Origin of the sequence: Exiguobacterium sp. UBA3491 (assembly GCF_002377745.1) — a bacterium.
Taxonomy (GTDB): domain Bacteria; phylum Bacillota; class Bacilli; order Exiguobacteriales; family Exiguobacteriaceae; genus Exiguobacterium_A.
On the sequence record NZ_DFQK01000032.1, the window covers coordinates 7,882 to 53,222 of the forward strand.

Sequence of the window (45,341 nt, forward strand, 5' to 3'; positions counted from 1 at the left end):
TCATTCTTTTTTGAGTCAGCCTCGTCGTTTTAGTGAATCGTCATATGAGCGAGGACCCCATAATGATCACTTGGTATGACGTGATGGGGCAGTCGTTCATGTCCGATCAATTGAACGCGTTGTAAGGTCACTGGTGCCGGTGAGCGTTGACACAGCAACCAATCGTACCGGGCAGGTGTCGTGATTCCGTCATTCTTTTTAGCATACGAATTCGTCATAGGATCAAGAGTCACAGGAGCAAGTTGACCGGTCCGCATGGCAAAACTGTCAGCGAGATCGACCCACTCCTTAAGCGTTGCTTGATGCAGAGAAGAATTTGGACAATCATTAAAGTCACCACCAAGGAACTCGACCGTCGCGTCATCTGTTTGTGAGGCAATCCATTCGTTGACGAATCGAAGTTGATCGAGTCGAATGTCTGAAGCACGCCAGTTGAAATGAATGTTCGTCACGGCAAATCGAACACCTTCAATCGAAAACGGAATCCGAATCGCACAGTGATGGTTGATGTTTGCTGTCGCTGCGGCACTCGAATCCGTTCGCTCAAACGGCAGTTTCGTTAAAATGGCAAGTCCTTCATCCGGTGAATCCATATAAGGATCCATCATCCAATACGGATAACCGGTCGCCTCTGCGAGATGTTCGGCGATTGAGACGAACGGTTCATCCGGATGAAACGTCGACATCACTTCCTGCAGAAGAACATCCGGTTGATGCTGATTGATTTCCGCACACAATGCCGCAAACCGTTCCTGACGCTTGTATGGATGATGCCAAATGTTATACGTCGCGATCGATAATGAGAAACTCATAATGCTAAGCCCATCAGGACAGTATCATAATAACAGCCGTCCGACAGCAACCGATCGTGGCGTAGTCGTCCTTCTTCTAGGAAACTGTGGCGCTGGTAGAGTCGGATCGCCCCGTGATTCGTCTCGACGACTTCGAGTTGGATTTTCAGAAGCGACTGCGTCTTCGCCCAAGCGATCATCCGGATCGTCAATTGGGTGCCGATTCCTTGTCCCCAATCCGAACGCAGGACACCTAAGCCGAACGATGCTTTATGAGCAAAGCGCTTTAATGCAAATCCACGACACCTGGCGTAAGCAATGAGTTGTTCCTCCCGTTCAACGACGAGGATTTGATCCGGAATCAATGAATTGTGTAACTGATCAACGAAATCGGTCGCCGTCATCACGTCCTCACCAGGCATCCGGTCGAAGTACTCCGTTTCCGCGTCGAGTGCTTGACGTAGTACAGCAAGTGCTTCAGCATCACTAAGACGAGCCGGACGAATGTGGTAACGTTGTGTATTAAATGAGTGGTGCGTCGTCTGCATATATTAACCTCCCATCTAGATAGAATATGCCATCATTGTGGCATTGTTGTCGGATTGTAATCGGTCACATGTATATGCTAGGGAAACGGTGTATCACGAAGAGGGTCAACTGACGGACCATCCGGAGCAGGCGCAAACTCAATAGTCCTTCGTCAAACGATGTTAGCGGCGAACGTGGACGATCCAAGCGGTCATATAGGTAAGGGTTCCAACCGATAGGACGAGCGCGATCGCATAAAACGGAAACGAAGGATACCGATCAAGTAGTGGCTGTTCAAATAAAAAGGCAATCATCAGGATAGGAAGACTGATCAAAAAAGCAACGTACGCCGCGCGGGTCGCCTTACCAGTGATAAGGGCTTCTCGTTCGTCCGAGTCAGAGAATTCTGCTGTTGACGTCGACCATTTTGAAAATGACCGGGAGCGATCCGTTCGTGAGAGATAGCCAATGCATGAGACGACAATAGCGATGATGAGCAGTGGTAGCATGATGCTGAGATCGAGCTCAAACGACAGACCGGTACCGGATACAGGATCATCTTGAAATAATTGAAGTTTGTCATGAATCGCACTGATGAGAGACGCAGCTAAAAAATAGAGACAACAATTTAAAACAGATTGGGTTATGACGCGGTTCATCAAGACTCCTCCTCTAATTGAAATAATTCCTCCACTGGTCGATCGAAGACGCGAGCAATTTGCATTGCGAGTAATAAGGATGGCGTATAGCTGCCTTTTTCAAGCGAGATGACGGTCTGGCGTGTCACGCCGATCCGTTCAGCGAACTGTTCTTGCGTCCACTTCTGTTGTTGGCGGTAAATCCGGACTTGATTCGTCAGCTTCATCCAGCGACCTCCTTTCCAGTTATCTGTATTGTAAAGTCCGTTTTACATTTTGTAAAGTAGACTTTACTTTTTAGATGAGAAAAAGCCAATGAATCAAGACGATCCATTGGCGTAGTCGTAAGCGATACATTCAAATTGGTTTATATTGCAATGGGAATGAAGCGAGCCATTCGCAAACATTACATGACGTGCGGCGTTACAATGATGGCTATGAGACATACGAACGTCGTAATGACGTGATGTCGTCGTAAGGACAAGGGAAGCAAAACAAGCCCTGCAATCGTGACACCAGTAACGATCCATCCTAAAAGAAATTCCGTGTCATGGGAAGCGATCGGAATACTCAATAGATACGCTGTCGCGTGCGGAAAGTAGCCCAATGCATCAAAAAGGATCCCGCTAAAAACACCAATCAATAGCAAACCGATCGCTAGCTGAAACCGTTTTTTGGATTTAATCATATAGATGCTCCTAATCTGTTTGTTTGACGCATGACTTCGTGATCGGTGCGTCTACCTTCTAGTCATTCGTCAAAATGAATCGAATTCCTGTCTGTTATCTTTCTCGGAACTTTATCAAAAATCCTTGCTTCTATGCAACAATCGGAATATTCAGATAATAATCGGGTATCATCATGAAAACACCATCGCCGATTCAGTGGAAAGGAGAAGAGAAGATGATGCCTGAACTGATACCGGATGACCGGGAGCTCGAACGAAGGATTCGAATCGTCCATCTGTTGCGAAAACTAGGTAAAACAGACGAAGCGATTGCAAGGTCCCTCTATGTACCGATCGAATGGGTCCAGTCGATTTATGAAGAAGACGACTGGCAGCAAATGCAATCATCCTAAGGCAAGGGCGTCTCGTCCTTGTTTTTTCATCTGTTCTGTTAGACTTATCTAATAAACATGAAATCAGGATGTCAGAAATCAAAGACACATAACAACATGGTGCGTGATTTGAAAATTGGACAGGAGGAGACAAAAGATTCAACTATTGCACTATGATGTATTTACGACGACACCAGGAACCGGTAATCCAGCCGGAGTCGTCTTAAACGCCGATTCGCCGTCACGTCGATTTTCAACGGATGATTCCAGATCATCAATAATTTGCATCCGTTTTGGCTGACTATCTTCAAGCATCGATTCACCACATCTGTTTCGATATATATGATGCGCAGGCGACTTTACACGGACGTCGCTTCTCAGCAACGGGATCAGGTAGCGTCGAAGATCCGGTAACAGGAACGGCGAGTGGTGTGATGGGTGTCTATTACCGAAAATTCATGAAGCCATCCGTCTCAGAAACGATGATCACCGTCGAGCAAGGACATGAGATAGGACGATCAGGTCAGGTGAGAATCCATGTCTCCGGTCAAGGACTTAATCACAACGACTGGAAGGTCGAGATGGACGGGAAAGCCGTCTTTGTTGGTGTTAAGAAAGTGGGAGAGGAAGAGGCAGATGTTGAAACACTTCATTTGGGATTTTGACGGCACCTTGTTCGATACCTATCCGGTGTTGATCGATGTTTTCGTGGACATGCTCGAGAGCGAGGGGCAATCGGTCGATCGAGAACGTGTCGCTGAGCTGATGGCGATCTCGGCAAAGACGATGTATGAGGCGTTTGCGGTGTCCGAAGCGTTCATTACGAACTACAAACAACAAAAGGCGACGATCGAGCGCGAACGGTCCGGTCCGTTTCCAGGAATTCATGAATTGCTTGAGACATTATCGGCAAGTGGTGCGACGCATCATATCGTCACCCATCGCGGAACATCCATTCATGCGTTGCTTGCAAAACACGAATTGACGCATCATTTTCAAGACATCCTGACTGCAGAACATGGCTTCGTCCGTAAGCCGGATCCGGAAGCTGTCACGTACTTGATTCATCGGCATCAAATGGCTCTAGACGAGACGATCATGATCGGGGACCGGGAACTCGACGTCTTAGCGGGACATCGTGCGGGTATTGCTACATGTCTGATCAACGAACGACCAAATGAGACGGTTGCGACCTATACGGTACCGACGCCTGAACAATTACACGAACGATTGCTGACATAACGACAGCCCCGCTTCCAGTGATGGGAATGGGGCTGTTTTTTTAAGAAGACAAACGATCCGATTCAGTTACTTCAGTACGTGGTGCATGCCAGAAGTATGTCAGTAAAATACCGACCGCAAGCATCATCGTCGCGAAATAAAACGGATAGTTAAGGTTGACGTCAAACAATAATCCGCCGACGATCGGTCCGAGAATATTCCCGATACTCGTAAACATTGAGTTCATTCCACCGACAAAACCTTGTTCATCCCCGGCAATCTTCGAAAGATAGGTCGTGACGGCAGGTCTCATCAAATCAAAGCCAACGAAGACGACCATCGTCACGAGAATGATCGAGACATAGTTCGTCACGAACGTCATCAAGACGACGAGCAACGTCGAACCGATCAAACTGTAACGGATCAAGCGAATCTCACCGAACCAACGTGTCAAACGATCGAACAGCCCGACTTGGACGATGACACCGACAATCGCACCAAGGGAGATCGCAAGCGCGATATCTTTTGCCGTGAAACCGAACTTCCGGTCAACGAACAGCGCGAACAAGGACTCGAACGAGGCGAGGCCGAACGACGAGATCAATAGGACTAGGAAAGCGATGAAATAGAGCGGACTAAATACTTTCCGAAAACCCGTCTGTTGTTTGATGGTCGTCGCCTCATAATGACGGTTAGGTTCCTTGAGCGTAAAGATAGATAACACCATTGCCGTCAGACCGAACGCGGCAGAAAAGAAGAACGGCGCCCGCGTGCCGAGGTCAGCAAGGACCCCGCCGATCCCTGGTCCAATGATGAAACCGGTCGAGATGGCGGCAGACATATAGCCAAGCGCTTTCGGACGGGTTTCGTTCGTCGTGATGTCAGCGATGAAAGCGGTGACAGCCGGCATGATGAAGGCCGCACTGACACCACCGAGAATCCGTGAAGCGAACAGGACTTCGACCTGTTGACCGAGACCGAACAAGAGCTCAGACATGCTAAAGATGAATAAACCGATGATGATCATTGGCTTGCGTCCGTACTTATCGACGGCACGTCCTGCAAGCGGGGACAGAATCAATTGCGCGAAGGCGAAGGCAGATACCATGTAACCGACCGTCGCCCCGGAGATGCTTAACTCATTCATGATCGTCGGTGTGACAGGAATGACGAGTCCGATTCCGAGAAAAGCGATGAATAAGTTGAGCAGGAGTGTACTTAAAATCAATGTATTGTTTTGCATAGGCCACCTCACTTGTTTGGAATCGTTTTCGACATGCCACGCCAGACGATTGGCCAGACGGCTTGCTGTCTAGCATGAAAGGCGTCGACGCCGTTATAGACAAGTTCTGTCAGCGTACCTTCAGCGACCGTCAAATAAGCAAGCGCTGCACTTTTGTAGTCCGTCGAATAGAGAATCTGTTCCGTTCGGTCACGTTCGCGTAACAGACGCGTCAATAAATCATGCAGTGAATCGAAGAATGGGTTGAAGCGATCGGTCATCTCTTGTTCGAGTTTTTCTGGTGGAAAATAGGCTGCCCGAAGGATGAATCGCATCAGGACATCATCCTGCTGCTCTAATATGAACCAATCGAAGAAGCCGTGCAAGGATTGCTCGAGCGGTTGCTGTCGTGTTTTTGTGAAATACGTAGCGAAACGACGCTTTTGTTCCTGCAAGGCATATGTCGTCGCTTGCAGAAAGAGGTCGTCTTTGCCTTTATAATGCGCGTAGATGGACGGTTTTTTGATACCGACTTCTGTTGCGATCTCTTGTAGCGATGCTCCTTCATAGCCGTGCGCTGCAAAATGATGGATGCTCGTCTGTAACAATTGTTGTGCTTTCAGATAAATCACCTTCCTAACGGTCGTTAGGTAATACTGTAACAGGAAATTTCATGGGCAGTCAATGAGAGTGTCTTACCACACAAAAAAACTGACTCTGCCATGGCGGAATCAGTTTTATAAGGAATCATTATTTATTCATGACACGACCGCGTGTTGCGACGCGTGAACCGACAATCCCAGCGAACGACGTGAAGATCAGTGTCAGAAGGAGACCGACGAACGCTCAGATCGAAACTTTCGATGCCGTTTGTGTCGCTTGTTCCGTTTGCTGACGAACATCTTGAACCGTTTTCTTCAAGTCAGCTGATCTCTCGTCAAATGTTTGTTTCGCATTATTGATTTGATGCGTTGTTTCTTTTGTTGCCGTGTTTAAACCATCGACAATGTTTTGCGTCGCTTTATCTGCCTCGGCGCCTGTAAGATCCGTGTTCTTCGCAACTGCGTCAGCGATTTTCTTTTCATCGAGTTCCTTCGTATCGATATCTGAGACGTTTTTCGTAACGGAGTCGAACCCTTTCGTCGCAGCGTCTTTTGCAGTCGACGCGACAGACCCGATGCCGCTACCGGCATCTCCACCGACTGTTCCGAGTAATGAACCGACCGATTGTAACGTATTGACGGTCGTAAACGACAAGAGAGCGAACAAGAGGATGACGCTCGTCGACCAAGTCAAAAATCCGTGAATGAGACCGGCTCGAGCTGACGTCACACCAGGAACGAATCCGGCAACGAATAACGAAATGAGCAATGACAGAATCGCCCAGATGATCAAGCCTGTTCCGACGCCATCGAACGGGTTATACGACGTGACGTCCGTAACGCCGAGACCGATCGCCGATCCAATCAGACTGAAAAGAATCAATAAAGATAAGAATGATACCACACCGGCAAAAATTGAACTCCATGAAATGTTACGACCCGCATCGTCCGCTTCCGCTCGGAAGTGGGATGAAAAGCCTTTATTTGTTTTTTTCCATAATCAGCACTACCTCTCCCAAAATTAATCTTTCAAGTTTGAGATGTTCATGAATAGCAAAGCTTCACCTCAAGTTTCTTACGCGCATAGCTCTTATATTTCCGGGAAGTCACAATGAAAAACCTAGTATTACAGTTACATGATTAATGATCGTATGAACCTCAAAATGTCCGAAATATTCCAACATGCAATTACCATGACATGTAGAAAGAGACTAACGTATCCCTTTAAAGGTCAATCAACGGTGACGATATAAGAGGTGAAGTGAATTTAAAACAAGGAGATGAATATATGAATTGGGTTAAGAAATCACCTTCCTTTGACGCGCTCATTGAAGTCGAACGCACTCATGTCATATTGAATGTTCCAGCATCTTTACATGAACAATTACGTCTAATCGGTCTAAACGCCATCGATTTACAAATTGCACGAGTCATCCGCGAGGATGTTTCCCGTTGGATGCCGAGCATGGTCGATGCGTTCTACGAGGAGTTAGTCCGGGTTCCGTCTCTCCGTCAGTTGATTGAAAAACATTCGACACTCGAACGATTGAAAGGCACCCTCGCTCGGCACATCTTACAAATGTTCGATGGTCAGGTGACAATGGACTACATCGAAGCCCGGCGCCGGATTGCTGAACGGCATGTTCGGATCGGTTTGCACAATAAATGGTACATCGCTGCCTTCCAGAAAGTCTGGAACGTTCTCAGTGAGAAGATTGACGACAGTGCTTGGCCGGAAGCAGAGCGTGTCCGAATCATGCGGGCAGCGGGAAAACTATTCAACCTCGAACAACAGATCGTCATGACGATGTATGAGGATCAAATCGATGAAGAACGCCAAGCGATCGCGACAGCAAAACAACACGTCGGGGATGGCGTTCAAAAATCGACCGAGGAACTCGCTGCGATGAGTGAGGAGTCGTCAGCAAACTTCCAAGAGATTGAACGGCACGCCAAACACGTCTCAACGACGACAAACGCGATTTTGATCCAGTTGACGGAAGCGGTCAGTGAAGCAGAAGCGGGTGTCGTCCTGGTTGAAGAAGAAACACGGCGCTTTGAGCATGTCGTTGCAGATTTATCACGGACGACCGAACAAGTCGCTGAACTGTCTCGTCTGTCGCAGGAAATCGAACGGATCGCTGGGATGGTGACGACGATTTCTGATCAGACGAATCTACTCAGTTTGAACGCCTCAATCGAAGCGGCACGTGCCGGGGAGATGGGACGCGGGTTCACCGTCGTTGCGCAAGAAATTCGGAAGCTTGCCGAAGAGAGTAAACAGTCGGCAACAGAGACGTCGCGGATCGCTCAAGAGATTACGCAAAAGATGCTCGTCGTCTCAGAGCGGATGGGAATGACGGAGACAGCGGTCGTCCGGACGACGACAGAGATGCAACAAGTCGTCCGTGCCTTCTCACGGATTTCGGAACAGACCGACAATGTCTCGCGGCAAATTCATGAACTATCGACTGATACGAAGGATGTCGCCGGCACGATCGAAGGCATGCGTAAGATTGCAGAAGCGATTGCTGAGACAGCGGATGATTTACAAGAAGTCGCCGCGACCCTCTGATTTAGTCCTCCTTTCCATGTGAAAGGAGGACTTTTTTGACGTTTTATGGAAAAATAGAGTTGGAGGTGTGGAAGGTTCATGGTGCAGAGTCTATTATTGATTGTTTTATGCTTTTTCGCTTTCATCGGACATTACCTGACGACAGGGGAACTCGCTCCACGTGAGGTGTACGGATTACTTGGTTTAACCGTCGTCGCTTTCTTGAACGGTAGAGTCGAATGGTGGCAAATCCGGTGTGATTTGCGTTATCGTAGACGAGAGGCAGAGGTGTCCGTTCGCTTAGCGGACCGGGCGACGCAAAAGACGAATACGGTTTTCTCGCGCATGAACAATGGCTGACGTTCTCACGACGTTATGCCACGTGGTGGCAGGCGATCCTTGTGCGCTTCAAGAAGTTTGAATCGTTTTTCCTCGATGTAACGTTCGACGGAGAAGGAACCCTTCTTCAAATTAAAGAAACGAGAACGGAATGGCTTCGCAATACGACACATTTCGTGATTCGTAAAGATGGACGTGACGTCGGTACAATCCGTACCGATCCGGCACTTCGTCAGCAATTGCGGCTACAAGAAGTCTTACTCGTCTCGTATGCCGGTCAGGAGTATCAGATTCGTTCCTCGACAGTCACGAGAAAGATCGGTGTTCATCAGAACGGGGACTGCATTGCGACGAGTTCACGACACGGGGCGCAACTTCACTTTGATTGTGAGACGAATATACGTCTATTAGCTGTCGCAAGCATGATCGTCTTTCGACTTGTTTATTCATAATTATTTTATTTCAAATACCTTTATTATAACAAAAGTAAAATGAAACAGTTTCAAGGGAGTACGGCGTTACATACTAAAATACTCTTATTACGAAAAATCCAACTATCTGATACGGAAGCGATGTTTAGAACGGATTGTGGAACAATGGAAATGGTAGCGATGCATTAGCTGCAGTCCTTGCCTTTGGTTTTCAAGAAACGCTCCTTTATAAGGTTTCAGTCGCCCATAATATCGATAAAGCTCCAGGAGGAATCATGCAGAAGGTCGGTATGATTCAAGAAGGACTATATGGGTGATGATTCGCAATGCGACTGGAAAATATAAGGATTGTGCAATCGATGGGCTGCTTCGTGAAACATATAATCTAAAAAAGAACGAATAACGAAAGAGGTGTGATACGTTGCAAGAAATGACACTGTATCGGAATTTTAACGAACTGGCAGATGATGTATTGGAATTAGCGAAAGAGATTCTACCTGACCAATTGTTGTATTTAACGACGATCGAAGAAAACCAACAGATGATTTTACGACTCTCAAATGATCATCAACGAATCGAGATTCGAGCAGGACAAGTGTTCGAGATGGAAAAGACACTTTGTCGTCACATCAATTTCGAAAAGAACGAACCCATCTGGTATGAGTCCATCAGCGATGACGAGCGCTTAGAAGATATGCAGGACGCATTAAAAGCGTTACAGATCGAGTCCTATCTCGGGATTCCGATCAGCTTAACGAATGGTCAACCCTTTGGTACGTTGTGCGCTGTCCATTATGAAGCAAGTCAATTCGAAGAGAAGAGCATTCAACTTCTCCAACGGATCGCGAAACTATTTTCGTATTACCTTGAGCTCGAACAGTTTGCTTGGAAGGACACGCTAACACAATTGTATAACCGACGTTATTTGATGAGACAGTGGGAAACGGAACAGCAACATTCCGGTGCGCTGTTTTATCTTGATCTTGACGGATTCAAGCAAGTGAACGACGTGTATGGGCATGAGACCGGCGACAAAGTCTTGATCGACGTCGCGAAACGACTACAGGATAGTACACGTTCTTATGAAGACGCGTTTTCTGTCCGGATCGGGGGAGACGAGTTCTTGATTCGTTTCACCCATCAGAAGACGAAAAAGGAGTACGAACGAATTGCGCAGCAGCTCCTTCAGAAACTTGGACCATGGCAGACGCCATACGCTGTCTCGACCAGCATCGGGATCGTGCTATTTGATGATGAAACCATTAAGCTAAAAACGATCATTCAACAGGCAGACCGTGCGTTATATGCCGCAAAAAAAGACGGTAAGAATACGTTTCGTTTTGCGGATGCTGTCTCACATCGCGTCCAATAATCAACGAAAAAACGCGATGTTTCCTCACAAGGAGGAGCATCGCGTTTTCAATTAACCGGTCTTTCGAATCGATTCGAACAAGCGTCCCTTATAGACATCAGCGATCGTATTGAGGAACGTCTCGCTCAGTTTTTTCGGGAAGAACGGTTTTGCATAGACATACTGGTAGGCTTTCTTCAAATCATCCCATTGTGTACACGGTTCGGTTTGACGGAACCTTGCGACATCGATGATCCGTGCTCCATTTGCCGTTAACAAAATATTGCGTAGATGAATATCTGATGGATTAAGACCTACGGCACGTGCCTCTGCTAGCGCTGCATCGACAGTCGTCAAGACGGATTCTGGAATATAGGTCCCGCTGACGAGGCATTCGAATAACGTTTGTCCTTCGATGTATTCGAGCACAAGGTAATCGGGTCCATATTCGAACATCCTCGCATACGTCGAAAACGTCGTCAGTTGTTCATAAATGCCACCTTCTAACTCAGCGAGAGGACGAAATGACGGATAGAACTTCTTGATGACGCGGTCGGTGCCACGAACCCGGAATACATAGGCGCTACGACCGGTGCCGATCCAGTCGAGCTCTTTTGGGAGATGTTCGATCGTACAGACCGGTCCCGTTTCTTTCAACTGAATCAACTCGGCTATCTCAGCGTCTGTCTTCACTGTTGCCACTTCCTTTCGCTCTGCTTGATCGTATGGTCATTATACGCTTATCTGACGGGAAAAGTTTCAAAAATCATTCGTGTGTGAAAGTTTTGAACATTTTGTGATATGCTAAAAATGCTACACTGTTACATACTTCAAGGGGGTCTATAATCATGTCAACGACACAACAATGGCGCGACCATTTTGATGGTCTTCGCGCATACGAAGAAGCCGTCGCATTACTATACTGGGATATGCGGACATATATGCCGGATCAAGGTGCAGCGAATCGTTCCGCTTCGATCGGATTCCTCTCAACAGAGAGCTTCCGTCGCCGGACAGGGAAAACGTACCAACAATTACTGGCAGCGATGGAGCAAGAGACGCTGACGGGCATCGAAGCGATCTCGTTCGCGAAAGCAAAAGAAGCATTCGATCGCGACTCGAAGATTCCAGAAGCCGAGTATCAAACGTTCATCACGTTGATTTCGGAAGCCGAGAGTGTCTGGGAAAAGGCGAAGGACGCGAATGATTGGTCGATGTTTGAACCATATCTCGAGAAAATCGTCGCGATGGAACGCCAGTTCGTCGAGTATTGGGGTTATGATGTGCACCCGTATGACGCGCTCCTGCATGACTATGAGCCAGGGATGACGGTCGCAACACTCGATCCATTATTTGCGGAACTCCGTCAAGCAATCATTGGTTTGCTCAGTCAACTCGAAGGAAAAGACTTCCCGACGCTTGATTGGTCAGCGGACCGCGAGACACAGATCGCCTTGAATCAAGAATGGCTCCGTGATATCGGTTATGACTTCACGTCCGGTCGATTGGATGAGACGGTTCACCCGTTCCAAACGACGATTAACCGGAAGGATGCGCGGATCACGACGAAATATGATGAGAACGACTACCGGAACTCCGTCTTCGGCACGATGCATGAAGCCGGGCACGCGACGTATGAGCAAGGTATCGAACCGGAACTCGATTCACTTGGTCTCGGTGAAGGTGCTTCGATGGGGATCCACGAATCACAATCACTGTTCTTCGAGAATTTCATCGGACGTAATCAAGGCTTCTTATCAGCACGTTATCATGGTCTACAACAAGCAATCCCGTCGCTTGCTGACGTCCCATTTGAACGCTTCTACGCAGCGGTCAACGAAGTCAAACCGTCACTCATTCGGATCGAAGCCGATGAATTGACATATGCCCTTCATATCATCATTCGGTACGAGCTTGAAAAACGCCTGATGACGAAAGAACTCGAAGTGAAGGATCTCCCGCAAGAATGGAACCGTCTCTATAAAGAGTATCTCGGCGTCGATGTCCCGAGTGACGATAAAGGCGTCTTACAAGACGTCCACTGGTCAGGTGGATCGTTCGGTTACTTCCCAAGTTACGCGCTCGGTCTCGTCTACGCGGCACAATTGAACGAAGCGCTTCGTCGTGACGTCGAAAACGTCGATGGTCTGATTGCAGCTGGTACACTCGCACCGATCAAAAGCTGGCTGAAGGAAAACATTCACCGTCACGGGAAATCGAAGACACCGGCTGAACTGATCGAAGCAGCAACGGGTCAATCGATCTCGGTCGCACCCCTCGTCAACTACTTGACGAAGAAATACACGCGTGTCGTCGAGGCACTCTGATGTTATGGTTTGCACACCGCGGTGTCAGTGACCGTTTTCCTGAGAACACGCTCGAAGCAATCGCCGCTGCGATCGAAGACGACGTCGATGGTGTCGAGTTCGATGTCCATTTCTCAAAGGATGGTGTTGGTGTCATCATTCATGACGAGACTGTCAACCGGACGACGAACGGGACAGGGCGTGTGATCGACATGACGGTCGCTGAACTGCAAGCACTCGATGCCGGAGCACGTTTCAAAGGAGAAGCGATCAAGACGAAGATTCCGACGCTTGACGAAGTACTCGCAATCCTCGCACCAGCGACACTGCGGCTCAACATCGAGCTGAAGACGGATACGATTCGCTATGATGGCATTGAGGCGTATGTCCTCGAGCGTTGCGCGGCGCACGGCATTGCGACGGATCGGTTGTTGTTCAGTTCGTTCAACCATTATTCGGTTGCTCTGATTCGCAAGCTTGACCCGAGCGTCGAGACGGCGATTCTGTATCCCTATCCGATCTATCATCCGGAAGAACAAGCCCTCCGGATCGGTGCGACGGGGATTCATCCCGATTACCGACGCGTGACGGAGGCGGATGTCGCGTTCGCTCACGCAAAAGACGTCACGGTTCGGGTCTATACCCCGAAGACGATCGCCGATGTCCATCAGATGCAAACGATCGGTGTTGACGCCGTCATCGTCAATGATCCAAAAGGAATGCGCGACACACTCGAAGGATGAGGAGGGGAAGGGATGCGCAAGGAATACGTATTCGTCATCAGTTTGTCGCTCGTCGCCTTATTCGTCGGTCTCCAGCTTGGCTTTGCCCGCTTGCCGGAACCAAAACCGAAGCAAGTGACGACGACACCGATGCGTCCTGCGGATTATGAGGCAGGACTTGCATCAGCGAAACGTGAATTGAAGCAGATTCAGCGCTTCACCTTGAAAAGCACCCTTCCTGCTAATGGAACGACGGTGACTTGGATCTATGAGACCCCATCCGATGAACGGATTGCGGTCGATTGGTACTATGTTGAGAGTTACCCGGAAGCCCAAGTCCAGATGACACGTAATGAGACGTCCCGGATCATCTCGTATGAACGCTACTTGATCGTCATCCGACCAATATACGGGACGGTCGTTGATAGTGAACTAGAACAGTTCGCGCTCCGCTTTACAGGTTATTTCACGACACAACAATAGGGGGAAAACGATGTCAGGTAAAATCATTCTCTTGATTGGTGGATCGGGCAGCGGAAAGTCTTCCCTAATCAAACGTCTGCGGACGGAATACGCACACGTCCGGTTCATCCCGTCAGTGACGACACGACCGAAACGTCCGACGGAAATTGATGGAGCAAGCTATCACTTCGTCGACGTCAAGACGTTCCAGCAACTGATCCAAGAGGACGGGTTCATCGAATACGCCCATGTTCACCGCGCGTGGTACGGAACACCACGGCAAGCGTATGTCGATGTCCTCGAGCAGGATCAAATCGTCATCAAGGACATCGATCCAAAAGGAGCAGCAAACTTTAAACGTCTGTTTGGTGACCAAGTCATCACGATCTTCGTCTCGGTCCCACCCGATTTGATGAAGGAGCGATTGTTGATGCGCGGTGATACACCGGAGTTCGAAGCGCGACTCGTCGATTACGAGGAAGCGTGGAAAGACCGCGATCACTACGATTATATGATCGAAAACATCGATTTCGAAACGGCGTATGCCGATCTGCTTGAGATCATTGCCAGCTATATCCCACAGGCATGACGAAGAGGACGCAAGTAAGCGTCCTCTTTTTGTCTTCAGAAAGGAGTCTTCATGCTACCAGATCATCCATTACTGACCGATATCGATAGCGTTAGACGGCTTGCCGGACGCTCGCACCAAGCTGTCTGGTTCGTCAAGACAACAACAGCACACTACATCGTCAAGGTCGTGACGGACCCATTAAGTCGTCAGTTTGAACGAGAGGCGGCTTTAATGGTACCAGAACAAAAGGGGATTTCTCACGTCTTACCGCTAGCGACCGGACGGACTGCGACGACCGCGTACGGCATTTATCCATACCTACCCGGACGAACCGTCCGAAGCGTGCTTCTCGAGTCACCAGAATTAGCTCCTCGACTCGGTCAGGAGGCAGGGCGAGCGTTGAGAAGCATTCATGACGTGATAGCACCGAGCGGGACGGCGGCATGGAAAGAACGTTGTCAGGCGAAACATGACCGCTATCGCGCAGCGGTTAATGGGTTGCTTGAGCCAGAGTGGATCGAGCGACTCGATCGGTTCATCCTTTTGAGGCTTTCCCTTTTAGCAGAGCGTCCGAATCAACTGCAACATGACGATGTCCATCTCGATAATCTTCTTGTTGAGAATGGACATCTCTGTGCCTTCCTCGATTACGGGAACCATGATTACGGCGATCCGTGGCATGACTTCGTCAAATGTGGGTTGTTTCAAGTCGAGACGAGTCCCGTCTTTGCCCGTCACATGATCGATGGATACTTTGAGAACGAAGCACCTTCTAACTTTTGGCAAATCTACAGCCTCTATATGGCGATGGTCGTCTTCTCGTCTCTCGTCTGGGCAAAACGGTTCGATGTAGACGGATTGGAGGCAATGCAACGACGTGTTCAGCGGATCATCCGAGACCACGATGGGTTTCAGTGTGAAATACCGCTTTGGTATGAGAGGCAAAGCCATGACTAAAAAATGGATTCGTCTCTCACTTGAAGAGAAACGAATCCATTATTTTTTGAGTGGACCTTTAAATGAAAAGGGAGATTACCATTCGAATCCTTCTTCACTATACTTGCCGTTCGAATTGAAGAACCGTTCTTCTGTTTTACCGTTTACCGTATTCGTATAAATCACGTAGACGTCGAGATGATCGTTTTGATCCGCCATCTTCTCAGCGGCTTTCTTAGCATCCGCTTCAGTCGTATATGTTTCTGACTTACTTGCCTTGCCGTGTTTTTCTTGCCCTTGTTCTTCATAACCTTCTACTGTCCATACTTTTTTTGATGACATCATTAACTTCCTTTCCTGCCAAAAGCGAGTCCGCTTGGCTGTTACATTATGCTGTGCGAACCAATCCATCGTCAACTGTTGCTTTATTCCGTAACGATCTCGTCCAAATGATCGGCATAATAACGAAGTGCCCGGTTAAATGTCTGAATCGAGGCGTCCGACGACGTCGCAGCAAGACTCTTGAGTAACCGACCGACAGCCTGATTGACTTGACCGAGGTTGTACTCCGTCATCGCGAGGAATGCTTGTAAGGCGTGGGCGTCTGGAAATTCAAGCAACGCGCTTCGGAAAACGCTTGATGCTTCTTTGAACTGACCGATGACGCGGTATGTACTGCCGAGCCCGATATGAGCTTGCAAGCGGTCCTCACCAGCAAGACCGAGCGCAAGTGCTTGTTCATAGTAGGGGACAGCAGCCTGTTCCTCACCAAGACTATCATGACACCAAGCCATCTGATAGAGGACCGTCGGATCGTTAGGGGCTATCTCGACATACTGACGGACGAGTTCCTTTGCTGCTTCATACTGTCCCGTCTTTCGTAAGTGTTGCACTGATTCGAAATCAAACATCGTGTTTCCTCCTAATCGATTACTAAAAAACGGATCCGATCGCTTTTGACCGGATCCGTTCCATCGAACAGCTTAGACTGTTTTTTCAAGCTTCGTTAAGAGCGAACGGAACAACTCCAGTTCCTGATCCGAGAAGTCCTCAAAGACGTCTGCAAGGTAATCCATCTTCATCGACTCGAGTTTTTCGTAAAGCTCGATGCCTTTCGGTGTTGCCCGCAGTTCGACGACGCGACGATCGAGCTCGCTCCGCTCACGTGAGATCAACTCTTTTTTCGTCAATTCGTCTGCCAGAGCCGTAATCATGCTTGCTGAAAATTGGAACTCTTGCGAGAGCGCTGAAGCAATTTGAGGACTGTTCGCACAAAGTGATTTTAAGATGAAGAACTCGTTACGTGTCAAGTAAGTCGTAAACATGCTACGCACGTCCTTTTTGATCGCGCGGTAGTTCATCCGTAATCCTTTTTCCGTATCAACGATCAACTGATCGCGTTGTGCTACTTCTAGTGTAGTTGCCATGTATCCTTCACTCTTTCTATACCGTAGTTTCTTTCACTCGTGATTTAGTATAGTGAAAAATTTTAGTTTAATCAATATTTTTCTCTTGAATCATCTGACTCGACGACACGGGCGACTTGGGCGACGATTTCTTCGACGTTGCGTAACTCCGGATAAAAACGGCGGAAGAAGTAGTCAATGCGGTGCGTATCTTCACCAGCGATCGTCAATGCCATACAGATATAGGCAATCCCGATTCCTTGACGAGGCAGGAATGGATTCGGCATGACCTTTGCACAACGTAAGGCGAGCGGACTATGTGTCGAGACTGCTTCAATCAGTTCACCGTACGTCCGGATATCGACGTAATGGAACATTCGGATCAGTTCGTTGATCAACTGTTGATCGGAATCGAGCATCATTTGTGACGTGACGAGACGTTTGTCGAGTTCGCTGATGACGGGGGAGTGGTCGATGAAGTAATTCAAGTTATCTGCTGTGATCCGGACTTGATGCGGATCAGACAAGATTTGTTGGACCGTCTCGTCTTCGAATTGTTTCAATTGCTTCTTGATGTTGACGAACTCCTGATCGGCGATCTCGAGTAATCCTGCCACCCGACTGAAGCTACGCCGGACTTCTGCCGGGACGCTGTTCGGATTTTTATATCCAAGATCATGCTCGATCTCGGCCCACGCATGTTGAAGGATCGAGCGGATCTGAATCTCTGCCGTATAGTCCTTGAAACGTCCATACTCGCTTAAGGCAAGCCGCTGTTCACTGAGTGACGCGACGAAGTGGACCGAGAGGTAACCGAATTCAGTCGTATCGAGCAAGGTCGACTTATCGACCGATTGATCACGATCGATCGCGAACTCATTCTCGATGATGCGTGCCGCTTCCCGGACATCGTCATGGAAATAGGTGACGATCCGGATCCCGGTCAAGTCATGGACGTCCTTGAGCGAACGGTATTTATTCGGTTGCCGTAAGACCTTTTGATACAGGCTCTCGGAGTCTTTCGTCCGGGCGACGATTGAGTGGTATTTGATGCCTGCCGCGTCTAACAGCTCGGACAGAAGCATCTTCAACTTGTCGGCATAGGCATCATATTCTTCCTTATCATTGACGTATTCGAGCATCATCGTATTCAAATCTTGTGATTGCACCGTTTTGCACCTTCCTCATCCTGTAGTCATCTAGCCATATTGTAGCACTCTGCTTCACTAAACGCACAAGAAGACCCTGTTTGAAGCAGTACGATTCGTGGGAAAAAGACAAGTAGTATGTGTTCAGGAGGAGATTGAAAATGGAAATAGTGGATGCCAGTGCTTTACCTGCCGATCATATGGATGTCTTGCATGTCACACCGTCGTCGATCTATTTTCGACGTCGCCTCGATGACGCCCGTTACCACATCAGTCGGTATGATCTTGAAGATCAAGAACAAGTCGACCTGACGCAGCAGGCTTTGACGGATCACGGACCAACTCGTCCGTTTGTTCGTCATGGAAAGGTCTATTGTCTGAATGAACATACGCAAGAGCAAGGCGGGGAGACGGAAGTGCTCGTCCTCGATCTCTTGTCCGGGAAACGCGAGCAGATTGCGTCGTTTTACGTGGAAGGGGATTTGACGCTCTACTGGGTGCTCAATGACAACTATCTCGTATTCTTGCAGACGACGGATACGACGTCCGCGTTTTTGTATGACGTCAAGGACGAATCACGGCAGACGATTCGCGATCCACGGCTCTACGGGATGACGGAGAATTACCGGGAACTCTATTTCTTTCTCGTCACGCTCGAAGACAAGGAGTACATCGTCTGTAACGCTCGGCTCGATGAGTTCTCGTTCTATGACGCCCTTGAAAGTGGTGTCATCTCACCAGAAGATCCGATTGATCACTCCGAAAGTCTGTTGATCGCACCACTGTCGACCTTGATTGAGGAGATTGAACAAGGTGTCGAACATTTATCATTTGCGACACTACTGAAATTAGATGGGGAAGGGGACACCGTCCAATATCTCGGGGAACAAGAAGGGCATCTTATCTTCAGTGCCTATACCGATCGTCTGAACGAAGAAATCTTTTACCGGATCGATACGGAAGCGAGTGTCGAAGAGGTCGCCCGGATCCAGTGGAGTGACTATGAACCGCTCGATTTCACTTACGATGACGTTGAGTCGACGATCTTCATCGTTAATGACCGATCCGAGCACCATCATGAAGTAATCAACTTACGCAACGGTGCCCGATTCCTCGATAAAGAACCGTTCGAACGTGTCTTACGGGAACGCTTCTATCTACACGAAGCGATTGGAGACAACGCGGAACCAATGGTCACCGTCTATGACGCAGAACACAATGAACGTTATCGGTTCGAGGATGCCTATTATGTCACCGTATCCGGAGAACTCGTCATCTTATCGGTCCATCAACTTTAAAAAAGGGCGGTTGTTCTTTTCATGAGAGCAACCGTTTATCATCTAAAATGAAATTATTTCAATTACCGAATTTATAGCAAAAAATAAAAACCAGCTGAGAGTAAACCTCAGACTGGCTAGAAATGCTACACTTATTCTGCGTCAGTCGTACGTGTGTAGACGTCAACTTGGATGTTTCCAGCAGTTGCACGCGAGTAAGGGCAGACCGTATGCGCGACTTTTGCAAGTTCAGCCGCAGCTTCTTCTGAGATCCCGCGGACGAGAACATCGAGTTCGACTGAAAGCATGAATCCGTCAGCTGCTTCGTTTAACGTTACGTGTGCTGTGACTTCACTGCCATCGTGTTTGATCCCTTGTTTGCGAGCGACCATGTTCAAGGCAGAGTCGAAGCAAGCAGAATATCCTGCAGCAAAGAGTTGTTCTGGGTTCGTTGCTTGTTTTTTCGATCCTGGTACTGGCATTGCGAGGGCGACGTCAAGGATTCCGTCCTCCGATACGACGCGTCCGTCGCGACCTCCGACAGCTGTTGCAGATGATGTGAACATTGGTTTCATGTGTGTAACTCCCTTTCGTTGTTAGATTCAAATAAGTAGCTTACAATTAGATTGTATACAATTTAAATCGAAATGCAACTCGTTTGCTCACGATAGGAGGAATTTTTAATGAACCCGTTAGCTTTAGATGAACAACTCTGTTTTCCGTTTTATGCGATTTCGCGTGAGATCACGCGTCGTTATCGTCCGTTACTTGAACCCCTCGGTCTGACGTATCCACAATATCTCGTCATGCTCGTCGTCTGGGAGGAGGAGGGACAGTCACTTAAAGCCATCGGTGAACGTCTCCACCTCGACTCGGGGACATTGACGCCATTACTGAAGAAACTCGAAGCAGCAGATTTGTTGCGACGCGTCCGTAAGCCGGAAGACGAACGACACATCCAGATTTTTTTGACAGATGCCGGCCGAGCGTTACGGAAACAAGCAGAGACCGTTCCACTTGATCTCGTCCGGACACTCGACGTCGATGAAGAAGATCTTCAAGTCGTCAAAGCGGCACTCAATCGTCTCGTCATGAAAATGAGCGACCCGGATTAACCGGATCGCTCATTGTCTTATTTACGGCGGAAGCCTTCTTCTTCCAGATAGTTCGCTGCTTCCTTATACGAGTTGAATGCACCGTCTAAAAGATCACCGGCGTAGACGAGCCACGTGTCGATGTCTTCATTGAGCAACGTCAATTCGAACTGGTTATCGTTGACCCATGTTTCTTCGAGTGTTTCGACCGATTGGACTGTTGAGAGTGCTTTGATTGCATCTTCTAATAAGAGAATTAAAGCAGGTTCTGAGAATTCACGGATGTTGACGAAACCTTTTTCGTCCGTTTCATAACCTGGTAGACCAGCGGCATAAACGAAGCCGTTACCGTTCGGATGCAAATGATAGACGAGATTCTTCTTCTCATACTGACTGTCCGGAAATTGGAAATTGACGCGTTTCAGCGAGACATCTTTTCGGACGAGTTGTGGGAAGGTCTCGATAATTCGTAGTTTTTCTTCAAAAGTTAACATGGTTCCTCCTTGGTGTTACAGTTCTTCACTTCTATATATGCGATGAAATCAAACAAAATGTCAACCGCTGTCTGAAACCAAGCGACGTTTTTAACCGTAAATGGAAACGAAAGGAAGTGTTTTTTGATGTCTACTGTACAATGGCATACGCTGCCAGAACGATCGATTCGAGCAGAACGGCTCGGATTGTTGCCGTTACATGGCTTAATCGCCGTCATCTTGATCGGAACGACGATTACTCAATTCATGTGGCTCGACCTGACACCTTGGTGGATGGGCATCGTCGGTCTGCTTTGGCTGATCTATTTCATTCCCCGTATCGTCTACATACCCGTTCTTCGCTTGAAGTATATGCGTTATCGCATCGATGAGGAATTTCTCGTCGTCCGCAACGGCATCTTCTTCCGCCGCGAAGTCACCGTGCCGCTCGTCAAGGTGCAATTGATCGATAGCCAAACGGGACCGATTCTGCGTCGCTATGATTTGATCACACTTGATATTCGAACGGCATCCGGCTTCGTCACGTTGTCAAGACTCGATCGTGCTCAAGGAGACGCGCTACGCACACAAGTCGAACGATTCGCGAAACTCGAGGAGCGGGAGGAGGAATCGTTATGACCCGGCGCGTCCACCCGCTGTTCATCGTGATGTCGAGTATCTCGATCATCCGCTCGCTCCTGATTCCGTTCGCCGCCTTGATTTTAAATGCGATCCGAAAAGGCGAGATCAACACCTATACGTGGATCGGGATCAGTGTTGGGATTGTGTTCGTCCTCTTATACGGGATCGCCTCCTGGTATTTCTATACGTTCACGATTGATGCCGAGACGATTCGGGTCCGCAAAGGAATTTTCCAAAAAAGTGAACGGACGACGCAACGTAAACGGATCGAGTCGATCGGCATTCAGCAAAACGTCATCGAACGACTGTTGCGTCTTGCGACGTTGACCGTCGAGACATCGTCTGAGAGCGGAACACCGGAAGTCGAACTGAAGGGGATCCGTCTTGATTTTGCGAAAGAACTGAAGTCGTCGATCAAAAACGAGGGACAGCTCGTCGTCGAAGAACAACAGGCGGAAGTCGCCTATACGATCCCTGTCCGCGATTTGGCATTAGCCGGTGCCTTGTCAGGACGCGTCGGACTAGCGCTCGTCGGGATCGGGACCGCCTATCAATTCATCGATCAGTTCATTGAACGTTATGTCGATCGACTGTTCTCAGAACTCGCTCATTTATCGTTGTTCGTTTTGACGGGACTTGGCGTACTCGTCTTACTCGTCATCTACATCGGCTCGATCATCGTCTATATCTTGAAATACGGTTCGTACCGTGCCGTCTTGCAACACAACCGATTGTTGATCGGGTACGGGATGTTGAACCGGACCGAGGTCACGTTTCATGCTGATAAGATTCAAGCCCTCGTCATTCAGGAAAGCTGGATTCAGCGTTTGATCGGACGAGCGAGCCTGTCCTTGCACATCATCTCGGCGACCGGAGAGAAGGAGCGACTGTTGCTCCATCCGTTCATCCGGACGAACGAGATTGATCCGTTTCTGGCGACATATCTGCCGCGCTTTCGTCAGTTCAGCCCGCAGCATGAAGTCGCACCGATTGGCTTTCGCTACCGGGTTCGTTGGCCGTTACTCGGTTATGCGCTGTTGTTTACTGCATTAAGCAGTGTCTTTATCATCGTCCTTGATTCCTCATGGCGCTTCCTGATCTTGCTTCTGTTCATCTGGTTACCGTTCTATTACTTCGCTGTGCGCAGCGGTTACCGAAAGACCCGTTTCGGAACCGGCCACGATCTCTTGATGTTACGCAAACAATGGGTCCAAAAAGAGACCGTCTATACGCCACGACTGAAAATCGAGGAATTGACCTGGTCCGTTTCTCGCTGGCTCGAAGCAAAGGAGATTGCCCGGATTGAGATTCAACTACGGGGCAATACTGCTTTTAACGCGCTCTATTTTGAAAGAACGGATATCGATACCTTACAGCGCTGGTATAAACAATCGTTCCTTTCGACCCCGTTAGCAGGGGAAGTGAAAACTGACGACGAATAAGGAAAGACTCACTGTCGGAAAGGAAGCGAAGCACATGCGCAAATGGGGAATCGGCATCGTGTTGCTCGTCACGTGTCTGCTACTGTTCATCGTCTATGATGGATACCGGATGCAAGAAACATTGATCGGTCAGTCGGACGCTTCTCCGATTCTGAAGACGACGAGAACGGACGGACAGGTGACGAAAGACGAGACATGGTTCAAACAAACGAGCGAGACACAGCAATGGTCGAAGGACGGGCTCGTCCGCTTCGGTCGTTATCTACCGGTTGACGGTAGCAAACAGACAGCCCTCCTCGTCCCGGATGAGATGATGTTTTCACAGACCGGTACTTACGCATTAGCTCGTTATTATCATGAGGCTGACTTTAACGTCTTACTCATCGAACGGCGTGGGCAGGATCGCAGTGGCGGCGTTCGGAACTACGGCTGGCTCGATCGACTGGATGTCTTGGAATGGACAAAGCGCTTAGTGGCTGAAAACGGAGACGATAGAATTGTCTATCACGGACTCGGTGTCGGCGCTGCGACCGTTTTACTTGCTGCTGGTGAGACCATACCGATGCAAGTCCGAGCGATCGTTGCCGAAGGAGCTTACGCCCGACTCGACGACTGGTTCAGTTTCCTTGCGGACGATCAGATCCATTACCCAGCACTGCCGTCGTTGACGGTCGCAAGCATGTGGAACAAAGGGGAACAGGACTTCTTCTTCGGCGACGTCTCGGTGACGCGCCAAGCGACTAAAATCCGGGTTCCAACGCTGTTCATCCATGGACTGAAGGACGACCTCGTCCCGGTTCGGATGATGTACGAGCTGTATCAAGCAAAAACCGGATTAAAACAATTGTATCCGGTTCGTGATGCCGGACATGACGAGACATATACGATTGATCCGGACAACTATGAAAAACGATTGCGTTTGTTCCTGCAACCTTACTTGCGGGATATGTAAAGAAGGGAAGACTGATGCATGCAGACGAGACAATCATCCTACTACTGGGTCGGCTCCGACGAACCGTTCGTCGATACGCAACAAATCGACCGGTTTGGTCGGATGATGCTCGGACGATTCGGTGGCTGCTCGAGAAGCGGTCAATATAAAAATGAAGACGGAGCTGCTATCTTATTCGGCAACGATTGGGAGATGGCCGTCGTCTTAGACGCTCATAAGACAGCAGATAGTGCGGCACTTGTCTTACAGCACCTAGCGCAATATGAGTCGCGTATTCGAGATGATCTAGATGCCCCACTCACTGAAGCGTTTGGTCGAATGGAGACGACCGTGCTGGATCTCTTTCAAGATCCTGACTTCATAGCGGCATGCGCAACGTTACAAGGGGAGACCGCCTGTCTGATTGCCGTTCGCAAAGGGCGCTTCATCTGGTGGTTCTCCGTTGGTGACGTCGTCTTGTATCTGTTTCACCCGGATTTGATGAAGATGGGACAAGCTGCTTTGAATGAGCGGCAGTTCTATGAATGGATTGGACGCGCGAACGCCTTTGCGTTACCGGTCCCGAGTTACACACGAGGCGTCCGCGAGTTGCGGCAAGGGGACAACCGATTGTTCGTGACGACGGATGGTTTGCTCGAGTGCCCGGGAACACCGTATGTCGAAGCAATGCAAATCGATAAAGCCTTACAGTCAGGGGGCGTCGAAGAACTCCTTGCGACGATTGAAGCGTTGGGCGTACGTGACAGCACGACGGTCGTCACGTGGACCGTCACGATTGACGAACGCGTCACCCAACCAAGTGATACATGAAATAACCCGCGTTCCTCTTGGAGCGCGGGGTGTTGTCATTCTATTTCAGTTGGTTGTTCCTGCTGCTGATCAAGTTCGACCGGTTCTTGGTCGACCGGTGTTTTGGCTTCAATCAATGGGAAGGCGATGCCCGCACTGGTCAACAAGGTGATCAAAGCGGCGCTCGTCAATGTTTGGCGCATGATCCGACACGTCCTTTCTGTCTGATTCCGACAATATATTTTAATAATTCTGAACATTTTTCATCGTTTCGTCAAGCAATCTTTTACTTCCACTACGTATTTTTCCCAAAAACCCAGTATACTTAAACATGAAAAAGGGGGAAATCGATTGAAATTAACGAAAGCCAACACACGTCTATTAGAAACCGTTTTACCACGATTGAATCTGAACGTTGCAGAACCGGACCGGACGGAAATCGAAGATCGCCTGCGGGCAGACATCTATGAAGCTCAGCGAAAACAACGACCATTCGAAGAGGTCCACGGTCTATCCGTCGAGGCACGTCTTGACCAGATGATCGCCGAGTTACCGCAGCGGCACCGGATGGAGACGCAGAAACGCTGGACACGCAACTACGTCTCCTCGATCTTGATGTTCATTTTCATCGAAGGGATTGACGGATTGTTCCAGTTTGCCTTGATTGATTACTTATTCTTCTCAATCATCGCCTTGTTCTTGATCGATGCGATGTCTCAAGTCATCACGGCACCGAAGCTTAAACAAGTCAAGTCGCGGGTCTGGATTCAATTCGTCATCAGTTTCATTCTATTTTCAACCTATAAGGCACTGCTCGTGACGATCTTCCCGGCACCGGACGTCTTGATTCAGGTCAGTGGATTGCCGTCTTATATCATAGGCATTGCAGGGCTGATCGGTCTTTATATCTACTGGTCGAAGAATCCGTTACGAAAACGCGGCGCGTAATTTGCGAGAGGGGATGGTTGCGTGGAATTCACACATTGGAAACGACGGCTGCAAGATCATTTCGAACGAATGGGCTTTTCCTTACTGACGGAACGCCTAGCGATGCAAGACATGGTCAAACTCGAAGCGACACATGGTGCCTTCCTGTTCTTCCCGGTGACGATTCATCTCTATGAACGGTCCGGCTGGAAGATGGTCGCGTTTGAGGCAGAGACGGGGGAGGATCCGCAACTCGTCGAGCAGCAGATTGCCTCGTTGTTCCAACTCTTGATGGTGACGTTCCAAGAAGAAGAGCGGGAATTTCTGCTCGGTTTCCATGCTAATACCGGTCGTTACCTGACGGACCGTAATGCACCCGTCGGACGGCTCGTCCGTCTGATCGAAGAGTGCTGGTATGACGGTGACGTCCTGCGAGTCGACACATTCGATCCGTTTCCGGGACTGTTCGTCGCACCACCTTTTGCCCATCAAAGTTATGCCTTCATGCCGGAAGAACGGACGTGGCGCTTATCCGTCGGGCGTACTGGACGTCCGGCGAACGATTATCGTTTCGACGGAACGATTTTGTCCCCACACCGCTTGCCGGAATCGGAATTATTTACTGTGACACCAAAGTCGGTACCGTTAGAGGATGAAGAGGCGATCCGAAACTTACTGGAAACGGAACGACAGACGATCGCTAAGTTCCATGATCGTGCCATGGCGACGATTCGGGCGTACGACCCATCATTTGGTTTTGCTTGGCGCGGGACGCAGACATTTTTCCACGGTGTTCCGGTCAATCCATTCGCACAGCGCTTATGGCTCGAGAACGGCGTGACGCGTTACCGGATTCTACAACAAGGATCGACGCGATTGCTTGCTTCCGGTGAGACGTGTGACGCTGTCATCGAAATGCTCGATGCTGCCGTCAGCAGTGAAGAACCGGATGGTCAATCCGTCAGTCCGATTGGTCAACTGATCCTCGGGATTTGGCAACAGATCGAGTCGGACGAAGCAACATATATCACGAACGTTGATTGCCGCGGCATCTCGCGTACACAAGCCGATAACCGGATCCGCCACGCGCTAGCAAGGCAAGAGACGATCGAGTGGGTGCACCGGGCACCGAACGAAGATGATATTTGTCGCTTTGCCGGTCTGACGTTGACCTTCCCACATCGTCCACCGGGTGTCATCACGATTGAACGAACGGAAGCAGAATAACACGAACAGGCACGTCCGCGAGTAAGCAGACGTGTCTGTTCGTTTTTTTAGTGCGCGTGCTGTGACAATCGATTAAAGACGACGGACAGACTGTAAAAGATCATTGCTGTCAGAGCAGCGATCGTAAAAGAAAGCGGCAGGTCAAATGCGTCCTTCGTCGTCAAAAGAATCAGGAGACTCGCGATCACGATACCGTACACTCCGTAACCGAGGACTGTCGGCACATACGCTAATGTCGTCGATGACCGGTTGATGATCATGCCGATAAGGAAGTCGAGTAAGAAGCCGGACAGCAAGATGATCGGCAAGGTCGCTAAGACGTAAAACAAAAATGTTGAACCGAATGATTCATACATCGTATCCGATTGCCTTTTTGCGAGCGGCGTAAAGGATATGTACGTCAGAACGGTACTAACGAGGACGGTTGTCACAATAACGGCAAGTAATCGATTCAACATCAAGGTTCCTCCTTTATTTTCCTTTTTGAGTATATCAATCTATATCAAAAAACACACCCTACTGGAGGATGTGTCAAATGATCTATATTCCGAGTGACGCGATCAGCCGTCGCACGTCCTGATCCGCTTGTTTAGGTGTTAAAATCAACAGTTGATCGTCTACGAGGACACGTGTCTGACCACGCGGCGTCAGGATTTCATCTTCACGAATGATCGCAACGACGAGCACATCCTGGGGCATCTCGATATCCTGTAACGTTCTTCCGGCAATCACACTGTTTGTCGAGACCCTGACCTCGATGATCTCCGCTTGCGGATGGGTGACGGTCATGAATTTCAGGAACCGTTCGACGGTCGTGTCGGGCTGTGTCTCTAGCCCCATTCGCCGGACGATCCACGGCAAGGCCGTTCCTTGCAAAAGAGCAGACGTCATGACGGTGAAGAAGACGATATTGAAAAGAAGCGGCGCATCAGAAAGACCACTCGAAAGCGGATAGGTCGCGAGAATGATCGGAACGGCTCCACGTAGACCAGCTGCCGTGATGACACTCTGTTCTTTGACCGTGTACTGAAACGGAAGTAGCGATAAGACGACGGCAAGTGGACGAGCGAGCAGGATCAACGTCAGGACGATGACGGCCGAGACGAACAAGGTCCGAGGATCGAGTAATTGTTTTGGAAAGACGAGCAGTCCGAGCATGATGAACATGCCGATCTCTGCTAGATGCGACAAGCTACCACTAAATCGTTTGAGCGTCTCGCGGTAGATCATATCATGATTGTTGATCCAGATTCCGGTCAGATAGACGGCGAGAAACCCACTGGCGTGCAAAATCGTCGCGAGACCATACGAGAAGAGCGCCCCACTGAACAGAAGCGTCGGATAAAGGGCGGACGATGGCAACTCGATCCGGTTCAGCAGTTGCGTGACGAGATACCCGATTGCAAGACCAACTAGTGTCCCAAGTCCCATCTCGTAGATGAAGGAAAGAATACCCGCACCAATCGAGAACGATTCCGGTGCCAATGCAAACGATGTGAATAAGATCGTGAGAAAGACAGCCATAGGGTCGTTCGTTCCAGACTCCGCTTCAAGCGTATGTTTGACATTAGCATCGACCGGTCGTCCACTTAACAGAGAAAAGACAGCCGCCGCATCGGTTGAGCCGACGAGTGCGCCGATCAATAACGCGACCGGCCAAGAAAAATCAAGCAGATAATGTGCGACGAAAGCGATGATTCCTGTCGTTGCGAGGACTCCGATGGTCGCGAGCGACAGGGCAGCAGGGAGAATCTTTCGGAAATGCGTCCATTTTGTATGCAAGCCACCGTCAAATAGAATCAAGACGAGCGCCATTGTCCCATAGAGACGGGCTTGTTCAAAATCACCGAAGTTGATGATTCCTGAAACGTCGGACCCGGCGACGATACCGACAACGACGAATAGGATCAACGTCGGTACATTTAACCGGACAGCAAACTTCGTCGTGATGATTGCAATCAGTAATAGTGTGCCTGCGACGAACAAAATCGTACCTTCTTCCATCCTACCACCTCTTTCTTGATGACATGCTCTCTTCTTAGTATACGTTATTTTTTGAAAATTTCGAAAAATAATACCGAAATAAGGTGTATAAACGAATAGAAAAAGGAAAACTAGAAGCAGGACTAGTGCGTTCAAAATGGAACATCAAGGAGGAAGAGGGATGAACATCTGTATCGTCACGGGTGCCAATTCTGGTATGGGAATGGTCACGATTCAAGAATTACTGGAGCGGGGAGATCGTGTCATCGCGACCGTCCGGTCTCAGAAAAAAGCGACGGCACTCGTTCAACTGTTGCGGGAAAACGGTGTATCGCATACACAACTGGAAATCGAGATTGTGCAACTGGATCAACTTGACTCCGTCCGTCGTTTTGCGGATCGCCTGTTCGACATGGTGGGTCGAATCGACCGTTTGATCCTAAATGCTGGAGTCATGGTACCGCCGTATCATGTCACGAAGGACGGCTTTGAATCGCAATTCCAAGTCAATTACTTGAGTCACTTCTACTTGATCGAGCGATTGTTACCTTTACTCGAAAAAGGACAAGATCCGCGCGTCATCTCGATTTCCTCTCTCGCCGGTGAAGGCGGCTTGATCCGGACCGACGTCGAACTTGAGGCGATCGCGCACGTCAAAAAAGAACACTACAGCCCGATGCGTTCTTATCGCGAATCGAAGCTCCTGCAAATGATTCATATGCGTGAGCTAGCTGAAAAGCACGGCGACCGGATCACGTTCGTCAGCGTCCACCCCGGGATCGTCAATACGGATTTGTTCTATCGCGGCAAGTACGGCAAAGTGATGAAGACGTTACTCAAACCAGTCGCGCAAGTCGGATACTGGACCGGAAAACTTTATACACCGGAATACGGTGCGAAGACGGCGCTCTATCTTGCAACAACCGACGATCCACTTGACAACGGCGGCTATTATGCTGATTCCGCTCCTCGACTCAGCAATCCGATCGTTGAAGATGACGAGTACCGGGCACAAGCACGGAATTTGTCGCGCCGCTGGGTCGAATTATCCTGAACGCCAAAAAAACGACCGGCTCGTGGGAAGCAGGTCGTTTACCGTTGTGACGACTGGGGGTCAGATCACTCCTAAAGAATACGTTACATCGAAATAAAATTGTGGAATATGAAAAAAATCACAAAATAATGGGCAAACATGAAATCTTGAAGCAAAAAGGTTTTCTTCTCGCTTTGCATTCGTTAGGATAGAGAAGAATTTTTTTGTAACAGGAGGAATAACATGATACGACAAGCTACATCAAAAGACGTTCGAAACATCGCAACCCTACTTGAGCAAAAAGCGCTCTCCCTTAAAGCTGGTGGCAGTAGCCAGTGGTCAGCTTATCTTGAGCAAGACATCGAGCAACTCGTCGTGCGAGATTTAGAAGCCGGTCGCCTGTATGTCTTTGAGGATCAGAACGAGCTGCTTGGTTCCGTTGCCCTGCTTCCTTCGCTCGAATGGGATCAATCCTTGTGGGATGATGTAGAAGGTCTGTATATCCATCGAATCGTCGTCAGCGACCGCGCAAAAGGACGTGGAGTCGGTCGGAAACTGCTGGAACATGCGATTGCTGTGACAGAGGACGAAGGGGAAATCCTACGACTCGACTGTGTCGCTTCAAACGAGTTTCTCAATGCGTATTACACGTCATTCGGCTTCGTCTATCAAGGAACACGGGACGGGTTCGCGATTTACGAGTATGAACGCATCGAAGCGACGGCCTGAAGCGGTTCAATCAAGACAACGGTCGTTTCGTTTGGTATGGTAATAGAAAAAGAACGGTTCAAGGAGTGATCGGATGCGATTGAATATCGGCTTCATCGGCTTTGGCAAAAGTACGACCCGTTACCATTTACCGTACGTGATGATCGAGGACAACTATCACGTCACCTGGATTTACAATCGGAAGGAAAAACCGGAGCTGTTCGCGTCCTATCAAAATCGACTGCCAGATGCACGTTTTACGACGGATGTGTCTGAGATGCTCGCTGACCCGGCACTTGATGTCGTCGTCATCAATACACCACCGGCTACCCATTTCGAATACGCGTTGCTCGCCTTGCAACATCAAAAGCATGTTCTCGTCGAAAAGCCGTTTACCGTGACGGAAGAGGAGACGAAGCGTTTATTTGCGGAAGCACATGCGCAAGGCGTCAAAATTCTCGCTTATCAAAACCGCCGTTACGACAGCGACTTCCAAGTCGTCGCCCAAATCATCCGTTCCGGAAAACTCGGACGACTTGTCGAAGTCGTCTCGCAGTTTGATTTGTTTCGTCCCGAAGCAGCGTCAGCTGATGCGCGCCATGAGAACGGCGCACTCTACGGACTCGGTGTTCATACGCTTGACCAAATCATCGCCTTATTCGGAAAACCGGACAAGGTCGCCTTTGATGTGCGTAGTGTTCGACTGCCGCACAATCCCGATGATGCGTTTGCGATTGATCTCTATTATCCGGAGCTAAAAGTCAGCGTTCGGACGAGTCACGTCGCGCTTGCTCCGGCACCGAGGTGGATGTTACACGGAACGAACGGTACGTTCATCAAACAACACGTCGATCGGCAAGAGCTCGATCTGAAAGCGAACTACTTCCCGGGAGAAGAGGGCTTTGGAGAGGATTCGGAAGACGATTACGGTCGTTTGATTTATCATGATGAACATGGTCACTTACAAGACGTCCGGATTCCGAGTCCCGTCGGTGATTACGGTAAAATGTATCGTGCCTTTTACCGCAGTATCGTCGAAGATGCACCGCTTCCAGTGAAAGAAGAAGATACCTTGTTTGTTGCCCACCTGCTTGAACAGGCTTTTGCGCAACCGTCTCCTTATATCTTGACGATCCAAAATTAAATTTTAATTTGATTGCAGGTTGATGACAACTCGACTGTGCCTATAGGCATGGTCGGTTTTTTTTGCTATAACGAATGAGTACATCCCTTATTTTTCAGATTTTTCTAAAGAAATGTTGATTATTTTTTCAAAAAGTTGGGAAAAGGGGAATGTCTCATCAAATCTAAACATAGGGGGTCTATCATGAAACGATTCTTATCCGCATTGCTCGTAGCGGCTGTTATCGTTGGGGTACTCAGCCCTTCGTTGATCGCTGAGGCCGCGACGAAGTTGACCGTGACGACGGAGGTCTTGCGTGTCCGCGAAAAACCGTCGACATCGAGTAAGATTCTCGGTAACGTCTACAAAGGGAACGTCTACACTTCAAAGGGAACATCCGGCAGCTGGTATAAAATCAGCTACAAATCCCGTACCGGCTACATACACAAGAACTACGTCAAATCGTCCACGTCGAAATACACGTCGACAGGAACGAAGTATACGACGGTCGATACGCTCAACGTCCGGACGGGCGCTGGTACGAAGTATAAGGTCGTGGATCAATTAAACAAAGGCGTTGCGGTTGCGACATATGGCACGTCAGGGAGCTGGACACGGATTCTCTATAAGGGGAGTTACCGTTATATCTCGACGCAATACGTATCAAAGTCAAAGCCATCAACGTCGACGAAGCAGTTAAACGTCCCGTACTACAACCAATATTCACTCGGGTATCCATCCGGTTGTGAGTTCGTCTCGTTGAAGATGGCACTCGAGTACAAGAAAAAAGCCGTCTCTGCTGCGTCTCTCTACAATCAAATGCCGAAAAGCATGAAGAACGCGACGTATAAAAACGGGAAGTATTACTGGGCAGATCCACAAAAGATGTTCACAGGTAATCCCGCTGGAACGCTCGACTACTACAAGAACTGGGGAATCTATCCGAAAGGAATTCTACCTCTCGCGAAAAAATACCGCAGCGGGTCCGTTGATATCTCAAAACAAGGTGTTTCAAAGATTGAGAGTGAGATCCGTAGCGGAAACCCGGTCATCGTCTGGGCAACGGTCGATTTCAAGAATCCATATGGCTACTTCTCATGGATTAAACCGGACGGCAAAACATTCACAGGTTACCGGAACTATCACGTCATGCTCGTGACGGGTGTCTCAAGCGGTTCGTTCTACGTTTCGGATCCATACCGCGGCAAGTACAGTGTCAGTCGCTCGCAGTTCACGTCCGTCTTCAATCAGACAGGACAATATGCGTTATCTGTTCGTTAAACGCTCAACCGGTCGCTTCCACGCGACCGGATTTTTATTTTCAGGCGTATTGATACGAAAACTACTGTAAAATGAAGGAGTTCACCTGCTAGGTGTGTAAAAGAATGACAATGTATCCATGAAAGGAAGTGAAGAGATGGAAGATCCACGGATCACGCGTCTCGAGCAGGAGGTCGCGGCGTTACGCCAACGCGTGGCTGCCCTTGAAGGACAGCACACTTCGCCTGTCGCCCCTGAACCGAGCGAACCAGAAGTAAATACGGTCGCCCGCCCAGCCCCGCGTCCTGCCTTTACGAAACGAAAGCCGGTTGTTCCTAAACCAACATTCAAGGAAAAGCGCTCCCGCGAAGACTGGGAACAGGTCATCGCAACTGTCTGGTTACCCCGAATTGGAGCGATATTCGCCGCACTTGGAGCTTTGTTCCTCTTCTCCTACGCCTCGGTTGCCGGTCTGATCAGTCCGCCTGTCCGCATCGGAAGTGGGGTATTGATCGGTTTACTCGTCATCGCCCTTGGAGAATACCAGTATGAGAAGAAGCGACGTGAACTTGGGGTCGGACTCGTCGCGACCGGTACGATCGTCGCTTTGGCGGCATTGTTCGCCGGAATGGCCTTATATCAATTCTATCCACCGTCATTAGCTTTCTTACTTGAGCTCGTCGTCGTTTTCATCGCGTACGGTCTGATGCTTTGGATGCGATCGCAAGCCTTGCTCGTCCTCGTATCCATCACCGGCTTCTTATTACCGTATCTACAATTATCGGACGACCCGAACTTACCGCTCTTCTTATTGTACGAAGTCGTCTTGTTCGCAGCGATCTTCTTTGCGGTTGACCGACTGAAGGCCAAAAAAGCGTTCGTCTTCGCTTGGGTGATCTTTACGATCGCACTCGCGTTCGGTCTACTCTCGTTAGAGCTCTACTGGCTTGATGAACAGGTACCACGACTTGATGAATGGTCTCTCTTACTTGCGACATTCTTCGGCTACGGTGCGACTTCCTTCGTCGGAAAACGGATTCAGTTTGAGAAGAACGTCCCAAGTTGGCTCGCTGGGGGTGTCGTCTTACTGACGTTACTGATCCTCGACTGGTCGTTCGGTACGCTGATCGCGATTCTGTTCGCTGGCACTGCCTACCTTCTCGCTGAACGATTGAAGGATCCCGCTCAAAATGGTGTCGGTCACGTCGCCTTACTCGTCGCCGTCCTCTTGATTCCGGCAGATGCCCTCAGCTGGACGTATCAACTGCGCTACTTTTTGATTGCCGGTTTGATTGCTGCATTCTGGTTCGTTCCACGAGCGCGGATGCCACACCAACGGTTATTTAACGTCGGATTGTATGTCGTCTTCATCTTCTCGGCTGTCGTTGACTATGAAACCTATCAAAACCTAGGTTTATTTTACGCCTTGACCGTTCTAGCGATGGTCCTAGCTTCGACAGCGTTTGTCTTACTCCTCGTTCAGACACATCGTGATCCGGGCTGGAAAGGGTCGTGGCAACTCGTACTTGTCCTAGCGGCGATCGGCGTCTTTACGACCTATACGTTGATCATCATGGAACTATCGTTTTATCGTGGTCTTGAAGAGACGGCACGTAGTACGACGTTATCCGCGGCTTATATCGTCCTTGCCCTCGTGCTCGTCGCGATCGGTCGGATGCGGACGTCGTCGACGTGGCGGTTGTCCGGGTTATTGCTCCTGACGATCAGTGCCGTCAAGCTTTTATTGTTTGACTTGTCATTCCTCACCTTGTTCCAAAAAGCGTTCGTCTTCATTGGCTTTGGAATCGTGACGTTCATCATTTCACGGACCTATTTCAAGAAACGAAAAGAAAATGCCTGACAAAGCGCTTGGATTGGTCAAGAATGACCAGTTCAAGCTTTTTTTATTGTGCAAAAAATTTATTGATAACGATTATCATTGTCGTCTATACTGATGAAGGAACTGACTTAATTAGTAATAGGGGGAACCATACATGAAACAAGCATTATTGATGACAGGCGCACTCGCGGTCGTCTTAGCAGGTTGCAGTGAAGCAAAACAAGCGGAAAAACCAGCACCGAAAAAGGCGAATTTCGATCAGGTCGTCACCGATTACCGGACGTATGCGATCAATGAAATCGATACGTTCGTTCGTGAGACAGAAAAATTCACCGATGCCGTTCAAGCAGGCAAACTGGAAGAAGCAAAAGCGTTGTACGCACCGACGCGGATGTATTACGAACGCGCGGAACCGATCGCGGAAGTGTTCGGTGATCTCGATCCGAAAATCGATGCGCGAGCAGGCGATGTCAAAGCGTCGGAGTGGGGGGGCTACCACCGGATCGAACAAGGGTTGTTTGAAAAGGGAACGACAAAAGGCTATGAAGCGTACGCGAAACAATTGATGAAAGACGTCCACTTACTGCGGGCGAAGGTCGAGACGGTCGAAGTGACACCGGAGTTACTCGTCACGGGGGCGACCGATTTGTTAAACGAGGTCTCGACGTCAAAAGTGACAGGGGAAGAAGACCGTTATTCGCATACCGATTTATATGACTTCGCGGCAAACGTCGAAGGGGCTGAAAAGATCTACGAACTATTGAACCCGGCGCTGAAGAAACAAGATGCGACGTTATCAAAAGAGATCGCTGCTCGCTTCAAGGATGTCCATGCATTACTTGACGCGAAGAAAAAGGGTGACGGCTACGTCCTCTATACGAGTCTCTCGAAACAAGACGTCAAGCAGATGAGTGTCGCCATCAATGAACTCGCGGAACCGCTCTCGAAGATGGGCATCGTACTGGAGGGATAAGCATGAAACCAATCCAAGAAGGCGTCACGCGGCGTGACGTCCTGAAGGTCGCAGGCTTGACGAGTCTCGGAGCCGCCCTATATGCCAGCGGTCTTGAGAAGTTTCTTCCGCGGACATTAACTGTCGAAGCAAGTGATCAAGAGCCGTTCTACGGGACATATCAAGCGGGAATTCTGACACCACCACAAAATCACGTCCAAGTTGTCGCCTTTGATATCAAGACGGAGCGACGCGATGAACTCGTTGATTTATTAAAACGCTGGACACGGTTATGTGCCCGACTTGCGGCTGGGTTACCATATGGCGATTCCGACTCCCGTTACGTCCCACCGGAAGATACGGGGGAAGCCGACGGATTATCGGCCGGTCACTTGACGTTTACGTTCGGGTGCGGTCCGAGTCTGTTTGACGGTCGCTTCGGCATCCGTCATAAGCGACCGGAGGCGCTTAAACCGTTGCCGACGTTCGATCTCGATCGTTTAGATGAAAAATGGGGCGGAGGCGACCTCGTCGTCCAAGTTTGCGGTGATGATGCGCAAGTCGTCTTCCATGCAATTCGTAACCTCGTCCGTGTTGGGCGCGGAACGGTCGCGATGCGTTGGTCCCAAGCTGGTTTCCAGCGCAGTAAAGCAGCAGATGCCTCTGGCGGGACACCGCGCAATCTGTTCGGCTTCAAGGACGGTACGGGAAATCCTGACGTCTCGAATAAACAGGTCCGGAAAGAAGCACTCTTTTGCCAGTGGCAGGACGGGACGCCATGGTTGACGAACGGCTCGTTCCTCGTTGTCCGTCGCATTCAGATGCATCTCGAAGTCTGGGACCGGACGATCCTAAAAGAGCAAGAACGGACCTTCGGGCGCGAACGTGCTTCCGGGGCACCACTTGGCTCTACAGACGAATTCGCTTCCGTTACACCATCGAAACGGCAAGAACGGGGCGAAGCTGCTTTACCCGTTGACTCGCATACGGCTGTCGCGCACGGAGACGGGAAGACAGCCATCTTACGCCGTTCCTACTCGTATCAGGACGGCATCGATGAAAAAACGGGTGCCCTCGACGCTGGACTACTCTTTTTATCGTATCAGCGCTCGCCAAAACAATTTATCGAGATTCAGCGTCGTCTTGCCGCACAGGATCGACTGAATGAATACATCACGCACCGTGGAAGTGCCATCTTCGCCTGCTTCGGTGGGATCTCGAAAGGAGGCTACATCGGTGATGCGTTATTTGCGTAATCTTGTCCTTTTACTTGTACTCCTTGTAGCCGGTCAACACGCGGTGCCTGTCCAAGCTACTTCGACGGATGATCTCTATGTCGCAATCGGACAAGCTTTGTCTGCCGTCGCAAGTGAAGATCGCGCGGCACTGAATCAAGCGATTGATGAACTAGGACAAGCTGCTCAAGACTTAGCTGATCAACAAGCGGCAATCACGAAAGCTGTCAAACAGGTCGATGCGAAACGGTCGGCAGCGTTTCCGGAAGTCCGCGAGCAACTGACAGCACTCTCTGCTGCCGTCCGGAAGCAAGAAGAAGCTACTAAACCGAAGACAGATCCGGTCGCGAAAGCAAAGGTGAAACAATTGCTTTCATTGACGAAAGAGATGCGGCAGGTCAAAGCGAGCGACCGTCCGGCAGCGGAGCAACGATTGTTGACCGCATGGGCGACGCACGAGAGTCTTGTCCGAAATGACAGTGTCGGTCACTATGGCAACATCGAGATGGCGCTTGCCTCGATTCGGATCGCCGCGGCGCGAAAGCCTGCGGATACGAAGGAGTGGAAGACGGCACTTGATCAATTCGATACGGCCGTTCAGTCCTTCCTCGACGGAGAACAAGTCCAAGCGAAGAAAACAGGACTGCAGTCACTGCTGACACCGCTTGAAGAGGCGCAGACCGCGCTTGCAGCAAGTGATTTGCCGCAAGCGAAGCTGGCACTCGAATCGTTTCTGAAGACCTGGCCGCGAGCCGAAGGCGAGGTCCGGACACGAAATGAAGGTCTCTATTCCCAGCTTGAATCAGACGTACCCTTGCTACTTGCTCGGCTGACGCCGGAAACTCGGCAAAAGACGGCACAAGAACTCCAGTCGTTCGAGAATGCTATTGCACAATTACAAACAAAGACACATTATACGTTCATCGACGCGATGCTCGTGATGCTCCGGGAAGGTTTGGAAGCATTATTAATCGTCAGTGCACTTGTTGCCTTTGCACGGAAAAGCCGAACCAAACAAGAAGGTAAGGTCTGGGCAGGTGCCGGGCTTGGTCTGATCGCAAGTGGTCTGTTAGCCCTCATCCTGCAGACAGTCTTTCAAGCCTCATTCGCAGCAACAGGTCGCGAACAAATCGAGGGCTATACGGGAATCGTCGCGGTCGTCGTCATGCTGTTCGTCGGCTACTGGTTGCACTCGAAAAGCGCCGTCGCGAAACGCAAACACTTTTTGTCGACGCTCTCAACGACGTCCTTGTTCTTCGTCAGTTTCTTGACGATCTTCCGGGAAGGTGCCGAGACGTTGTTATTCTACATCGGAATGGCACCAGCGATGACGAAGACTGCCTTGTTGTCCGGGATTGGTCTTGCAATCGTCATCATCGGACTCGTCTCGTATGCGGTCATCCAGATCGGTGTTCGTTTACCGATCCATCGTTTGTTCCAAGTCGCATCCTGGTTAATTTATCTGATGGCATTCAAGATTCTTGGTACGAGTCTGCACGCGTTGCAGCTGACAAACGTCTTACCGATCCATCCGATCAATGGACTCGTAACCGCCGGCTGGATCGGCTTCTATCCGACGATCGAGACACTCATCCCGCAAGTCGTCCTGATGATTTTGATTGCGATGTTTACGATCTGGCAAAAACGACGCACAGCAGCAATCCAGACGGCTGCTTAATCCATTTTTCAATTTCAGGTTTTAACTATTATGTTTCGGGTATAACTTCTTATCAGCAGCTTGCTGCATGAAGGAGAGGGATTTTTATGCTTGAAACGCGCATCGTACGAAACATGACCGCTGTCGACGCAGAAGTGACGAGCCTTAAATCAAGTGGTTATTCGAATAAACAGATCTATATCTTTGCGAAAGACGAAGAACTCGCGGAACGCATCGCGAACGATACGCAGACGTTACCGTATCGCGTGACGAAGAAGTCGTTCTTCGAGACCTTATTATCAGCCGTCCGGAGTAACCGGAAAGACCGGATCGCTCAGTTGTCCGAGCTTGGTATGACGAAGGATGTCGCCGAGGACCTAGAAGATGAAGTCCGACACGGTCGGATTGTCATCGTCGGTTCGAAGTCTGATTTACTGAATCCAGCGTTTGCGGCATCGTATGTGGCGGATGAAGCAACCGATTATGGTGCTGGCGTCCCGAAACTCGAAGATGAGGAAACGACAACAACATTACCAGCCGATCAAAATGTCAAATTAAAAGATGAATGATACGTAAGCCTCCTGTTTCTCAGTATAGAGACAAGGAGGCTTTTGTTTAACCTTCTCTTGGAAGGGAATGGAAAGGATGAAAGGAGGAAAGATGATGCAATTCTTATATGTTGGCTATTATGATGCAGACCAGATGGATGCTTTATCGAAGGAAGAGATTGACGCCTTGATGTCGCGTTGTGATGCGTTGATGAACACCTTTAATAAACAAGTGAACGTTTTATCAGACTGGCACCCGGGTCTAGCGACACAAGCATTTTACTGGCGAGATGGTGTCGTGCAGACGAATGATGAACCAGATCGCTCGAGTGGGGAGCAAATCGGCAGTTTGATCGTCTTTGAAGCACGTGATTTAGATCATGCGATGGAACTAGCTTTCCTTCATCCGACGACTCAAGTCGCAGAAGGGGAATCTTACGGTTGGCGAGCGGAAGTTCGACCGTTATCAGGTACCTCATGATGTATGGATTATGGACGACATTTACGACTCAAAACGGACAACGCGACAACGTCATTGCCCTGTTGCTTGAAGCTGCGGCTTCTCTTGCGACGCATCCGGGCTGCCTGCACTACATCATCAGCCGTTCTGACGAGCCAGATGTTTTGCATGTTCGCGAAATTTGGACGGATTCGGCTACTCATCAAGCATCCTTAACTTTACCGGTGACACAGCACTTGATTACGCAAGCGCGTCCGTTACTTGAACATGTTGAACGTGTACTGGAAGATCAACCGCTCGGTGGCAAAGGACTCATATAAATCAAAACCCCTTCTCTCATCGAGAAGGGGTTGAATGCTGTTAGGTTGCCTTCCACTTGATATCGATGACGTCCGACGCTCGCACCATTCGGCGCATACCTGTCGATGTGACGAGTTCAATCGTTCCACGGTCATGAAAAATCGCTTGGATTGAACCGGATACCGTATCCAGTGGTTTCAATCGGACGTGGACCGTCTGTCCGGTCCGGACTGCACGTTCCATGATGTGTTGCAAGGAGAGGCGATCACGAACAATCGTCTCTTCGCGTGATTGATACAAATGTTCAAGATGAAGGATATGCTGGCGTGAAGTCAGTTGTTTCCACTTGCGATTCGATCGTTTTTTAGATGCGAACATGGCTGACCACCTCCTGAATTGAGTCGTACGCTAGACAGTCGTGCGCTCTGCTTCAGATAATTCCCTTCAAGATCCGTGCTTAAACACGTGCACCTGACATTTTTTCGCGAAACGCCTCGATGGCCACAATTGCTTCTTGATCGTGTTCGACCTCACCCGGTGCATTCCCTTCGGCAAGAATCGTTGTCTCAAGCGTCGCACCGAGGAACGACGCGATATGCTTGAACTGCGTGACGAGTGCCTGTCCTTTGATGCGCGGATCGTCTCCACCGACGGCAATCAAGTGGAATCGTTTCCCTGCCATTCGGCTTTTGAAGTCGAGCTCTTCGTCGCGAAGTGACTCGCTGAATCGGTCGATGAATAATTTCATCTTCGTCGACATCGAGTACCAGTAAATCGGTGTGATGAACAGGATGTCATCGTGTTTAAGCATCGCTTCGACGATTCGGCGATAATCATCACCGATCGGCAAAAAGCCACCATGATGACGGCGGTCTTCAATCGGCTGAATCGAGACGTTCGCCAAATCGACAGCCACATGAGGGATGCCTTTCAACGCTTGTTCACCGAGCCATTCACTGTTTCCTTTACGTGAGCTACCATAAATCGTATACATATCGTGCATCTCCTTTTGAATTCGATTGTTTTATTCTATTCCAAACTTCACTGTCAATACACCGATATGCTCACAATTGGTTTTGAATAAGGGTTTTGCGGAAAAAGACAAGAAGACGAAAAAACAAATGGGGGAGGAACAGTCGAATGGAGAGAAGTACGCTCATTGCGCTAGAAAAACACTTATATGCCATCCACCTCGAAATGGATGGACTGGCGCGGCTGATTACGAAACAATTGATTCATTTGAGCCAAGTGGCTGCATCCGTCGAACATTTTCGGCGGATGAGCTTTGATATCTATAAACATCGGACGTCGCTCGAACAGGTTCCGTCACAAGTCTTATATGAGACGGCTCTCGATTACGAAGATTGGCTCGAGGAAGAGTTTGATGAGATTCCTGCTAATTGGCAACTGGCGACGAAAGAAGAAGAGGTACTCGAGCAGCTCTGGTGGTTCGAATTCTCACGCATTCTAGCGGAACTCGAAGAATGGCTCAGTCTTTATCTGATTCGCCGAATTCGAGAAGATGTCCGCTATATGCCACCGGTGATCGAGAAGAACGCCTACGCCTTGTCAGAAGATGCCCGACACGTCTTTTGGCGACTTTTACAACGTTCCGTCGCGAAGCCTTCATCAAAAATCAAGGCCAATCAATTATCGTGCCGAATGGGGATCGCCGAGATCGCCCGCTGTGCCCGCCTCAATCAAGATCGAACACGTCGTGCGATCGGTGAACTGAAGAACCGGGGACTGGTTGCGATCGAAGAGGACGACGAGAAGTTGAAGATGCGGCTTCGGCTTCAAGTCATCTGATTGAAAGCGATGAAGCGTTCAATCATGCGTTCATCCCGACGTGCGGATGGACCAATCCAAATGAGATGACCGGGGCTCTTCGATTCGATGAACTGTGCATGCGGAATACTTCGTCGAGCGTATTCCGCGTGTTCGAACGGAACAGCACGGTCTGACTTTGAATGGACGATCAAAACCGGACACGTGACGGCTTCGAGTCGCTCTTGTCCTAAGTCTTGCGTGATATCGAATAACACACCCCGTCCTGGACCATTTTGAAGACCGACCTCATATAACAACGAAGCATCCGTCTCACTGATGTGAGTACGGATTGTTTCGCGTGGTAAGAGACTCGTCATCTCGACCATCCGGACGGCCGCTTCTTCAGGAAACTTCCGAATTTTATCCTTCACATACGCCCAAATCCCCCATTGAATGAACTGCAAGGGACGCTGCAAGACCGGTTGGATGAGTAGGCGATGATAAGGAAGTGAAATCCGATGCGTCATCGCACATGCTAAGACGAGGGCATGAACGCCCGTATCCAATCCGGCAAGGGCGATCGCCGTCGGTCCTCCGGCTGAGATGCCGTAAACGGTATAGTGTTCGATTTGACGGGATGCGAGCCACCCGGCGTAAAATGTCGCGAGCGCCTCTGGATTATCTGCGAGTTGAAGTGGTGTTCGCCCATACCCCGGACGCGATGGTACGATGACACGATACCCTGCAGCAATCAATTTCTCGACATGGTAGATTTCCCGATAATCCGACTGCGTCCCATGAATTAAAAGAATGACGGGACCGCTTCCGCTATCCCGGTAATCAAAGCGCTGACCGTTCCATTCTGCGATACAATGCATCCAAATTCTCCTATCTCTTAATATTTACCATTTTATTGTTAATCTAATTTTCTTTTTCATGTATACTGTAAAGTATAACCAAACCATTGTGACTTAGGAAATGAGGATGCGTAGTGTCAAACGAAAAATTAACAAACCGTGACCGCTTACTTGCTGTACGAGAAATCTTCGAACGTCAGTCGGATGAAGATCATACGTTGACGCTTGAGGAATTAAGCATGGAACTCTCAAAACGAGGCTTAATCGAGAAGCTATCCCGAAAATCGTTAAAGGATGATATTGCAGCACTTGCTAAATCAGGCTTCGACGTCGTGGCGGAAGAGACGAAGAATGGACTTGCCATTCCGTATCATCTCGTCAGTCGTCCTTTTGAACATCATCAGCTCCGATTGCTCGTCGATGCCATCGCTAGTGCGAAGTTCATCTCGGAAAGTGAGACAACAGCTCTCGTCAAGACGCTTCAATCCCTGACGAGTGATAAGATGGCGGAGTCACTTCAGCCGGTCCTACATACTGTCAAAAAACCAAAAGGGATGACGTCCCGCTCAATCGATACGATTCAGAAAGCAATCAGTGAAGGTTTCGTCATCAGCTTCCAGTACCAAGGGAAATTCAACGAACGGACGCGAAAGTTCGAGTTACGCAAGGATGGCGAGCATTATCTCGTTTCACCAGCACATCTATTGATGGATAACGGAAATTACTATTTGATCGGAAGAGACGAACGGATCAAAGAGGTTCGAACGTATCGGGTCGATCGAATCGTTGATTGTAAAGCATTCGAACCGATGGAAGAACCGGTCTATGTCGAGCCAAGTTACTTAAGTAATATGTTCAACATGTATGGAGGAGAGAACGAGCAATTGACGCTTAAATTCCAGGAGAGTCTGATGCCGACCGTCGTTGACCGGTTCGGGACCGATATCCGTTGTCGTCGTCTCGATGACCTCTGGTTCGAGGTTAAGGTCGATGCGCTCTTTTCTGACGGCTTCATGATGTGGCTGATCCAGTTCGGCAACCAAGCAGAAATCATCGCACCTGTCGAACGCCGAGAGACATTCAAGAATAAAGTAGCGGGTCTTGCGACGATGTACCAAGTCGAAACACCTGCTCTTTAAGAGGGAAAGCAAGGTTCATTTGACCATGGATCTTGCTTTTTTAATTACAGAATAAAAAAATGTCGTTTTTTGTCGGATATTCATATTTGAATATTTTAAGCGAATAGTTCCAGTTACTATTATAGGTATCTGATACTTATGTAGGAGGAACGACATGCAACAGATGGAAAAAAGCCGATCAAACGGGATGCGGAAATTAGGTGCTTTCCTGTTCTTCGTTTGTTTATCCTATACATCTTGGTACTTATTCTCACTTTTTGTCTTTCATTTCGTGTTACCAGAAGATGTCATGACATCACTCGACATCGTCGCGTTCGGATTCAGTCCGGTTATCGCTCTTGTTGTCACCATCGGATCGCTACGTTTGATCGAACGGCGCATGAAACCTAAATTTACCCCCCTTTTATTCATCGGGTATATGCTTTCAACAAGTGTTTTGATCTATTATTCAGTTGCCTACGCGCTTCTACCCCGACTGTGACTTGCAACTCCCCAGCAATTGGCATATGCTACGCTTATAGCTTGCTAGGTAAGGGGGGATACGATGAACGCACAGTATATCCTCGACTGGATGCCGCTCGTGATTCCTGTCGGTGCCATCGTCTTTATTGTCGTCATTGCGCGTAAGGCTTCAAAAATCGATGCTGAAAAGTAAGAAGACTCCAACTAGGGAGTCTTTTTTTATCGGATTCCGTTGACACTTTATTCTTGTGATTTCCCTATTGTTCGAAAACATAACGCCACACATTTTTATGGTATAAAGAAACTAGGTGAAAGACCTAATATCAGGAAATCATGGAGGGACAGATGAGACAAAGAACCGTCATGACTTTACTTGCACTCAGTCTACTGCTTACCGTGTGTATGTTGAAAAAATCGACGTTGACGCCAAAAGCTAGTACCATCGATCTCACCATCGCTGTCGTCGGAACGGCTCCAGTTCTTACACAATCTCCGGACTTCCACTCAATTGATCTGCAGGAAATCAAAGGAGATTTACGTCAATATGACGCCGTCATGATCATGCCGGAGTACTTACATAAGGCAGCAGGACGTGACTATGCCTCCGTCTACCGGAAAGCACATATTCCATTTTTCTTCATCGGCTCTCAAAAATCCATCGAACCGTTTCTTGATCCGAGTCTCTCATATGAGGGAAGCATCTCGGTGCCGAATCCGACGTTTGCAGCTGGTATGCTCTATGACGATACGCAAGAGACGACCTGGTTGTTCGGAGAGGGGATCGAACGACCGAATCGTTCGGAGCAACTGAGGATCTATCAATCGATTTTTCAAACAATTGAACAGAGCCACCTGGAAAATTAACGCTTGAAGGAAACTAGACCGAAAGTGTACTCATTTCTTT

The 45,341-nt window shown here is 49.1% G+C and carries 57 protein-coding genes; 35 read left to right on the forward strand and 22 right to left on the reverse strand.

The genetic code is table 11. The features are described from left to right. Positions 1-29 precede the first annotated feature (29 nt). The 5 genes from B4F99_RS12300 to B4F99_RS12320 form a co-directional block, all read right to left on the reverse strand. Positions 30-812 carry an endonuclease/exonuclease/phosphatase family protein gene (locus tag B4F99_RS12300; protein ID WP_290758352.1) on the reverse strand — a complete coding sequence of 261 codons (783 nt, stop codon included), beginning with the start codon at positions 810-812 and terminating at the stop codon, positions 30-32. Beyond that, positions 809-1,339 (reverse strand): GNAT family N-acetyltransferase, encoded by a 531-nt coding sequence (locus tag B4F99_RS12305; RefSeq protein ID WP_290758354.1) that lies wholly within the window; start codon positions 1,337-1,339, stop codon positions 809-811. The genes B4F99_RS12300 and B4F99_RS12305 overlap by 4 nt, the downstream gene beginning before the upstream one ends. 162 nt (positions 1,340-1,501) lie before the next feature. Next, positions 1,502-1,978, reverse strand: a complete 477-nt coding sequence (locus B4F99_RS12310; protein ID WP_290758356.1) for a hypothetical protein — start codon at positions 1,976-1,978, stop codon at positions 1,502-1,504. After that, entirely contained in the window at positions 1,978-2,184 is a 207-nt protein-coding gene (locus B4F99_RS12315) for a helix-turn-helix transcriptional regulator (protein ID WP_035408056.1), read from the reverse strand. Before B4F99_RS12315 ends, B4F99_RS12310 begins: the two co-directional genes overlap by 1 nt. Positions 2,185-2,363: 179 nt before the next feature. Next, positions 2,364-2,645 (reverse strand): hypothetical protein, encoded by a 282-nt coding sequence (locus B4F99_RS12320; RefSeq protein ID WP_290758358.1) that lies wholly within the window; start codon positions 2,643-2,645, stop codon positions 2,364-2,366. 215 nt (positions 2,646-2,860) lie between these two features. Between B4F99_RS12320 and B4F99_RS12325 the strand changes: the two genes are divergently transcribed. Beyond that, on the forward strand, positions 2,861-3,037 hold the full coding sequence (locus B4F99_RS12325; protein ID WP_200934374.1) for a hypothetical protein: 177 nt from the start codon (positions 2,861-2,863) through the stop codon (positions 3,035-3,037). 150 nt (positions 3,038-3,187) lie between these two features. Here the strand turns inward: B4F99_RS12325 and B4F99_RS12330 are convergent, their stop codons facing one another. Next, the gene (locus tag B4F99_RS12330; protein ID WP_290758362.1) at positions 3,188-3,331 is read right to left on the reverse strand and encodes a hypothetical protein; all 144 of its coding nucleotides are present in this window, start codon (positions 3,329-3,331) and stop codon (positions 3,188-3,190) included. On the opposite strand from B4F99_RS12330, the gene B4F99_RS12335 reads away from it, so the two are divergent. Both B4F99_RS12335 and B4F99_RS12340 read left to right on the forward strand, forming a co-directional pair. Next, positions 3,310-3,681 carry a PhzF family phenazine biosynthesis protein gene (locus tag B4F99_RS12335; RefSeq protein ID WP_290758365.1) on the forward strand — a complete coding sequence of 124 codons (372 nt, stop codon included), beginning with the start codon at positions 3,310-3,312 and terminating at the stop codon, positions 3,679-3,681. The two genes, B4F99_RS12330 and B4F99_RS12335, sit on opposite strands and share 22 nt — an antisense overlap. Continuing rightward, positions 3,653-4,258, forward strand: a complete 606-nt coding sequence (locus B4F99_RS12340; protein WP_290758368.1) for an HAD-IA family hydrolase — start codon at positions 3,653-3,655, stop codon at positions 4,256-4,258. The genes B4F99_RS12335 and B4F99_RS12340 overlap by 29 nt, the downstream gene beginning before the upstream one ends. 40 nt (positions 4,259-4,298) lie before the next feature. Here the strand turns inward: B4F99_RS12340 and B4F99_RS12345 are convergent, their stop codons facing one another. From B4F99_RS12345 to B4F99_RS12355, 3 genes are all read right to left on the reverse strand, one after another. Then, positions 4,299-5,480 (reverse strand): MFS transporter, encoded by a 1,182-nt coding sequence (locus B4F99_RS12345; protein ID WP_290758371.1) that lies wholly within the window; start codon positions 5,478-5,480, stop codon positions 4,299-4,301. 8 nt (positions 5,481-5,488) lie between these two features. Next, positions 5,489-6,091, reverse strand: a complete 603-nt coding sequence (locus B4F99_RS12350; RefSeq protein ID WP_290758374.1) for a TetR/AcrR family transcriptional regulator — start codon at positions 6,089-6,091, stop codon at positions 5,489-5,491. A gap of 214 nt (positions 6,092-6,305) precedes the next feature. Next, positions 6,306-6,965: a hypothetical protein gene (locus B4F99_RS12355; protein ID WP_290758377.1), complete on the reverse strand. Its 660-nt coding sequence runs from the start codon at positions 6,963-6,965 to the stop codon at positions 6,306-6,308. Positions 6,966-7,349: 384 nt separating this feature from the next. On the opposite strand from B4F99_RS12355, the gene B4F99_RS12360 reads away from it, so the two are divergent. The 4 genes from B4F99_RS12360 to B4F99_RS12375 all read left to right on the forward strand — a co-directional run bounded on the left by B4F99_RS12360 (position 7,350) and on the right by B4F99_RS12375 (position 10,757). Continuing rightward, on the forward strand, positions 7,350-8,636 hold the full coding sequence (locus tag B4F99_RS12360) for a globin-coupled sensor protein (RefSeq protein WP_290758380.1): 1,287 nt from the start codon (positions 7,350-7,352) through the stop codon (positions 8,634-8,636). Between the two features lie 78 nt (positions 8,637-8,714). After that, entirely contained in the window at positions 8,715-8,975 is a 261-nt protein-coding gene (locus B4F99_RS12365) for a hypothetical protein (RefSeq protein ID WP_290758383.1), read from the forward strand. 41 nt (positions 8,976-9,016) lie between these two features. Further along, complete coding sequence (locus tag B4F99_RS12370) at positions 9,017-9,406, forward strand: hypothetical protein (RefSeq protein ID WP_290758386.1); 390 nt, start codon at positions 9,017-9,019, stop codon at positions 9,404-9,406. Positions 9,407-9,815: 409 nt separating this feature from the next. After that, complete coding sequence (locus B4F99_RS12375; RefSeq protein WP_214854701.1) at positions 9,816-10,757, forward strand: sensor domain-containing diguanylate cyclase; 942 nt, start codon at positions 9,816-9,818, stop codon at positions 10,755-10,757. A gap of 51 nt (positions 10,758-10,808) precedes the next feature. Here B4F99_RS12375 and B4F99_RS12380 read toward each other — a convergent pair whose 3' ends face one another. Further along, complete coding sequence (locus tag B4F99_RS12380; protein ID WP_214853713.1) at positions 10,809-11,429, reverse strand: serine/threonine protein kinase; 621 nt, start codon at positions 11,427-11,429, stop codon at positions 10,809-10,811. 155 nt (positions 11,430-11,584) lie between these two features. Here B4F99_RS12380 and B4F99_RS12385 point away from each other — a divergent pair, with 155 nt between their 5' ends. From B4F99_RS12385 to B4F99_RS12405, 5 genes are read left to right on the forward strand one after another with little or no spacing between them, the layout of a single operon-like run. Then, a complete protein-coding gene (locus tag B4F99_RS12385) occupies positions 11,585-13,063 on the forward strand; it encodes a carboxypeptidase M32 (RefSeq protein WP_290758393.1) in 1,479 nt (492 codons plus the stop codon). Then, the gene (locus B4F99_RS12390) at positions 13,063-13,785 is read left to right on the forward strand and encodes a glycerophosphodiester phosphodiesterase (protein WP_251137840.1); all 723 of its coding nucleotides are present in this window, start codon (positions 13,063-13,065) and stop codon (positions 13,783-13,785) included. The genes B4F99_RS12385 and B4F99_RS12390 overlap by 1 nt, the downstream gene beginning before the upstream one ends. 12 nt (positions 13,786-13,797) lie before the next feature. Then, on the forward strand, positions 13,798-14,247 hold the full coding sequence (locus B4F99_RS12395; protein ID WP_035408033.1) for a hypothetical protein: 450 nt from the start codon (positions 13,798-13,800) through the stop codon (positions 14,245-14,247). A gap of 10 nt (positions 14,248-14,257) precedes the next feature. Continuing rightward, positions 14,258-14,815, forward strand: a complete 558-nt coding sequence (locus B4F99_RS12400) for a guanylate kinase (RefSeq protein ID WP_214853717.1) — start codon at positions 14,258-14,260, stop codon at positions 14,813-14,815. A 51-nt stretch (positions 14,816-14,866) separates the two neighbouring features. After that, positions 14,867-15,754, forward strand: coding sequence for an aminoglycoside phosphotransferase family protein (locus B4F99_RS12405; protein ID WP_290758396.1), 888 nt, complete (start codon positions 14,867-14,869; stop codon positions 15,752-15,754). Between the two features lie 75 nt (positions 15,755-15,829). Here the strand turns inward: B4F99_RS12405 and B4F99_RS12410 are convergent, their stop codons facing one another. From B4F99_RS12410 to B4F99_RS12425, 4 genes are all read right to left on the reverse strand, one after another. Continuing rightward, entirely contained in the window at positions 15,830-16,075 is a 246-nt protein-coding gene (locus B4F99_RS12410) for a hypothetical protein (RefSeq protein WP_290758399.1), read from the reverse strand. Positions 16,076-16,158: 83 nt separating this feature from the next. Beyond that, a complete protein-coding gene (locus B4F99_RS12415) occupies positions 16,159-16,644 on the reverse strand; it encodes a tetratricopeptide repeat protein (RefSeq protein WP_290758401.1) in 486 nt (161 codons plus the stop codon). Positions 16,645-16,716: 72 nt separating this feature from the next. Further along, the gene (locus B4F99_RS12420) at positions 16,717-17,160 is read right to left on the reverse strand and encodes a MarR family winged helix-turn-helix transcriptional regulator (RefSeq protein WP_035397402.1); all 444 of its coding nucleotides are present in this window, start codon (positions 17,158-17,160) and stop codon (positions 16,717-16,719) included. A 71-nt stretch (positions 17,161-17,231) separates the two neighbouring features. After that, positions 17,232-18,308 carry a GTP pyrophosphokinase gene (locus tag B4F99_RS12425; RefSeq protein WP_235514003.1) on the reverse strand — a complete coding sequence of 359 codons (1,077 nt, stop codon included), beginning with the start codon at positions 18,306-18,308 and terminating at the stop codon, positions 17,232-17,234. Positions 18,309-18,448: 140 nt separating this feature from the next. On the opposite strand from B4F99_RS12425, the gene B4F99_RS12430 reads away from it, so the two are divergent. Next, entirely contained in the window at positions 18,449-19,585 is a 1,137-nt protein-coding gene (locus B4F99_RS12430; protein WP_290758406.1) for a Six-bladed beta-propeller, TolB-like protein, read from the forward strand. Positions 19,586-19,716: 131 nt separating this feature from the next. Here the strand turns inward: B4F99_RS12430 and B4F99_RS12435 are convergent, their stop codons facing one another. Then, positions 19,717-20,139 (reverse strand): organic hydroperoxide resistance protein, encoded by a 423-nt coding sequence (locus B4F99_RS12435; RefSeq protein WP_023468292.1) that lies wholly within the window; start codon positions 20,137-20,139, stop codon positions 19,717-19,719. A 108-nt stretch (positions 20,140-20,247) separates the two neighbouring features. Between B4F99_RS12435 and B4F99_RS12440 the strand changes: the two genes are divergently transcribed. Beyond that, entirely contained in the window at positions 20,248-20,679 is a 432-nt protein-coding gene (locus B4F99_RS12440; protein ID WP_290758409.1) for a MarR family winged helix-turn-helix transcriptional regulator, read from the forward strand. Positions 20,680-20,696: 17 nt separating this feature from the next. On the opposite strand, the gene B4F99_RS12445 is transcribed toward B4F99_RS12440, so the two are convergent. Further along, positions 20,697-21,152 (reverse strand): hypothetical protein, encoded by a 456-nt coding sequence (locus B4F99_RS12445; RefSeq protein WP_023468294.1) that lies wholly within the window; start codon positions 21,150-21,152, stop codon positions 20,697-20,699. 126 nt (positions 21,153-21,278) lie between these two features. Between B4F99_RS12445 and B4F99_RS12450 the strand changes: the two genes are divergently transcribed. The 4 genes from B4F99_RS12450 to B4F99_RS12465 are packed head-to-tail and all read left to right on the forward strand — an operon-like array spanning position 21,279 to position 24,977. Further along, the gene (locus tag B4F99_RS12450) at positions 21,279-21,770 is read left to right on the forward strand and encodes a PH domain-containing protein (RefSeq protein ID WP_290758412.1); all 492 of its coding nucleotides are present in this window, start codon (positions 21,279-21,281) and stop codon (positions 21,768-21,770) included. After that, positions 21,767-23,215, forward strand: coding sequence for a PH domain-containing protein (locus B4F99_RS12455; RefSeq protein ID WP_290758415.1), 1,449 nt, complete (start codon positions 21,767-21,769; stop codon positions 23,213-23,215). Before B4F99_RS12450 ends, B4F99_RS12455 begins: the two co-directional genes overlap by 4 nt. A 34-nt stretch (positions 23,216-23,249) precedes the next feature. Continuing rightward, entirely contained in the window at positions 23,250-24,167 is a 918-nt protein-coding gene (locus B4F99_RS12460; protein WP_290758418.1) for an alpha/beta hydrolase, read from the forward strand. A gap of 18 nt (positions 24,168-24,185) precedes the next feature. Further along, positions 24,186-24,977: a protein phosphatase 2C domain-containing protein gene (locus B4F99_RS12465; protein WP_290758421.1), complete on the forward strand. Its 792-nt coding sequence runs from the start codon at positions 24,186-24,188 to the stop codon at positions 24,975-24,977. A gap of 35 nt (positions 24,978-25,012) precedes the next feature. Here the strand turns inward: B4F99_RS12465 and B4F99_RS12470 are convergent, their stop codons facing one another. Beyond that, a complete protein-coding gene (locus B4F99_RS12470; protein ID WP_155960151.1) occupies positions 25,013-25,159 on the reverse strand; it encodes a hypothetical protein in 147 nt (48 codons plus the stop codon). 148 nt (positions 25,160-25,307) lie between these two features. Between B4F99_RS12470 and B4F99_RS12475 the strand changes: the two genes are divergently transcribed. Further along, on the forward strand, positions 25,308-25,904 hold the full coding sequence (locus B4F99_RS12475) for a hypothetical protein (RefSeq protein ID WP_290758426.1): 597 nt from the start codon (positions 25,308-25,310) through the stop codon (positions 25,902-25,904). A 21-nt stretch (positions 25,905-25,925) separates the two neighbouring features. Continuing rightward, positions 25,926-27,110 (forward strand): hypothetical protein, encoded by a 1,185-nt coding sequence (locus tag B4F99_RS12480; protein WP_035408013.1) that lies wholly within the window; start codon positions 25,926-25,928, stop codon positions 27,108-27,110. Positions 27,111-27,157: 47 nt separating this feature from the next. Here B4F99_RS12480 and B4F99_RS12485 read toward each other — a convergent pair whose 3' ends face one another. Then, complete coding sequence (locus B4F99_RS12485) at positions 27,158-27,568, reverse strand: hypothetical protein (RefSeq protein WP_290758429.1); 411 nt, start codon at positions 27,566-27,568, stop codon at positions 27,158-27,160. A gap of 82 nt (positions 27,569-27,650) precedes the next feature. After that, positions 27,651-29,114, reverse strand: coding sequence for a potassium/proton antiporter (locus tag B4F99_RS12490; RefSeq protein ID WP_290758432.1), 1,464 nt, complete (start codon positions 29,112-29,114; stop codon positions 27,651-27,653). Between the two features lie 160 nt (positions 29,115-29,274). On the opposite strand from B4F99_RS12490, the gene B4F99_RS12495 reads away from it, so the two are divergent. From B4F99_RS12495 to B4F99_RS12545, 11 genes are all read left to right on the forward strand, one after another. After that, positions 29,275-30,147 carry an SDR family NAD(P)-dependent oxidoreductase gene (locus B4F99_RS12495; RefSeq protein WP_035408008.1) on the forward strand — a complete coding sequence of 291 codons (873 nt, stop codon included), beginning with the start codon at positions 29,275-29,277 and terminating at the stop codon, positions 30,145-30,147. A 222-nt stretch (positions 30,148-30,369) separates the two neighbouring features. Beyond that, a complete protein-coding gene (locus B4F99_RS12500) occupies positions 30,370-30,855 on the forward strand; it encodes a GNAT family N-acetyltransferase (RefSeq protein WP_214853766.1) in 486 nt (161 codons plus the stop codon). 73 nt (positions 30,856-30,928) lie between these two features. Continuing rightward, positions 30,929-31,978 carry an oxidoreductase gene (locus B4F99_RS12505; RefSeq protein WP_290758436.1) on the forward strand — a complete coding sequence of 350 codons (1,050 nt, stop codon included), beginning with the start codon at positions 30,929-30,931 and terminating at the stop codon, positions 31,976-31,978. Between the two features lie 183 nt (positions 31,979-32,161). Next, a complete protein-coding gene (locus B4F99_RS12510; protein WP_290758439.1) occupies positions 32,162-33,238 on the forward strand; it encodes a C39 family peptidase in 1,077 nt (358 codons plus the stop codon). Between the two features lie 136 nt (positions 33,239-33,374). Then, complete coding sequence (locus tag B4F99_RS12515; protein WP_290758442.1) at positions 33,375-35,078, forward strand: DUF2339 domain-containing protein; 1,704 nt, start codon at positions 33,375-33,377, stop codon at positions 35,076-35,078. Between the two features lie 133 nt (positions 35,079-35,211). Further along, a complete protein-coding gene (gene efeO, locus B4F99_RS12520; RefSeq protein WP_214853776.1) occupies positions 35,212-36,030 on the forward strand; it encodes an iron uptake system protein EfeO in 819 nt (272 codons plus the stop codon). Between the two features lie 2 nt (positions 36,031-36,032). Further along, on the forward strand, positions 36,033-37,265 hold the full coding sequence (gene efeB, locus B4F99_RS12525; RefSeq protein WP_251137841.1) for an iron uptake transporter deferrochelatase/peroxidase subunit: 1,233 nt from the start codon (positions 36,033-36,035) through the stop codon (positions 37,263-37,265). Further along, positions 37,249-38,922: an FTR1 family iron permease gene (locus tag B4F99_RS12530; RefSeq protein WP_290759473.1), complete on the forward strand. Its 1,674-nt coding sequence runs from the start codon at positions 37,249-37,251 to the stop codon at positions 38,920-38,922. Before efeB ends, B4F99_RS12530 begins: the two co-directional genes overlap by 17 nt. An 86-nt stretch (positions 38,923-39,008) precedes the next feature. Beyond that, positions 39,009-39,470 carry a general stress protein gene (locus B4F99_RS12535; RefSeq protein ID WP_035407992.1) on the forward strand — a complete coding sequence of 154 codons (462 nt, stop codon included), beginning with the start codon at positions 39,009-39,011 and terminating at the stop codon, positions 39,468-39,470. A gap of 94 nt (positions 39,471-39,564) precedes the next feature. Then, on the forward strand, positions 39,565-39,930 hold the full coding sequence (locus tag B4F99_RS12540) for a YciI family protein (protein WP_035407990.1): 366 nt from the start codon (positions 39,565-39,567) through the stop codon (positions 39,928-39,930). Continuing rightward, positions 39,930-40,229, forward strand: a complete 300-nt coding sequence (locus B4F99_RS12545; RefSeq protein WP_290758447.1) for a putative quinol monooxygenase — start codon at positions 39,930-39,932, stop codon at positions 40,227-40,229. The genes B4F99_RS12540 and B4F99_RS12545 overlap by 1 nt, the downstream gene beginning before the upstream one ends. Before the next feature lie 40 nt (positions 40,230-40,269). Here B4F99_RS12545 and B4F99_RS12550 read toward each other — a convergent pair whose 3' ends face one another. Next, positions 40,270-40,587, reverse strand: coding sequence for a hypothetical protein (locus tag B4F99_RS12550; RefSeq protein ID WP_214853779.1), 318 nt, complete (start codon positions 40,585-40,587; stop codon positions 40,270-40,272). A gap of 79 nt (positions 40,588-40,666) precedes the next feature. Continuing rightward, on the reverse strand, positions 40,667-41,203 hold the full coding sequence (locus B4F99_RS12555) for a flavodoxin family protein (RefSeq protein ID WP_214853782.1): 537 nt from the start codon (positions 41,201-41,203) through the stop codon (positions 40,667-40,669). Between the two features lie 146 nt (positions 41,204-41,349). Here B4F99_RS12555 and B4F99_RS12560 point away from each other — a divergent pair, with 146 nt between their 5' ends. Then, a complete protein-coding gene (locus B4F99_RS12560; RefSeq protein WP_214853785.1) occupies positions 41,350-42,018 on the forward strand; it encodes a hypothetical protein in 669 nt (222 codons plus the stop codon). On the opposite strand, the gene B4F99_RS12565 is transcribed toward B4F99_RS12560, so the two are convergent. After that, positions 42,006-42,857 (reverse strand): alpha/beta fold hydrolase, encoded by an 852-nt coding sequence (locus B4F99_RS12565; RefSeq protein WP_290758452.1) that lies wholly within the window; start codon positions 42,855-42,857, stop codon positions 42,006-42,008. The genes B4F99_RS12560 and B4F99_RS12565 overlap by 13 nt on opposite strands. Before the next feature lie 113 nt (positions 42,858-42,970). Between B4F99_RS12565 and B4F99_RS12570 the strand changes: the two genes are divergently transcribed. From B4F99_RS12570 to B4F99_RS12580, 3 genes are all read left to right on the forward strand, one after another. Further along, positions 42,971-43,975 (forward strand): helix-turn-helix transcriptional regulator, encoded by a 1,005-nt coding sequence (locus B4F99_RS12570; RefSeq protein ID WP_290750405.1) that lies wholly within the window; start codon positions 42,971-42,973, stop codon positions 43,973-43,975. Positions 43,976-44,129: 154 nt separating this feature from the next. Further along, the gene (locus B4F99_RS12575; RefSeq protein WP_290750408.1) at positions 44,130-44,456 is read left to right on the forward strand and encodes a hypothetical protein; all 327 of its coding nucleotides are present in this window, start codon (positions 44,130-44,132) and stop codon (positions 44,454-44,456) included. A gap of 326 nt (positions 44,457-44,782) precedes the next feature. Further along, positions 44,783-45,301 (forward strand): hypothetical protein, encoded by a 519-nt coding sequence (locus B4F99_RS12580; RefSeq protein ID WP_290750411.1) that lies wholly within the window; start codon positions 44,783-44,785, stop codon positions 45,299-45,301. The last annotated feature ends 40 nt before the right edge of the window (positions 45,302-45,341 follow it).

Coding starts and splice junctions, on each gene's coding strand:
- B4F99_RS12390 (WP_251137840.1), top strand. CDS start 13,063: ATGTTATGGTTTGCACACCGCGGTGTCAGTGACCGTTTTCCTGAGAAC.
- B4F99_RS12445 (WP_023468294.1), bottom strand. CDS start 21,152: ATGTTAACTTTTGAAGAAAAACTACGAATTATCGAGACCTTCCCACAA.
- B4F99_RS12545 (WP_290758447.1), top strand. CDS start 39,930: ATGTATGGATTATGGACGACATTTACGACTCAAAACGGACAACGCGAC.
- B4F99_RS12450 (WP_290758412.1), top strand. CDS start 21,279: ATGTCTACTGTACAATGGCATACGCTGCCAGAACGATCGATTCGAGCA.
- B4F99_RS12340 (WP_290758368.1), top strand. CDS start 3,653: ATGTTGAAACACTTCATTTGGGATTTTGACGGCACCTTGTTCGATACC.
- B4F99_RS12345 (WP_290758371.1), bottom strand. CDS start 5,480: ATGCAAAACAATACATTGATTTTAAGTACACTCCTGCTCAACTTATTC.
- efeB (WP_251137841.1), top strand. CDS start 36,033: ATGAAACCAATCCAAGAAGGCGTCACGCGGCGTGACGTCCTGAAGGTC.
- B4F99_RS12490 (WP_290758432.1), bottom strand. CDS start 29,114: ATGGAAGAAGGTACGATTTTGTTCGTCGCAGGCACACTATTACTGATT.
- B4F99_RS12310 (WP_290758356.1), bottom strand. CDS start 1,978: ATGAACCGCGTCATAACCCAATCTGTTTTAAATTGTTGTCTCTATTTT.
- B4F99_RS12540 (WP_035407990.1), top strand. CDS start 39,565: ATGCAATTCTTATATGTTGGCTATTATGATGCAGACCAGATGGATGCT.
- B4F99_RS12460 (WP_290758418.1), top strand. CDS start 23,250: ATGCGCAAATGGGGAATCGGCATCGTGTTGCTCGTCACGTGTCTGCTA.
- B4F99_RS12515 (WP_290758442.1), top strand. CDS start 33,375: ATGGAAGATCCACGGATCACGCGTCTCGAGCAGGAGGTCGCGGCGTTA.
- B4F99_RS12580 (WP_290750411.1), top strand. CDS start 44,783: ATGAGACAAAGAACCGTCATGACTTTACTTGCACTCAGTCTACTGCTT.
- B4F99_RS12325 (WP_200934374.1), top strand. CDS start 2,861: ATGATGCCTGAACTGATACCGGATGACCGGGAGCTCGAACGAAGGATT.
- B4F99_RS12550 (WP_214853779.1), bottom strand. CDS start 40,587: ATGTTCGCATCTAAAAAACGATCGAATCGCAAGTGGAAACAACTGACT.
- B4F99_RS12535 (WP_035407992.1), top strand. CDS start 39,009: ATGCTTGAAACGCGCATCGTACGAAACATGACCGCTGTCGACGCAGAA.
- B4F99_RS12575 (WP_290750408.1), top strand. CDS start 44,130: ATGCAACAGATGGAAAAAAGCCGATCAAACGGGATGCGGAAATTAGGT.
- B4F99_RS12485 (WP_290758429.1), bottom strand. CDS start 27,568: ATGTTGAATCGATTACTTGCCGTTATTGTGACAACCGTCCTCGTTAGT.
- B4F99_RS12510 (WP_290758439.1), top strand. CDS start 32,162: ATGAAACGATTCTTATCCGCATTGCTCGTAGCGGCTGTTATCGTTGGG.
- B4F99_RS12495 (WP_035408008.1), top strand. CDS start 29,275: ATGAACATCTGTATCGTCACGGGTGCCAATTCTGGTATGGGAATGGTC.
- B4F99_RS12420 (WP_035397402.1), bottom strand. CDS start 17,160: ATGGCAACTACACTAGAAGTAGCACAACGCGATCAGTTGATCGTTGAT.
- B4F99_RS12405 (WP_290758396.1), top strand. CDS start 14,867: ATGCTACCAGATCATCCATTACTGACCGATATCGATAGCGTTAGACGG.
- B4F99_RS12500 (WP_214853766.1), top strand. CDS start 30,370: ATGATACGACAAGCTACATCAAAAGACGTTCGAAACATCGCAACCCTA.
- B4F99_RS12395 (WP_035408033.1), top strand. CDS start 13,798: ATGCGCAAGGAATACGTATTCGTCATCAGTTTGTCGCTCGTCGCCTTA.
- B4F99_RS12415 (WP_290758401.1), bottom strand. CDS start 16,644: ATGTTTGATTTCGAATCAGTGCAACACTTACGAAAGACGGGACAGTAT.
- B4F99_RS12320 (WP_290758358.1), bottom strand. CDS start 2,645: ATGATTAAATCCAAAAAACGGTTTCAGCTAGCGATCGGTTTGCTATTG.
- B4F99_RS12560 (WP_214853785.1), top strand. CDS start 41,350: ATGGAGAGAAGTACGCTCATTGCGCTAGAAAAACACTTATATGCCATC.
- B4F99_RS12530 (WP_290759473.1), top strand. CDS start 37,249: ATGCGTTATTTGCGTAATCTTGTCCTTTTACTTGTACTCCTTGTAGCC.
- B4F99_RS12435 (WP_023468292.1), bottom strand. CDS start 20,139: ATGAAACCAATGTTCACATCATCTGCAACAGCTGTCGGAGGTCGCGAC.
- B4F99_RS12455 (WP_290758415.1), top strand. CDS start 21,767: ATGACCCGGCGCGTCCACCCGCTGTTCATCGTGATGTCGAGTATCTCG.
- B4F99_RS12330 (WP_290758362.1), bottom strand. CDS start 3,331: ATGCTTGAAGATAGTCAGCCAAAACGGATGCAAATTATTGATGATCTG.
- B4F99_RS12360 (WP_290758380.1), top strand. CDS start 7,350: ATGAATTGGGTTAAGAAATCACCTTCCTTTGACGCGCTCATTGAAGTC.
- B4F99_RS12300 (WP_290758352.1), bottom strand. CDS start 812: ATGAGTTTCTCATTATCGATCGCGACGTATAACATTTGGCATCATCCA.
- efeO (WP_214853776.1), top strand. CDS start 35,212: ATGAAACAAGCATTATTGATGACAGGCGCACTCGCGGTCGTCTTAGCA.
- B4F99_RS12375 (WP_214854701.1), top strand. CDS start 9,816: ATGACACTGTATCGGAATTTTAACGAACTGGCAGATGATGTATTGGAA.
- B4F99_RS12565 (WP_290758452.1), bottom strand. CDS start 42,857: ATGCATTGTATCGCAGAATGGAACGGTCAGCGCTTTGATTACCGGGAT.
- B4F99_RS12410 (WP_290758399.1), bottom strand. CDS start 16,075: ATGTCATCAAAAAAAGTATGGACAGTAGAAGGTTATGAAGAACAAGGG.
- B4F99_RS12465 (WP_290758421.1), top strand. CDS start 24,186: ATGCAGACGAGACAATCATCCTACTACTGGGTCGGCTCCGACGAACCG.
- B4F99_RS12365 (WP_290758383.1), top strand. CDS start 8,715: ATGGTGCAGAGTCTATTATTGATTGTTTTATGCTTTTTCGCTTTCATC.
- B4F99_RS12400 (WP_214853717.1), top strand. CDS start 14,258: ATGTCAGGTAAAATCATTCTCTTGATTGGTGGATCGGGCAGCGGAAAG.
- B4F99_RS12430 (WP_290758406.1), top strand. CDS start 18,449: ATGGAAATAGTGGATGCCAGTGCTTTACCTGCCGATCATATGGATGTC.
- B4F99_RS12440 (WP_290758409.1), top strand. CDS start 20,248: ATGAACCCGTTAGCTTTAGATGAACAACTCTGTTTTCCGTTTTATGCG.
- B4F99_RS12470 (WP_155960151.1), bottom strand. CDS start 25,159: ATGCGCCAAACATTGACGAGCGCCGCTTTGATCACCTTGTTGACCAGT.
- B4F99_RS12385 (WP_290758393.1), top strand. CDS start 11,585: ATGTCAACGACACAACAATGGCGCGACCATTTTGATGGTCTTCGCGCA.
- B4F99_RS12505 (WP_290758436.1), top strand. CDS start 30,929: ATGCGATTGAATATCGGCTTCATCGGCTTTGGCAAAAGTACGACCCGT.
- B4F99_RS12315 (WP_035408056.1), bottom strand. CDS start 2,184: ATGAAGCTGACGAATCAAGTCCGGATTTACCGCCAACAACAGAAGTGG.
- B4F99_RS12305 (WP_290758354.1), bottom strand. CDS start 1,339: ATGCAGACGACGCACCACTCATTTAATACACAACGTTACCACATTCGT.
- B4F99_RS12555 (WP_214853782.1), bottom strand. CDS start 41,203: ATGTATACGATTTATGGTAGCTCACGTAAAGGAAACAGTGAATGGCTC.